Source organism: Nannocystis bainbridge (assembly GCF_028368995.1).
Taxonomy (GTDB): domain Bacteria; phylum Myxococcota_A; class Polyangia; order Nannocystales; family Nannocystaceae; genus Nannocystis; species Nannocystis bainbridge.
Genome location: NZ_JAQNDL010000002.1, coordinates 57,672 through 114,316 on the forward strand (window position 1 = coordinate 57,672; position 56,645 = coordinate 114,316).

Sequence of the window (56,645 nt, forward strand, 5' to 3'; positions counted from 1 at the left end):
AGCTGGCGAGCTTCATCGTCGTGGCGACGCTGGCGCTCGAGGGGCTCGGTGCGGCGATCCTGGCGCTGCGGTTCTCGCAGGCCGGGATGGGTGTGCTCGACGCGATCTGGTACGGGGTGTTCCACTCCGTCGGGGCGTTCTGCCACGCCGGCTTCGCGCTGTGGCCGGACTCGCTGATCTCGCTGCAGGAGGACCCGGTGGTGCTGACGGTGATCATGGCGCTGGTGGTGGTCGGCAGCGTCGGCTTCTCGGTGCTGGCGGCGCTGTGGTTGCGCGCCCGCGGGGTCCACCGCCGCTTCTCGCTGCAGACGCGGGTGGTGCTGTGGATGACGCTGGCGCTGATCGTGGTCGGGACGCTGCTCTTCGCGCTGCTCGAGTGGGACGCGACGCTGGCGGGGATGTCGACGTTCGACAAGTGGATGAACGCGCTCTTCCAGTCGATCACGCTGCGCTCGGGCGGGTTCAACTCGGTCGACTTCACCGGCGTCGAGCAGGCGACGATCGCGGTGATGATCGTGTGGATGTTCATCGGCGCGGCCCCGGGCGGGACCGGCGGCGGGATCAAGGTGACGACCCTGGCGGTGCTGGCGGCGGCGTTCCCGGCCCTGCTCTACAACCAACCGCGCGCAGTGCTGATGCGCCGCGCGATCCCCAACGAGATCGTCTACCGCGCGGCGACCATCGTCACGGTGGCCGGGCTCATCACCGCGATCGCGGTGATCATCATGCTGGCGACCCACAAGCTGCCGTTCGCCCACGTGGTGTTCGAGGTGGTCAGCGCGGTCGGGACGGTGGGCCTGTCGCTCGGGATCACCGAAAACCTGCACGCGATCGGCAAGTGGGTCCTGATCGTGCTGATGTTCATCGGCCGGGTCGGGCCGACGTCGCTGGCGCTGGCCCTGGGGGCGCAGAAGACCGGCCGGGTGACGTTCCCCGAGGGCCGGCTGATGGTCGGGTAACGGCTGGCCGAAAGGGCATGTCCTTTCGGACATGGCCATTCGGGCATGCGCGTTTGGGCATGTCTGAACGGGCAGGTTCAGATCAGTTCGGCAGGCAGGGGATGAGGACGCCGTCGTTGCTGATGACGCAGGTGCTGCCCGCGGGGCACTCGGGCGCTTCGGGGCTGCCCTCGCACAGAGGGACGCACACGGGACCGAGGGTGTCGGGGTCGGTGCCGAGGCAGATCGATTGCGCGTCGCAGGAGTCGATGAGGCGCGTCGGGTGGGGCTCGATGGTGCACGGCTCGCCGACGCCGTCAGGGTCGGGGTCGAGCGGGACGCAGGCGGTCGTGTGCCAGGGGGCGCCCTCCTCGCTGCTGGCGGGGACGCACTTCTCGCCACTGGGACAGTTCTGCAGGAAGGGGTTGCAGGTGCTGCAGCGGGCCTGCTGTTCGCCGAGGCCGGCGACGCAGTTGCCGACGTCGGGCGGGGTGATGAAGGTGCCGCCCTCGCTGCTGGTGGCGGCGGTGCCTGGATCGGGCTCGACCGAGGTGGTGGTCGGCGCGGCGGTGGTGCTGGTCGCGGTGGTGGTGGTCGTCGTTGAAGGGCCGGTTGTCGTGGTGAGGCCGCCCGTGCTGTCCGGATTGCTGTCAGTGCCGTCGGTGGTGGACATCGGCGCCTGGGGGCCGCAGGCGACGGTGAGGAGCGCGAGGGCGAAGGGTAGAGCCAGGGCGGAAGCAGGCGAGGTCACGCAGCGAGCGTAGCAACGGCCGGGCCGGATGGCCGGGATTTTTCGCGGCGGCGCGAGGGTGTGCGTGAGGAGATGTCTCGAAGGAGATGTCTCTCGAGACATTTGATTGTCAGGGCCGGTCGGCGAGGCGCTCGCAGTCGCGATCGGCGGACTCGCGGCATGTCTCGAAGGACAGGTCATCGGGCTCGTCCGCGTGTAGCGGATCGGTCGCGTCACCCGTGGTCGGGTCGGCGGTGGTGCCGGTGGTCGAGGTGGTGGTCTCGTCGTCGGTGGTCGTGGCCGATTCGACGGTGATGGTGGTATCGAAGGTGGTCGACCAGGTGTGCTCGTCGAGGTGCTGGTGCTGGTGCTGGTGCTGGTATCGAAGGTGGTCTCGAGGGGCGCTGACAGAGGTGCGCAGGCGCGAGGTGGCGCTCGGGCGGCGGCGTAGGGCGATCACTCGCCGTCGAGCAGGGCGCGGAGCTCGGGGTCGTCGCGGGCGACCGGGCGGATCAATTGGTCGAGACGCTCGCGTTGCCACCAGTCGGCGCTGCCGCGCGGGGCGAACCAGTAGCGGTAGACCTCGACGCGGACGAACCGCGGGGAACCGCCGGCGAACTGCGGGGGATCGGCGAACAGGCTCAGGACGGTCGGCTCGCCGGCGAGCAGGCGATCGAGGAGGTTGAACAGCCAGGTCTCGCGCGCGAGGGTGCCGTTGCCGGCGACGTCGAGCGCGGCGAACCACATGAGCCAGTCGAGGCGGCGATGGTACGGGGAGATCCAGCACGGCCGCCGATCGACGGGGCCGGGCTTGCACGGGAGTTGATAGGGGCGCCAGGTGGCGGTGTCGTCGGGGACGGCGGCGTCGGTGCCTTCGATCTGCAGCTCGTGGCGGACGGTGCTGATGCTGCCGAAGGCGCCGTAGGTGTTGACGAGATGCAGGCGATCGAAGGATGCGTTCATCTGCTGGCGCCGGCCGGCGAGGTTGGCGACGACGTCGAGGCTGAGCCAGGCGACGACGAGGGCGTAACTGGCGGCGGTGACGACGGCGGCGCGGGTGGGGCGAGCTTCGAGATCGCCGAGGCGCGCGCGCAGGCGGGCGGGGACGAGGCGGCGCAGGGTGGCGTCGTCGAGGCAAGCGAGCAGCGGGACGAGGGTGAGCCAGTTGAGGAAGGAGAGGTTGCCGCTGACGATGAGGGTCAGCTGAAAGGCGATCATGCCGAGCGCGGCGAGCAGCCGCAGGCGTCGCGGGCCGAACACGAACCACGGCAGCACGAGCTCGGCGAGGTGGTTGAAGACGACGCCGGCGCGCAGGACCACGGGCGGCAGGTGGTGGAGGTAGAAGCTGAGAGGGTTCGGGATCGGCTGGGTCTCGAAGTGGCTCTCGAGACAGGTGAGCTCGGCCCAGCACGGGTCGCCGCGCAGCTTGATGAGGCCGGAGCCGAGCATGATGCGGAAGGCGAGCCAGCGCAGCAGGACGATGGCGAGGTAAGCAGGCGGGCGATCGCCGGCGAGCGGCCGCACGCGCCAGAGCGGGCCCAGGAGGGCGCACAGCAGCGTCGTCTCGAGCAGCTGGATCTCCCAGCCGAAGGCGTACCAGCGGCCGCCGACGTGGACGATCGAGAGGTACAGGGCCCACAGGACGAGCAGGAGGATCGCGCTCTCGCAGCCGAGCAGCAGGAGGATCGAGAGCACGAGGCCGACGACGCTGACGGCCTGCAGGGCGGCGTCGGAGATGTCGAAGTAGAACAGGGTCGGGCGGGCGAAGAAGTCGTCGACGGGGCCCGCCGGGGTGATGCCGGCGGCGCCGACGAGCGGGACGAGCTGGGTGACGGCGGTGGCGAACGCGGCGACGAACACGAGGCCGAGCAGGCGCAGGACGACGAAGCGGGTCAGGACGTAGTTGCCCTCGCTACGCGGGCCGGAGACGAGCCGGCGAAGCCGCGAGACGAGGCGCTGCCCCGGTGTCTCGAGCTCACGCGGATCGGGCTCCATCGCTCGCGCAGGCTAGCGCAGTTGCTTCGACGCGCGTGGACGGGGCGGTCGCGCGGGGCGAGGGTCGGCCGCGCGTGGGCCGGGGCGCTCGCTCGCTGACGACGAGGCGCAGGGACCGCGAGGCGGGTCGACGAGCGTGCGGGCGCCGGGGAATGATATGTCCGAAGAGACAGGTAACGCATCCACCGGGGCGGCTCCGCGCGTGCAGACCGATGGCCAAGCGCGGGGGCTTGGGCGTAGGCTGCGAGCAGCGAGGGGACGAATGAGACTGAAGGACAAGATCGCGGTCATCACGGGCGGCAACAGCGGGATCGGGCTGGCGATCGCCAAGGCGTTCGTGCGCGAGGGGGCGAAGGTGGCGATCGCGGGGCGCAGCGCGTCGTCGCTGCACGCGGCCCAGCAGGAGCTCGGCGCCGATGCGCTGGCGGTCGAGGCCGACGTGACCCGCGTCGCCGACCTCGAGCGGCTGTACGCCGCGGTGAAGGAGAAGTTCGGCCGCGTCGACGTCGTGGTCGCCAACGCCGGCCGCAGCGTGATGGGCCCGGTCGACGCGATCGACGAGGCGTCGTTCGACATGTTGCTCGACACCAACATCAAGGGCGTGTTCTTCACGGTGCAGAAGGCGCTGCCGCTGATGACGGCCGGCGGCTCGGTGGTCCTGATCGCGTCGGGGCTGCACCAGAAGGCGACGCCGTACATGTCCGTGTACGGGGCGACCAAGGCGGCGGTGCGACAGTTCGCCCGCACCTTCGCGGTCGAGCTGGCGCCGCGGAAGATCCGCGTCAACGCGCTCAGCCCCGGCCTCACCGAGACGCCGATCCTCGTCAACATGGGCCTCGACGAGGCCACCATCGCCCACGTCAAGGCCTCGACCCACGGCGCCTCGCCGCTCGGCCGCAGCGGTACGCCCGAGGAGATCGCCAACGCGGCGGTGTTCCTCGCGTCCGACGAGTCGTCGTTCATGACCGCGTCCGACGTGGTGGCCGACGGCGGCTACTCGATGGTGTAGTCGAAGGCGTGTCTGCCTGGCCTAACGGTCAGGCGGCCATTTACCTGGCCTTCGGGTCAGGTTGACGCTGTCGCTTCGCCGTCCGGGAGGTCGAGCGCCGCGTCGGGCCGCATGCCCGGCCACACTGACTCAAGCGAGGCCGAGGATCGCCGTGAGGCGGGCGATGAGCTGCTCCTCGGTCACGGTGATCTTGCCGTCGGCGCGGGCGAGCTCGATGAGGTTGACCAGCACGGCGCTGCGCTGCTTCTCGCTCATCTGCTCCTTCATGAGGTGGGCGTAGGTCTCGACCTGCGCCAGCCGCTCCTCGTCGCTGCCGATGCCGTTGACCCACGCGGCGGTCTCGACGAGCACGTGCGAGATCTGCTCGTTGGTGGCGTCGGGCAGCCAGCCGTGCAGCACCCGCGCGATGGTGTCGATCTCTTCGTGGCTCAGCTCGCCGTCGGTGACGTGGCTGAAGGTGAGGTACACGAAGGCGAGGATGTGCAGGGCGGACGGGTTCTGCGGCTTCATCGTCGCCGACGATACCGCAAGCGTTGTCGGATGACCGGGGCCTGCGCGGCGCGAAGATGCGCGCCGGCTCAGTGGTGATGGTGGCCGAACACTTCGGCGCCGCCGTCGTGGGCGCCCGGCGCGAGCTCCATCGGCCGGTTGTTGCTGCGCGCGAACTGGACCGCCTCGCGCAGGCGCTCGAACAGGTACCGGTGGTTGGGCAGGCCGTAGAGGAGCAGGCTCGGGTGGGTCTGGTCGGTGCCGATCAGGGTGATCTTGGCGTTGTCGAAGATCCGGTCGAGTACGCTTTGCTCGTAGCGGACGTCGAGCACGCGCCACAGCTCGAGCGAGTCGAGCCGGCGGGTGATGACGCCCTTCTGGAACTCGACCCGGCGGCGCGAGATCTTGTAGCGGGTGGTGATGTGCTGCAGGTACGCCCACAGCAGCATCGGCGTGCCGATCAGCGCCAGCAGCCACATCGGCTTGTCCTTCAGGGCCTCGATCTGCAGCAAGCCGAAGGCGATGCCGCCGCCGAGGATGCAGACGCCCACCCACCACATATAGGTGCCGAAGTTGGCGCTGTGCTTGGCGATGCCCTCGAAGAAGAGCTCGTCGGTGGCCTGCGCCGGCGAGGAGCCGAGCGGCGGCTGCGCTTGCGGAGGCACGCCAGGGGGGGGAGGGTTGGCCTGGGGCTCTTGCATGCGCCAAGGGTTGCACGACGACCGGGGCCGGCGCAATCGCCCGCGCCCGGCCGCCCGCTCAGCTGGTCTTCGGGGCAGGTTCGAGGTCGAGCGTGGGGTCGAACCGGCGCCCGTCGGCGAGGGTCACGGGCGTGGCGCCGTGGGCGACGCCGTGCTCGCGCAGGGTGTCGTCGACGAGCTGCGCGACCTGGCCGACCAGGGCGGTGCAAAAGGCGTGGCGAGCGGGGCCGAGGAACTCGCCGTGCGGGGCGGTGAGGTGGTTGCACACGAGGTCGGGGCTGCTGCCGCGATCGAGCTCGGCCTCGACGCGGGCGAGGTAGCGGCTCATGGCGGCCCGCAAAGCCGGCGTAACCTTGCCGGTCGGGTCGGGGTCGCCGAGGAATTCGCCGAGCAGCAGTTGACCGGCCACGACCGCACCGCAGGTGCCCTGGCCGGTGATCCCGCCGCGGCGCAGCGATTGATAGGCAGCAGGCGGGCGGTCGAAGGCCTCGGCGAGGGCGATCCCGCAGGAGCGGTGGGCGGTGAGCACGCCTTCGTAAAGGACGAGGGCCTTGCTGCGAATGGGGCCGCGAATGGGGCCGCGAGGAGTGCTGCCGCTCATGAACCCCAGGATGCGCGCCGGGGCGGACGCGGGCAAGCGGTCGCGTCGGCGCGGAGGATGGATTAGCTTGCTGCCATGTCCTGGACCGACCCGCGCGCCGAGATCGAGGCGCTGACCGAGCGTCTGCGAGAGATCCGCCACGACCTCCATCGCCATCCGGAGCTCGGCTTCGAGGAGGTTCGCACGCAAGCGCTGGTCCGCGCGTGGCTCGAGGAGCGCGGGTATCAGCCGCGCAATTGCGCGGAGACGGGGCTCGTCGCCGACCTGCACCCGGGCGCGCAAGGACCGACGATCGCGCTGCGCGCCGACCTCGATTGCCTGCCGATGCTCGAGACCACCGACCTGCCGCATCGCTCGCTGCATTCAGGGCGCGCGCACAAGTGCGGGCACGACGGGCACACGGCGATCCTGCTCGGGGTGGCCGACATCCTCGCGCGTCACCGCGAGTCGGTGGGCGGCAACATCCGCCTGCTCTTTCAGCCAGCCGAGGAGGGGGTCCGCGGCGGCGGGGCCAAGGTGATGGTGGCAGAGGGCGCGCTGGCCGGGGTGCGCGAGATCTACGGGCTCCACAACTGGCCGGCGTACCCCAAGGGCGAGCTGCGGGTGCAGGCCGGGCCGATGATGGCGCAGGTCCACATGCTGGCGCTCACGATCCGCGGCAAGGGCGGGCACGGCAGTCAGCCGCAATTGTGTCGCGACCCGATCGTGGCCGGCGCTCACCTGGTGACGGCGCTGCAGACGGTGGTCTCGCGCGGGCTCGGCTACGTCGGCGGGGCGGTGGTGTCGATCACCCAATTCTCGGCGGGCACGACGCACAACGTGATCCCCGACGTCGCGCGGCTGCAAGGCACGATTCGCACGTTCGAGCCGAGCATCACCGAGCGGGTGCTGGAGCGCGTGCGCGAGGTGGTGAGCGGCACGGCGGCGACGTTCGCGGTCGACATCGAACTCGAGGTCGAGGTCGGCTACCCGGTGACGATGAACGAGGCGAATTGCGCAGAGGCGGTGGCCCGCGTCGGCGCCGCCGTGCTCGGCCGCGAACGGGTGTCGAACGCGGGCCTGCCGCTGGCGGGCGGGGAGGACTTCGCCTACTTCGCGCAGGCCGTGCCGGCGGCGTACTTCTTCCTCGGGGCCCGCCGCGGCGACGAAGACACGCCAGTCTGCCACCACCCCGACTTCGATTTCGACGACGACCTGATCCCGACGGGCGTGGCGATGTTCCTCGGCATCGTCCGCGATCGCCTCGCGGCGCTGGCATGACGGGGCGCCCGATCGCCATCGTGACAGGAGCGTCGGCGGGGCTCGGCGAGGCGTTCGCGCGGGCGATCGCAGCGCACCCGGCGTTCGCCGACCTGGCGCAGATCTGGCTGGTCGCACGCCGCGAGCAGCGCCTGCACGCGATCGCGCGCGAGCTGCCGCGCGGGCTCGGGGTGCCGCTCACGGCCGACCTGGCGGCGCCGGGCGGCGTCGAGGCCGTGCTCGCGCGGGTGCGTGACGAACGACCTGCGGTGCGCCTGTTCGTGGCCAGCGCCGGTGTCGGTCACCTCGGGCCATTCGCCGACCAGGACGCCGAGTCGCTGGCGCGTTTGCTCGACCTGAACATTCGCGCACTTTCCTTGCTGACACACGGGCTTTTGCCGTCGATGTCGCGCGGCTCGAAAGTGGTGCTGGTGGCATCGGCGGCGGGGTATGTGCCTTCGCCCTATTTCACCGCCTATGCAGCCAGCAAGAGCTTCGTGATCTCGCTGGCGTATGCGCTGCGGGAGGAGCTGCGACCGCGTGGCATCGACGTGTGCGCGGTGTGTCCAGGGCCGGTGGCGACCGAGTTCTTCGCGGCCGCCGGCGTGCATGGGCCGATCTCCGGCGCCGCGGATCCCGAGCGGGTGGTGGCCCTAGCGCTGCGCGACGCCTTGCGAGGAAGGGCCGTATCGCACGACGGCGTGGCCTCGGCTGCGGTGGCGCTGCTCGCCCGCGTGTTGCCACGGCGGACGCTCGCCTGGCTCGCCGGGCGCCGCAATGTGCGACGTTCTCCCGTCGCTGGTGCCACCGGCGGCGGATCCGAGAGCGCGTAAAATCCGGGGTCGGGCGAGAAAGCGAGCGGGCGAAAACCCCAGGATTGCCAAGCGCGAGGCCCCGTGCAAAAACCATATCCCCGAGGCCCTTCGGGCCTTCATGTCTAACTTTCCCATGTCTTCTCTCCCCCAACTCGACGCGATCGCGACCCTGCTGAACCAGGGCGCCGCGGATTCGGCAGTCCGCTTGTTGCGAAGCTGTTGGGAGCCCGACCTCCCGCCGGACGACCTCGTGCGGATGTATTGCATGTGGGTCCGCGGGCTGTGCGAGACCGGTGAACTCGACCACGCGCTGACGCTCGCGCGACGGGCCGCCAACGAGTTCCCGCGCGAGGCCGATGTCCTGATCGCGCTCGGCAACGTGCAAGATTTGGTCGGCGATCTCGAGAAGGCCCGCGAGGCGTTCGAGGCGGCGATCGACAACGACCCGATCGGCGGCCTGCAGCACTACAACCTCGGCGCGGTGCTCGAGCGGCTCGGGCGCGAGATGGACGCCGAGGTCTGTTATCGCCGGGCCAACGAGTGCGACCCGCACGGCGGGATGTTCGAGGCGATCGCGGCGCTGGGGGCTCTGCTGCGCCGCCAGGGCCGGCTCGAAGAGGCCGAACAGATCTACGACCTGTACCTCAGCGACGATTCGATCAACGTCGAGATCCTGGTCGAGCACGGCATCTGTCTGTCCGACCTCGACCGCCTCGACGAGGCGATCGATCGCTTCGACTTCGCGCTCAGCCTCGACCCCGAGAACGCCGGGGCGCAGTACAACAAGGCGATCACGCTGTACCGCCTGGGCCGCTACGAGCAGGCCCTGGGCGCGCTCGAGCGGGCGCGTCAGCTCGACAAGGGCAACGCGCTGACGCTGGCGGTGCTCGGCGGGTGGCGGCTGTCGGCGGCCGACTGCGACCTCGACGAGGCGCTCGGGCTGCTGTACGGCGCGCTCGAGCTGCTCGAGCGGCGCTACGCGCAGGACCCGGGCCAGCTCGGCTACTGCAGCCTGGTGGCCGAGGAGATCTTCGAGGCGCTGTGGCAGAACGGGCGCCAGGGCGAGGCGCGCGAGGTGGCGCGGCTGGCCGGTCAGCGCGAGTGGATCACGCCGCACATCCTCGATTGCCTCAACGAGGCCGACCACGGGCGCTCGCCGCAGGTCAGCATGTACACGGTGGTCGCGCGCGCGGAGGCCGGCGAGCGGCCCGAGCACTGGCCCGAGAACACCGACGGCTACACCACGGGCCTGACGGTGCTGGCGACCGACGAGAACGAGGCGCGCGAGTTCTGCCTGCAATACCTGCGGTCGATCGAGCCCTCGCCCAGCATTCGCTTCACCCTCGACGTCGTCCCCCCGCAGTCGCCGACCGATCCGAGCCCGACGCTCGAGATGATGGCCGAGCTGCGCGGGGCGATGCAGCCGCGGCCGCGCGGCGTCGCGCGAGTCCACGGCCAGCGGGCCTATACGTTCCGGACTTGAGCCGGCCTGAGCCGCAGTCGGCTTCGCTTATCGGCGTTCACACGGTCTTCGCATCGGGCAGGGCCGGCGGACGCTGGCGCGGGGGACACCCCTGTGCGACGCTGTCGCGGTCGACTGCTTTGATTTACGAGATGCGGAGATTGGCGATGCGAAATTCACTACTGCTGACGGCGGCGCTCGGCGCTGCGTGGACCCTGGCGACGCCGCAGACGGCCGAGGCCTGTGGCGGCGTGTTCTGCGACGGCGGGCTGCCGAACTCGATGCCCGTCAACCAGGACGGCGAGAACGTGCTGTTCGTGCTCGACCAGAACGAGGTCGAGGTCCACATCCAGATCAGCATCGATCCCAACACCAACGCGCAGAAGTTCGCGTGGCTGATCCCGATCGCCCAGATCCCCGAGTTCGAGGTCGGCTCGCAGCCCTTGTTCGACGCGCTGCTGAACTCGTCGGTGCCGACCTACCAGGTCCAGCAGACCTTCGAGGTGTGCGGCGAGGACGGCATCTCCGGCGGCATCACGACCAACGCGACCGGCACCGGCGCGCCCGGTGACTCGGCCGGCGGTAGTACCAGCGGCGACGATTCGGACGGCGGCGAGGACCCGGTGCTGTTCAAGACCACCGCCGGCGCGTTCGAGATCGTGGTCCTGCAGGACAAGCAGATCGGGCCGATCAAGGACTGGCTGGTCAACAACGATTACCAGTGGATCGACGGCTCGGAGACGGTGCTGCAGCAGTACCTCGACGAGGGCCAGGTGATCGTCGCGCTCAAGCTGGCGGCCGGGTCCGACGGCGGTGACGTGCACCCGATCGTGCTGCGCTACCCGTCGAACGAGAACTGCTTCCCGCTGCGGCTGACGCGGTTCGCGTCGATCGAGAACATGGACATCCGCGTGTTCGTGCTCGGCGACAAGCGGGCGGCGCCGACCAACTACCGCCACGTCCTCGTCAACCCGCTGAAGATCGACTGGCTGTCGTTCGCGACCAACTACAAGGAGGTCATCACCAAGGCGGTCGACGACCTCGAGGCCGACGGGCTGGCGTTCGTGACCGAGTTCGCCGGGGCGTCGAGCGTGGTCCAGCCGTTCGCGTTCAACTTCTACAGCACGTCGTGGAACGAGGCGGCGTTCATCGGCATCCCGCCCGAGCAGGTGGTCCAGGTGCTGAACGAGCAGGGGCTGACGCAGTGCTTCGACCCCGAGTTCTGCTTCTACAACCACCCGCTGGTCGAGAGCCTGCTGAACGATTTCCTGCCGGTGCCCGACGGCCTGACGGCGGAGGAGTTCTACTGGAACCTGCCCGCCTACGTCGACCAGATCGACGCGATGGCGTGGGGCGACGGCAGCGCGTTCGCGCAGGCGCTCGACAGCCGGATCATCGCGCCGGGCGAGCACGCGCAGGAGCTGATCGACACGTATCCGTACCTGACGCGCATGTACACGGTGATCTCGCCCAACGAGATGATCGCGGACCCGATCTTCCACATCAACCCGGACCTGCCCGACGTGGCGAGCTTCCGCTCGGCGACCGAGTACAACCTGTGCGACGGCAACAGCGTGGTGACGCTGCCCGACGAGCGCGAGATCTTCGTGCCGAACGGCGGGCCGTGGCCGGAGTTCATCGGCGAGATGTGGTGGGCCGAGGAGGTCCAGCAGGTCGCCCTCAAGGGCAAGCCGATGCACCTCGTCAACAACACCGCGGCGATCAACAAGAAGATCGAGGAGTGGAACCTGGCCCACGGTTGGCCGCGCTTCCCCGACGCGCCGACGACCAGCGCCAGCGACACGGACACCGACGGCTCGGGCTCGAGCGGCGGGCCCGACTCTGCCACCGGCGGGGGACAGAACGACAGCAGCGGCTGCGGCTGCCGCAGCGACGGGACCCCGGGCGCCGGGATGCTGGCGCTCGTGGGGCTGGGGCTGCTGGCGCAGCGGCGCCGGCGAACCCGCGGCTGAGATCGATGACCGCGCAGGGCCGCCCTCGAAGCGGTCCTGCGCACGGTTCAGGCATGGCGGGCTCGTGAGACGTGGCCTTCAGTGAATCGCCGCGAACAAGGACCGACGCGCTGGGCCCTGACGGCCGCGCCGAACCCGTGACCCGGCGCCTCGGGCCGCGAAGAAGGGTCGACGCGCAGGGCCCCTGGCGACCGCGCCGAACCGTGACCGACACCTCACGGCGGGTCCTTCGGCGAGCCGCCTGCCTGGCGCCTGGGGCATGTCCGTACGGACATGCCTTTTAGAGCATGTCTCTCCGGGCATGTCCGCGGGGACATGCCCCGGAGGTCAGCCGACCGGGGCGTTGGCGATCCGGTGGACCAGCCAGAACAGGTTGGGGCCGTGGCGGTCGGGCAGCTCGCGGCGGACCGCGCGGAGGCTGTCGCACAGGGTCTCGAGGCCGCGGTCGAGGACGGAGGCGCGGCGGGCCTCGAGGCGCTGACCGACGCCGATCGGCTGCCAGCTGGTGCCCCACGGGATCGCCCACGTCAGGACGCGGTCGCCTGCGCGCAGGGCCTGCGACAGGTTGCTGTCGGTGAGCGCGACCGGCTCGTCGCGCAGGAGGTCCTTGCCGCGCACGCGCTGCTTGCCGGGGTTCACGTCGTCGACGGTGACCAGCAGCAGTCGCGCCTGCAGGCAGGCGTCGAGGGCGGCGCGCTGGCGGCCGTCGAGCGGCAGGCCGGCGCTGGCGAACATGTCGACCAGGCGGATGCCCTTGGGGTCGCGGTAGCCGTAGAGGCAGAAGGTCTGGGCGGCCCGGCGCAGGTCGGCGTTGTTCTTCTCGGCCGGGGTGGCGGCGCCGAAGAAGCCGTTCATCACCTGGGTGACGAACGGGCCGAAGCGACGGGTGGCGAAGCTGCCGAGCATCGTCTCGACGCGCTCGAAGTCGCCGCGCTCGTAGCGGCCGAACTTCGGGGTGAGCGGCCGCTCGCTCGTCAGCGGCGCCGCGGGAGCGGGGTTGCGCGCGCGCGCGTCCACCTGCGCCTGCGCGAGCTCCTGCTCGGAGGTGAGGAACGGGCCGGTGCCGCGACGCTTGCGCCGCGAGTCCGAGCGAGTTGCGGCCGCGGCGGGCGGCTCCGGGGTGCCGGGTTGTTCGGGTGTGTCGGTCATGGTTGCATTCCAGCGCAGGCGCCGTCGAAGGCGAGCCGCGGCAGCGCGAGCCCCAGGCTGGCGTTCGGGGCGGCCAGCGCCGGCTCGTCGCCGTTGCCGTAGCAAGCGACGTCGGAGTCGGGCGCGAGCCCCTCGACGCGCAGATACAGCTCTTCGTGGGCCATCGGCGCGTCGTCCCACACCAGCGGCTCGATGCGGGGCAGACCGCCGAGGGTGGCGCAGGGGACGGTGGCGACGCCGTCGAGCACGATCGGCGGGTCGCCGCCGTCGCGCAACGCCGCGGTCGGGACGACCTCGAGGTCGGCGTCGAGCACGGTGACGCGGACGCGGTCGATCACGAGGCCCGGCTCCGGCTCGCAGGTCGTGAGGGGCAGCTGCTCGGAGCCGCTGAGGAACGCCAGCGAGAACTCGAAGCCAGCCTCGATCGGCGCGAGGAAGCTGGCGATCGTGAAGTCGGCGACGAGGTCGACGCTCTGGAAGCCCTCGGGCGCGAGGGTGAAGGTGGTGATGTCGAGGTCGAGCGTCGGGACGGCGAGCACCTTGCCGCCCGGGCCGAGGCCGGTGACCGAGAGGGTGTAGTCGCCGGGATCGAGCGACTCGGTGAAGGTCTGGGCGGTGGTGGTGCAGGGGAAGCGGAGCTGCTTGGTCGTCGGCCCGGTGATGGCGAGCTCGATCTCGCTGAGGCCGAGGCCGTTGCAATAGGCGCTCGGGTTGCCGCCCATCAGCCGCGGGCGCACCACGACCTGCGCTCCGGCGCTGTCGCCGACCTCGAGGCCAGTGCGGTCGCCGGCGCACGAGGGGTCGGCGAGGTCGGTGTAGCCGTCGCGGTCGTTGTCGATGCCGTCGCTGCACTGCGGCGCGCCGACGATGACGAACTCGGGCAGCCGCTGGCCCTCGCCGGTCTCGCGGATCACGACGTCCTGGGCCGCGGAGGCGAGGACTTTTTTGCAGGAGGTGTCGATCTCGCTGCCGTCGGTGTCGGCGTCGGGATCGGCGGGCTCGTCGGCGCAGAACTGGACGCCGCGGCGACCCAGGGCGGTGACGGTGACGCTGTAGGCGCCGGCTCCGACCTCCGGCCCCGGGGCGCGCGCTTCAGGGTCGTCGAAGCCGGCGGGGAAGCAGGGGAACTCGCGCTCGTCGATCAGGGTGTCGGCGCCGTCGCGGGTGCTGATGCGGATCCGGCTGATGCCGAGCTGGGAGCACTGGTCGACGGAGACGAGCCCGCGGGGCTCGCGGACGTCGACGTCGGTGAGCGGCTGCAAGCGCCAGCGGACCCAGAAGCTGGGGTCCTCCGCGCAGCCGACCGCGGCGACGGACGCGAGCGCGAGGGGAGCGAGGCGGGCGCGGAGCATCAGGGCCGGTCTATCCGTCACAGGCGGGGTTTTCAAGGTCCAGGGCGATCTGGACGGGTGAGTCTTCGATGGCGAGGGCGCGCGAGCAGGTCCGGCCGTCGATCTCGAGATCGAGGCGGTAGCGCCCGGGGTCGAGGCCCTGCACGCGGTGGGCGCCCGCGAGGCCGGTGCAGGGCTGCGACTGACCGCCGAGGCGCAGGCCGCGATCGCTGGCGAGGGCCTGGCGATAGAGCGCGGGCGGCTCGTCGCCCTCGGCGAGGAACAGATCGGCAGCGGGGTCGGCGTAGCGCAGGGCGACGGTGAGGTCGCCGCACGCGCCGGTCAGGGCGAGGTCGAGCTGTTGCGGCGGGCGCTGCAGCTCGAGGTCGACGAGGGTGATCGCGTGGCTCTCGACCTCGCCGACGGCCAACGCGATGGCGAGCGGCGCGTCGTCGGTGGCCCGACCGCTGGCCGTCAGGTCGTAGGTGCCGGCCCGCAGGTCGAGGAAGATCTCCGGCGTCTCGACCGTCCGCGCCGCTGGCGAGATGTTGCCGGCCTCACACGCATAGGCGAACACGCGGTCGCGTGCGGGGTCGGCGGCGTCGACCACCTGCACGGCCACCCGGGACAGGCCCGTGCCGAGGCAGGTGCGCGCCCGGCGAGCTTCGGGGCCGTCGACGGCGTTGACCTCGCGCGCGCTCCACGTCAGCTCGAGGCCGGTGGCCCCGCCCGCGGGCAAGACGCACGCCGGCCCCAAGAGCCAGGTCCCTAGGAGCAACCGGCGCAGCATCCCACGAGGTCCATGACGGTGCGGCCCTGCTCGGACGGCTCCTGCACGCAGGCGTCGAGGCCGGTGAGCACGAACAGGTAGACTTGGAGGTCGGTGAGGAGGCCCGGCTCGACGGTGCGGCTGCGCGGGCCAGGGGTGAGGGCGCAGGCTGGGCCGAGCTCGCAGACGCATCCATCGGCGAATTGGGCGACCACGCCGACCTCGAAGTCGTAGGGCTCCTGCTCGCGGGCGGTGACGATGGAGAACCCGCGCGCGGCCTTGCAATCGTACGTGAGCACGTCGACCTGGCAAGATTCGTCGGTGGCGCAGGCCTGCGGGCAGTCCGGCTCGCACAGGCGGAGCTGGGCATGCAACTGATAGGGTTTGCGCGGGCCGTCGGCGGTGACGCGGCCGATGAAGCCGCACAGGTCGCCGAACCTGGCGGCGTCGGCGTCACAATTGTCGATGTCGTCCAGCTCGCCGGCGGGGAAGATCGAGCGGCCGGCGGCGTCGACGACGGTCCAGTTCAGCTCGACCTCGCCTTTGTCGCGCACGCAGGCGGCGATCGTGACGAGCGCGAGGATCGCTCCTACCGCCGGGCTCGGGCGCCGCCGCAGGGGCGAGGCGGGCGCGGGCGCGAGCGCGTGGGCGGGGCGAGGCACGGCCGGAGGATAGCAAAACCGGCGTCGTCGGGGGCGGCCCGCGGTTTGACGGGGCCGGGCGGGGGCGTGTAGCCTGCCGGCGTGTTGCTCCCCGTGCCCAGCTTGCTCGCCGAGATCGACATCCTCCACCTGCTGTTCGGCGCCAAGGGCCTCGTGCTCGTGGTCGGCATCCTGCTGGTCATCTCGATCTTCACCACGGTCTTCGTGATTCTCTACAAGCTGATCCACATCAGCCAGGCGCAGTCGCAGTCGATCACGTTCCTCGACCGGTTCTGGGAGTCGAAGCGCCTCGACGACATCTACCGGGTCGCCGAGCAGCTCAAGTACAGCCCGCTGGCGGCGATGTTCCGCGCCGGCTACATCGAGCTGTCGAAGGTCAAGAAGGGCCAGAACGAGGCCACCGGGTCGATGCACGAGAAGATGGACGGGCTCGAGAACATCGAGCGCGCGCTGGTCCGCGCCAGGGTCAGCGAGACGACCAAGCTCGAGAACCTGATGCCGCTGCTGGCCACCATCGGCTCGGCCGCGCCGTTCGTCGGTCTGCTCGGCACGGTGTGGGGCATCATGGAGGCGTTCTCGGCCATCGCCGCGTCCGGTTCGGCCGACCTCGCGGTCGTCTCGGGCCCGATCGCCGAGGCGCTGGTGGCGACCGCGACCTCGCTGATGAGCGCGATCCCGGCGGTCATGGCGTACAACTACTTCAATCGCCGCATCAAGGTGCTCGGCGCCGAGATGACCACGTTCGGCAGCGACTACACCAACATCGTCAAGCGCCACTTCTTCTAGGCCGCGACCGGTCGCCTGCTACGATCACGGTGTACGCATGAGCAGCAAGGTCACAGCAGACGCGATCCAGGGCGAGGGCCCGGTCTCGGCGATCAACGTCACGCCGCTGGTCGACGTGATGTTGTGTCTGCTCATCATCTTCATGGTGTCGACGCCGTTGATGGCGCCGAAGCAGCCGCAGAAGATCGATGTGCCGAAGGCCAAGGCGCAGGCGATCGCGCAGGAGCAATTCCTGCTGGCGACGGTCTCGGTCGACGCCAAGGGCGACGTCTTCATGGGCACGGTCGCGCTCTCGCGCGACCCCGCGACCATGACCAACGAGCTCAGCAGCAACGCGCGCCTCAAGCAGGAGGGCGTGGCCTTCATCCAGGGCGACTCGAACATCGACTTCAGCCGGATCGTCGAGGTGCTCGTCGCGTTGCGTACGGCAGGGGTGTCCAAGGTCGGGTTCCTGACCGACCCGAAGGTCCCGCCGCGCACCTGAGAGGGAACGAGCATGTCCGAGATCAAAGTCCGCTCCGTGCCGATGCTGCTGACGCCGTTCGTCGAGCTGGGCCGCCAGTTCGGCGACATCCTCCGCAACCCGACGGCGTTCTTCGGCAGCCTGCTCGGTTCGGCGCTGCTGACCGGCGGCGTCGCGGCGCTGGTGATGTTCGGACCGACCTTCGAGGTCTCGGCCGAAGAGGACGACGACGAGCTCGAGATGGAGTTCGTCCCCGGTGAGCTGGTGCGGCTCGGGCCCAAGCTCGACCCGACCCAGATCCCGGAGAAGATCATCGTCGAGAAGACGGTCGCCGCCGAGGCCGCCGCCGAGACCACGGTGACGACGGACGAGAAGGCGCAGCCGACCACCGAGCCGAAGAAGAACGAGCCGAAGAAGACCGACGCCAAGTCGACCGAGAAGCCCGATCCCACCAAGAAGGGCGCCAAGGAGTCGACCAAGAATCAGGACTCCAACACGCCGCACAACGATCTGCCGACGGTCAAGGAGCTGCCCGGCGACCCGTTCGGCGACGCGGGCGGCTGGTCCGACACCTTCAAGGCCGGCGACCCGTGGGCCACCGAGGTCATGAAGGTGTTGAACGGCATGAAGGTCGGCACCTTCGGCGCCGAGGGCAAGGACGCGACCTTCAAGTTCCGCCTCGAGGTCTGCCCCGACGGCAAGCTGTCGGCGCAGCAGAAGCAGGGCACCGGCGACACCACGCTCGACTCGCGGATCAAGAGCACCATCGAGGGGCTCAAGGTCAGCGTGCCGGCGGGCGTGGCCGACCTGCTGAAGGGCAAGTGCAAGAAGATCCAGTACGAGTTCACGTGGCGCGGCAAGGGTGCCGGCGCCGGCGCGGTCAAGTAAGTGGATCGCCGCCGCGTTGCGGCGGATCGGGGTGACAAATTGTCTGCCAGGGCTCGCTGGGCGGCTCGCGGCGGCCGGCCGGTGGGGCCGGCCCCCAGCGCGTCTGCGGGCCAAAGCGGCACAATTGGGGCGCGGGGGGTTCCCCCGGCCTTGACGGGCGGGTATGGTTGGCGCGCTCAGAAGGTGCCAACGCCCATGAAGCGGACCCTGCTCGGAACTTCTTTCTTCGCCACCCTCCTGCTCGCCACCTCGTTCTACGCGGGCAAACAGCCGGCTCTGGCCAACGCGGCTCCGGCCGCGGGCTCCGAGGTCGACCTCGGCGGCGGGTTCACGCTGCTGCGTCTCGCGGTCCCGGCCGACGGCCGCATCGGCGACATCCTGCGCAAGAACGCGTTGATCTCGAGCGGCTTCGAGGTCATCGACCGCCGCAGCATCCCGGCCGCGCTGATCAAGGCCAACGACTTCGACCAGAAGGGCTGGCAGGACATCGGCGCCCAGGCCGTCATCCTCGCCGACGAGGTCGGCGGTCAGTTCAAGTTCCGCCTGTTCGACATGGGCGCCGGCGGCAAGCCGGTGCTGTCGCGCGGCTACGCGGCCAACGACCCGCTCAAGGCCGCCAACCGGTTCATGAACGACGTCATCGAGCACTACACCAAGATCCCGGGTGTGTTCGGCTCGCGCATCGCGTTCGTCCGCACCAACCGGACGCCGACGGTGACCAAGAACGTGTTCACGATCGAGATGAACGGCGAGTCGCCGGCCTCGATCACCAACAACCGCTCGCTCAACATCTCGCCGTCGATCGGGCCGGGCGGGCAGGTGCTCTTCACCTCCTACGCCAAGCGCAACCCCGACCTGTGGATGAGCTCGGGCGGCTCGCTGAGCCGGATCAGCACCCAGCGCGGCCTCAACCTCGGCGGCGTGATGAGCCCCGACGGCTCGAGCATCGCCCTGACGCTGTCGAAGGACGGCAACTCCGAGATCTACCTCATCGACACCGGCGGCACGATCAAGGCCCGCCTGACCAACAACGCGGCGATCGACGGCTCGCCGACGTGGAGCCCGGGCTCGAACCAGCTCGCGTTCGTGTCGAGCCGCTCGGGCGGCCCGCAGGTGTTCCGCATGGGCTCCAACGGCGCCGGCGCGGCCCGCCTGACCAAGCAGGGCACCTACAACCAGACGCCCGACTGGAACCCCGGCCAGGGCGCGCGCGGCAACCTCGTCGCCTACGCCGGCCGCGACAACTCCAACCGCTACGACATCTTCGCCATCGACGTCGGCAGCGGCAAGCTGTCCCGCCTGACCCAGAACCCGGGCCGCAACCTCGACCCGAGCTGGTCGCCCGACGGCCGCATGATCGCCTTCCAGTCGACCGTCGGCGGCATCGTCGTCGCCAACGACAAGGGCAACAACCAGCAGGTCATCGCCAAGGCCGGCACCACGCCCGACTGGGGCCCGCGCAGCGAGTAGGTCCTTCGGGACATGTCCCAACAGTCAGGTGAGCCTGCGACGCCGCGCGCCGCGGATCCGCGAGGATCCTGGCGCGCGGTCATTGATATCGGGACCAACAGCGTCCTGCTGCTGATCGCGCGCTGGCACGGCGACGACCTCGAGATCGCGCTCGACCAGGCGACGATCACCCGCCTCGGCAAGGGCGTGGCCGCGTCGGGAGTGCTGGCGCCCGAGTCGATCGCGCGCACGCTCGCGGTGCTGAAGCAGTACCGCGAGACGGCGGAGCGCCATGGGGCGACGCCGCTGGCCGTGACGACCGAGGGCGTGCGCCTGGCCAGCAACCGCGACGATTTCCTGACGCCCGCGGCCGCGGTGCTCGGGGCGCCGGTGCGGCTGCTCAGCGGCGCGGAGGAGGCCGAGCTGTCATACCGCTCGGTGGCGCAAGAGCTGGGCCCGACGACGGCGCTGCGCGTGCTCGACATCGGCGGCGGCTCGACCGAGCTGGCCGTCGGCGAGGGCGAGCGGCTGATCTCGTCGGTGTCGCACCCGATCGGCGCGGTGCGACTGTTCGAGCGGTTCGTGACCCAGGATCCGCCGGCGCCGAGCGAGGTGGCGCAGATCGAAAAAACGGCCCTGGAGACGCTGCAGCGCGGGCAGCCGCTCGATCCGGAGCCCGTGCTCACCGGCCTCGCGGGCACGGTCACGACCGCGGCGGCGATGCTGCTGGGGCTGACGCAGTACGACCGCGAGCAGGTCGACGGCTCGACCTTCACGATCGATCAGGTCCGCGACCTCCGCGATCGCGCGGCCCGGGTGACCGTCGCCGAGCGCTGCCAGATCTGGCCCACGCTCGAGCCTGCGCGCGCCGACGTGATCGTCGCCGGCATGACGATCCTGCTGGCGGCGATGCAGCACTGCGGGGCCACCAGCCTGGCGGTGCGCGACCGCGGGCTGCGTTACGCGCTGATCGAGAGGGAATGATGCGCGTCGACCTGCACTGCCACTCGACCTGCTCGGACGGCAGTCTGACGCCGACCGAGGTGGCGACGCGGGCCCAGGCCGAAGGGGTCGAGCTGTTCTGCCTGACCGACCACGACTCGGTCGCGGGCTACCAGGCGACCGCGGCTGCGCTGCCGGGAGCCCGCGTGCTGCGCGGGGTGGAGCTGAGCTGCCGCTTCGCCGACAAGACGGTCCACTTGCTGATCTACGGGATCCGCGACGGCTCCGGGCTGACGGCGCTGGAGGTCCGGCTCGAGAGCGTGCTCGAGGACAGGCGGACGCGGCTCAAGGCGATCATCGCCCGCCTGCGCCGGCTCGGGGTCAAGCTCGACGGGGAGAAGATCCTCATCGCCACCCACGGCCACACGCCGGGTCGGCCCGATGTCGCGCGCGCGCTGGTCGAGGCGGGCGTGGTCCGTTCGCACCGCGAGGCGTTCGAGCGCTACCTCCGCGACGGTGGCCCGGCCGACGTGGCGCTCGAGCGGGTGTCGCTCGACGAGGGGCTGCGGCTCGGTCGCAACGCGGGGGCGAAGATGTCGCTGGCGCACCCGCACACGCTGCGCTCGCCGCAGCTGGTCGACGAGATGTACGCGCAGTACCGCTCGGCCGGGCTCGAGGGCATCGAGGCGTACTACGGCCGCTACGGGTCGCAGGAGCGCGGCCAGTGGCTGAACCTGGCCAAGCGGCGCGAGCTGGTGGTGACGGGCGGGTCGGACTTCCACGGGGCGGCGGTGCCGGAGATCCGGCAGCCGGGGATCGAGCTGCCGGAGCGCCACGCGGAGCGCCTGCAGGCCTGGCTGGCGGAGTGAGCCGGGGCGAGTGATGTGTCTGTTGCGACATGTGTGAAGCGCCAGGTCCGAAAGGACAGGTGCGAAGGGGCAGGTGAGCGTGGACGCGGGGACCGGCGAGACCGAGGCGGAGCGGCGGGGCGACGAGCGGCCGGTGCTGCTGCGCGTCGAGGGGCTGGCGATCGCGCGGCCCGACGGCTCGCCGCTGGTCGAGGCGCTGACGCTGACGCTGCGCGCCGGCGAGACGGTGGCGGTGTTCGGGGCTAGCGGGGCCGGCAAGTCGACGCTGATGGCGGCGCTGCACGACGCCGAGGGGCTGCGGGCGCGCGGCTTCGCGGTCCGTGCGGCCGCGTTCACGACGGCCGGCGCGGTCGGGATCGTGCCGCAGCGAGGGGCGCTGCTCGACCACCTCAGCGCGGCCGGTAACATCGCCCTGGCGCTGCGCAACGCCGACAAGCCGACGGCGGCCAGCGCGGCGGCGGTCGAGCGCTGGATCGCCGCGCTCGATCTGCCGCGGCGCTGGAGCGGGGGCGGGCAGGCGGTGGCGCACGTCAGCGGCGGCGAGGCGCAGCGGCTGGCGGTCGCGCGCACGCTGGCGGGCGGGCGCCAGATCTTGCTGCTCGACGAGCCGTCGGTCGGGCTCGATCCGCTGCGCGTCGATCGGCTGGCGGCGGCGCTGCGCGGCCAGATCGCTGGCCAGGGCGCGGCCGCGCTGGCGATCACCCACGACCTCGAATTCGCGGCGGGCTTCGCCGATCGCTTCCTCTACCTCGACCCGGCCGCGGGCCAGCTGGTCGAGCTGCCGATCGCCCGCGGCGAGTCGCCGGCGGCGACGGTCGCGGCGCTGGGGGCGGCGCTGCGCGAGCGCATGGCCCGAGAGACAGGTCATGCGGGCGGGGGCGCGCGCCGGCGCCTGGGGCCGCGGCTGCGAGCTGTCCTTCGGGACATGCTCGCTCCGTTCGCGGTGCTGGCCCGGGCGCTGGTGGCTGCCCCGGCGGCGCTGGTCCGGCCGCGCGATTTCTTCGAGGTGGCGCGGGTGACGTTCGCCCAGGGCCTGTGGCGGCCGCTCCTGTTCATCGCCGCGGTGTCGCTGCTGGTCGGGTTCACGCTGCTCTACATCTTCCACCGCGCGTTCTCGGGCGGCGGGGTGCCGGTGCGGCCGGACAAGATCTTCGCGCTGATCGGGTCGATGCACGTGCTCGCGCTGGCGCCCCCGCTGTCGGGCATCCTGTTCGCGGCGACCTCGGGCAGCGCGGTCGCGGCCTGGCTCGGCGGGATGTCGCTGACGCGCCAGACGGCGGCGCTGCGCGGGCTCGGGATCGCCGAGGCGCGCTACCTGTGGCTGCCTGCGGTGCTCGGGCTGGCGCTGGCGTACGTGGTGCTGGCGGCGGTGTTCACCGGCGGGATGGTGCTCGGCGGGCTGCTCTACTTGAAGGTCCAGGTGCCGGCGCTCGCCGATCCGTGGGCCGTCGTCACCGCGGACTTGCTCGATCCCCCGGCCGCGCGGGCGCCGTTCCGCGCGCGCGCGCTCGTGCTGGTCGCGCTGTACGCGGGCGGGATCGCGGCCGACGCGGTGGCGAAGGGGGCCAGCGACAAGGCCAGCGCAGACGCGGTGACGGCGGCGATGGTCCGCAGCGTGATGGCCTGTACGCTGTGGATCGTGGCGCTCGAGCTGGCGTCGCTGGTGGTGCTGTATGGCGCTCGCGGTGGATAATTGGCGACTCGCGTCGATGGCCGGTCTGGCCGGGCTGGTGCTGGCGGGCGCGCTGCTGGCCGCCGGGCGCGGGGCGCTGATCGAGGCGGCGGCGATCGAGCCGTTCCGCGTCGAGGTGGCGTCGGCCCACGCGCCGGCCGCGGACGGGCGCTGGTCGGGGCGGGTGGTGCCGCCCGAGCTGACGGCGCGGACGGTCGTGCGCGTCGACGGGCAAGTCATCGATGATGCTTCTGGACATGTGCGAGAGGACATGTCCGATGGGACATTATCGGTCGCGCTGGGTGACGCGCCGGGGCTGCGGCTGATCGAGGTCGAGCTGCCGCGGCAGGGCGGCGCCGAGGTGGCGACCGACGCGGCGCTGATCGGGCCGTTCCGCGAGCGCTGGGGCGAGGGGCCGGAGTGTGGGGCGGGGGTGCGGGTCGCGGCGGCGGCGATCGATCGTCTGGTGCTGCCGCCGCTGCGGGCGAAGCTGCTGGCGGCGGCGCCGTCGATCGGGCTGCTCGGGCCGGCGACGACGATCGAGGAGGCGAGCGTGACGCTGCTCGGCGACGCGCTGTTCTTCCGGGTGGCGCTCGCGGGGGAGCACCGCATCGCGGTGGCAGGCAAGCTCGAGGTGCGGGTGGCCGGGTCGCGTCAGCTCGGCGTGCGGCTGGCTTCGCTCGGGCCGGTCGAGTTCTCCGGCACGCTGCGCACGCGGGCGACGCTCGGGGCCGCGGCGCTCGGGGCGGCCATCACCGGCCCGCTGGCGCCGCTCGGAGCGCTCGCCGGCTACGCGCTGGCGGACGGCTACATCGATCGGCGGGCGCGCCAGGAGGTCGAGACGCAGCTGACGGCGGCCCTGGCGGTGGCCAGCGCGATCCCGCTGATCCCGGAGCGCGCCGAGCTGATCGTCGGCGAGCCGCGCTCACGGGCGACGCTGGCGTTCTGCGCGGTGGCGATCGAGGCGGGCGGGATCGCGGCGCACCTGTCCGTTCGGCCAGATCGGCCGGAGCCGCGGACCGGCGAGGAGGCGGGCCGGGTGCGCACGCGCCTGGCGGCGATCCCGGGGCCGGCGCGGCACGGGCTGTCGCTGCCGCCGCTGCGGCCGGTGGCGCCGACGGCCGACGCGGAGGTCGAGCTCAGCCTCGACACGGTCGACGCGCTGCTCGACGCGTGGACGGCCAACGGGCTGCTCGGCGAATTGATGGGGCGGGCCCAGTGGGTCGAGCGGGTCGACGAGGAGCTGGGCGAGTGGACGACGCTCGGGCTGGAAGGCATCGAGGTGCGGCTGCCGCCGTCCCTGTCTCCGGGGACAGGTGACGGCTGGGCCCTGACGATCGCGGGGCTGCGGCTCGATCTGACGGGCAGCGAGGGCGACGATCCCGGCGAGGTGCTGGTGGCAGGGCGCGGGCTGGTGCGCCCGCACTACGACGGCGCGCGCGGGCGCATCGCCCTGGCGGGGACGATCGACCGCCTGCGCCTGTCCTGCGCCCGCGCGGGGGCGCTGTGGCCGTGCTTCGCGGCGCTGCTCGAGCTGGGCGACGTCGAGGCGAGGCTCGACGCGCTGCTGGCCCCGGGCGCGGCCGGGCTGCCGGGGATCGACGTGCGGACGCTGCTGCGCGACGGGACGCAGGCGCTGCGCGAGGGCGGGCTGGAGCTGGCCGACCTGACGATCAGCTACCCGGCGCACGGGGTGCTGCGGGTGGCCGCCGAGGTGCGCTGATCGGGGCGCCGGGCGGGTGACGAAGCAGGCGAGGCTGGCCGGGCACCCGTGCGGGGCCTGAGAGACATGGTCGAGACGACATGTCAAAGAGGACATGTCGAATGGCGCATGTTCATCGGGGCATGTCGCCAAGGACATGGCCCTCCAGACAGGCCGTCAGTCTTGCTTGCGTGGGTCCTTGCGGTCGAAGCGCTCGCGGGCGCGGGCGATCTCGCCGCGGTGGCCGTCGGCCCAGGCGGCGAGCGCCTGCACCGGGTCGAGCAGGGTGCGGCCGAGGTCGGTCAGGTCGTAGTCGACGCGCGGGGGGTTCGTCGGGGTCACTGTCCGCGTCACCAGGCCGTCGCGCTCGAGGCCGCGGAGCGTCAGGGTCAGCATTCGCTGCGAGATGCCGTCGATGGTCCGCCGCAGCTCGCTGAAGCGCAGCGGTCGGTCGCTCAACATGCTGACGACGAGCACGCTCCACTTGTCGCCGACGCGGCTGAGGACGTCGCGCACCGCCAGGCAGGTCTCGTGCTGATGCATGTCGCGGGCTCGGTTCCCTTTCATAACCCAGGCTGCAAGCGGGATGAAGCCGTCCTGGACGGGCCCGGCGGCAGGTCAGCGGCGGCGCGGTCGCCTGGCTGCGCGCGCGCCGGGCAGCTCGGCCTCGGCGGCGACGGCCTCGAGGCGGCGGCCGATGTCCGCGATCGTGGCCGGGGCGACGTCGACCGCGCGGGCTTCACGAGGCCAGCGCGTCAGGGCCGCACGCACCTCGTCGACGATCGCCTGCGCGGCCTTCTCGTCGATGCCGGCGCGACGGGCGAGGCGCAGCAGGTGCTGCCAGGTCGGGCGGCGGCCCTCGCCGTCGAGCGTCATGGTGTGCTCGCCGCCGGGACCGGCGACGAAGTTGAGGTCGTAGGCGGGGGACAGGCGCCAACCACCCTCGCGGTCCATGAGGAAGGAGAAGTTCTTGCCGTGGTCGTCGCGGTTGTGCGCGAGCACGTTGAACACCATCTGCCGGTAGGCCCGGCGCACGTCCGGCTGGGCGCGCGTGAGGTGCATGGTGACGCGCAGCAGCATGTCGTAGTCGAGGTTCGGCTCGCGGAAGTCGGCGTCGAGCAGGCCGGCGAGGGTGTGGACGTGGGTGCGCGCGCCGGCCTCGTCGCGGTCGAACCGGCGCACGCCGAAGAAGCGCTGGCCGCTTTTGGTAGCGAACAGCCGCGTGTCCGGGACCTCGAGCCCGGCGTGGCGCGCCAGGCGGGCGTAGACGTGCTCGATCGCCCCCGCGTCGCGCTGCTCGTCGCCGGCCCAGAACTTGATCAGCCACGGCTCGTGGTCGGGCGGCGGCACGGCTGTCCCAAAGACCATGCTGTCCCCGCGGACAGCCACGAGGATCTTCGGCCGCGCGCCGCCGGGCGAACCACCGGCGTGCTGCAGTACCGGCAAGAGCTCGGACGGGTGGCCCCGGTAGACCTCCTCGGCGGCGGCGGCGAGCTTGTCGAGGGCGATCGATCGATCGGCGACCGGCTCGGCGTCGGTGCACGGGTGGAAGGTCAAGGCGCCCATGGTGCGGGCGCCGAGGTGGGCCAGGCGATCGAGCGGCGACAGCTGCTCGGGGGCGAGGCCGCGCTTGCGAAACAGCCGGTCCATCAGCAACAGGCCCCAGCCGTCGGGCAGGGCGTCGGCGAACACGCCGTGCAGGCGGGTGGCCGCCGGGGCCTTGAAGATGCCTGGCTGAAGGGCCAGCTTGAGCGGCGAGATCGACGGGCCGCGGGCCAGCCAGGTCGGCTCGTACTCGAAGTAGATCGCCCGCTCGTGCAGCAGCAGGTGGCCGACGATCGGCGTGTCCCCGGCGCCGAGCTCGAGCCGGACCTCGATCTTGTGGATCGCCGCGTTCACCGGCGACCTCGCTGGCGCACGGGCGCCTGGCCGCGCTGCTCGAGCTCGGCCAGCGAGCGCGCGGGCGGCGGGGCGAACAGCGCCTCGAACTGCTCGAGGCAGCCGAGCGCGAGCGCCAGGCGGAGCAGGTTGTCGAGCGCGATCTGGCCGGTCGTCTCGAATCGCTTGACCGTGCCGGCGCTGATGCCGGCCCGCTCGGCCAGGGTCTCTCGCCGCCAGTCACGCGCCAGCCGGAGCTCTTTCAGCCGCCCCGCCAGCCGCTGCGCGACCTCCTCGGTAGTGAAGAGCATACGGGGTATTATATGCGCCTTTATGGGGCTGACAACGAGGTTGAGGGTAGAATATTGGCTGTTCTGGCCGAGGCCCGGACGCGAAAAAGCCCGCCGCCTCGAGCGAGGGGCGGGCTTCACCGCGGGCGCGGAGGAGCTCAGCCGCGCAGCTTGCCGAGCAGGGCGTCGACGTTCTTCTTGGCGTCGCCGTAGAGCATGCGGGTGTTTTCTTTGTAGAAGAGCGGGTTGTCGACGCCGGCGTAGCCGACGCCTTTGCCGCGCTTCATCACCACCACGGTCTTGGCCTTCCACACCTCGATCACGGGCATGCCGGCGATCGGGCTCGACGGGTCGTCCTGGGCGCCAGGGTTGACGATGTCGTTGGCGCCGATCACCAGCACGAGGTCGGTGTTGGGGCAGTCGTGGTTGATCTCGTCCATCTCGAGGACGATGTCGTAGGGCACGTTGGCCTCGGCCAGCAGCACGTTCATGTGGCCGGGCAGGCGGCCCGCGACCGGGTGGATGGCGAAGCGGAAGTTGGCGCCGGCCTTGCGCAGGAGCTTGGCGATCTCGGCGACCGGGTGCTGCGCCTGGGCGACGGCCATGCCGTAGCCGGGCACGACCATGATGTTGCGAGCGGAGCGCATCAGCTCGACGGTGCCGTCGAGGTCGACCTCGCGGCACTCGCCGACCGGCTGGGCCGCGGCGCCCTTGGGGACGGCCGCGCCGCCGTCGGAGCCGAAGCCGCCGGCGATGACGCTGATGAACGAGCGGTTCATCGCCCGGCACATGATGTACGAGAGGATCGCGCCCGAGCTGCCGACCAGCGCGCCGGTGACGATCAGGAGGTCGTTGTTCAGCATGAAGCCGGCGGCCGCGGCGGCCCAGCCGGAGTAGCTGTTGAGCATCGACACGACGACGGGCATGTCGGCGCCGCCGATGGCCATGACCATGTGCACGCCGATCACGCTGGCGATGCCGGTCATGATCAGCAGCGGGGTGAGGCCGTGGTGCGGGTCGGCCAGGAACTGCCAGCCGAAGAACACGCAGCCGAGCAGCAGCGCCAGGTTGAGCAGGTGGCGGCCGGGCAGGGTCAGCGGCCGGCCGCCGATGCTGCCGCGCAGCTTGAGGAAGGCGATGATCGAGCCGGTGAAGGTGATCGCGCCGATGAACACGCCGATGTAGACCTCGACGTTGTGGATCGTGTCGGCGTGGTTGCCGGCGCCGAGGAACGACGAAAGGCCGACCAGCACCGCCGCGGCGCCGACGAAGCTGTGCAGCACGGCGACCAGCTCGGGCATCGCGGTCATGGCGACGCGCGCGGCCAGGACGGCGCCGATGAGCGCGCCGGGGACGATCGCGGCGGCGAGGATGGCGAAGCCGCTGCCGCTGATGTTCATCACCTTGTCGGCGTTCATGCCGATGGCGGTGGCGATGACGGCGAGCAGCATGCCGATCATGCCGTAGACGTTGCCGCGGCGGGCGGTGTCCTGGCGCGAGAGGCCGCCGAGGCTGAGGATGAACAGCGCGCTGGCGGCGATGTAGATGACGGTGAGGAGGCTGAACGACATCGTGGTGGTCCCCGCCGCTTACTTGCGGAACATCTTCAGCATGCGCTGGGTGACGAGGAAGCCGCCGGCGACGTTGATCATCGCCAGCAAGATGGCAGCCGCGCCGAGCAAGGTCGCGGCCGAGGTCGGGGCGCCCGAGATCTGCAGCATGCCGCCGATGATGATGATGCCGCTGATCGCGTTGGTGACGCTCATCAGCGGGGTGTGCAGGGCCGGGGAGACGCTCCACACGACCTGGTAGCCGATGAAGCAGGCCAGGACGAACACGGTGAAGTGGCTGAGGAAGCTCGACTTGTCGTCGACGCCGAAGCCGATGCCGATCAGCAGGAGGCCGGCGAACAGCAGCGGCCACGGGCTCGACTCGCCCGCGGGCGGGCCGTGGCCGTGACCGTGGCTCCTCGGCGGCGGGGCCGAGGGGCGCGGGGGCTCGGGCGCGGGGGCGACCGGCGCGGCGGGCTTGGATGCAGCGGGAGCGGCGGCGGGCGCGGGCGCGGCGGCGGGGCGCGGCGGCGGCCACTTGATCTCGCCGTGGTGGGTGATGAGGCAGCCGCGCACGACCTCGTCGTTCTCGTCGATGCGGAAGTTGGCGGCCTTGCCCATGTCGTCGAGCAGGTGGCACAGGTTGGTGCCGTAGAGCTGGCTCGACTGCGCGGCCATGCGGCTCGGCAGGTCGGTGAAGCCGATGATCGTGACGCCGCCGTGCACGATCTTCTCGCCCGGCGAGGTCAGCTCGCAGTTGCCACCTGTCTCGGCGGCCAGGTCGACGATGACCGAGCCGGGCTTCATGCGCTCGACCATGTCGCGCAAGATCAGCTTGGGCGCCGGCTTGCCGGGGATCAGCGCCGTCGTGACGATGATGTCGACCTCTTCGGCCTGGCGGCGGAACAGGTCCATCTCGGCGGCGATGAAGGCCGGGCTCATCTCCTTGGCGTAGCCGCCGACGCCGGTGCCGTCCTCGTGGAAGTCGAGCTCGAGGAACTCGGCGCCCATGCTCTCGACCTGCTCCTTGACGACGGGGCGGGTGTCGAAGGCGCGGACGATCGCACCGAGGCCGCGGCCGACGCCGATGACGGCGAGGCCGGCCACGCCGGCGCCGATGACCATGAGCTTGGCCGGCGGGACCTTGCCGGCGGCGGTGATCTGGCCGGTGAAGAAGCGGCCGAAGCTGTTGGCGGCCTCGATGACGGCGCGGTAGCCGGAGATGTTGCCCATCGACGACAGCGCGTCGAGCTTCTGCGCGCGAGAGATCCGCGGCACCGCGTCCATGGCCAGCACCGTGACGCCGCGGCCGCGCAGGCGCTCGACCAGGTCGGGGTTCTGCGCCGGCCAGATGAAGCTGATGAGCACCTGGCCCTCGCGCGCGAGGTCGACCTCGAAGCTACTCGGCGCGCGGACCTTGAGGACGATGTCGACCTGGCCCCAAAGACCTTCGGCGTCGGCCGCGATGCCGCAGCCGACGCTGGCGTAGGCGTCGTCGCCGAACTCGGCGGCCGCACCGGCACCGCTCTCGACCACCACGGAGAAGCCCTGGCTCTGCAGGCGCTTGGCGGTGTCTGGGGTGGCAGCCACCCGGCGCTCGCCAGGGTAGATCTCCTTCGGAATGCCGATCTTCATAGCTTTGCAGGCTTGCAAGGCGGACCCAACGAGGCCGCGGCAGCCGGGCCGAGAGATATCACGAGGGCCGGCGCGGCTCTACCGTTTCCTCGCCGGAGTCGGCAAATCTCGGCGCGCGGAGCCCGGCCGCGGGCGTGTGAGCTTGAGCGGCCCCGCTGTCGCACGACCTCGCCTCGGCCGAGGCTAGCCTCGGCCATGGCCGAGCCCCTGACCCACTTCGACCCCTCCGGGGCGGCGCGCATGGTCGCCGTGACCGACAAGCCGGAGACGGCGCGCGCCGCGGTGGCGGAGGCCCGCGTGCGCATGGCCCCGGCGACGCTCGAGCGGATCCGCGAGGGCCAGATCGGCAAGGGCGACGTGCTCTCCGTGGCCCGCCTGGCCGCGATCGGGGGCGCGAAGCAGACGCCGCAGATGATCCCGCTGTGCCACCCGGTGCGGCTGACCGGGATCGACGTCGACTTCGTGCTCGAGCCCGACCTCCCGGGCGTGCGCGTCACGGTCCGCGTCAGCGCGGTCGACCGCACCGGCCCCGAGATGGAAGCGATGACCGCGGCGGCCGCGGCGGCGCTGACGATCTACGACATGTGCAAGGCGATCGACCGCGGGATGGTGATCGCGTCGGTGTACCTGGTCGAAAAGTCAGGCGGGAAGTCGGGCGTGTGGACCCGCGGAGGTGGAGCGTGAACGAGCCGCGGGTCGAGGGCTTTCGCGGCGGGGCGACCGAGCTGCGCGGGCTGCTCGGGCGGGCCTTCTGCGACAACCCCGGGATGGTCGCGACGCTCGGCGACGCGCGGCCGCGACGGCTGGCGCGCGCGACCCGATTGATGGGCGGCATGACCGGCACGGCGCTGGCGAGCGGGACGGTCGAGGTGGTCCGCGCGGGCGGCCGGGTGGCGGCGACGAGCCTGTCTTATGGGCCAGATCAGAAGCCGAGCGGGCGGGCGCTGGTGCCGATGTACCTGGCGGGTCTCTCGACGGGGCCGCGCTGCCTGATCCGGCTGCTGCGCCTCGACGAGTTCCTGCGCACGCATCACCCGCGGGTGCCGCACTTCTTCCTCGCGGTGCTCGGGGTCGAGCCGGAGATGCAGGGCCGTCAGCTCGGCTCGGCGCTGCTGCGGGCGCTGTCGGCCCGCGCCGACGCGGCCGGGCTGCCGTGTTACCTCGAGACCGACCGCGAGCCGGCCAAGCGGCTGTACATGCGCCACGGCTACGAGGTGGTCGGCGAGCACGAGCTCGAGAACCTCGGCGGGGTGCGGTTCTGGCGGATGCAGCGACCGCCGGCGCGGTAGTGATTCGCCGTCACTCGTGCGACGGGGTCGCGCGCATCGCCGGCGCGCAGTGATTCGCGTCCGTCGCCGGCGACGGATTTCACGAGTCGTGCGGAGCGCCGGCGCGGTGGTGATGCGCCGTCACTCGACGGTGACCGACTTGGCGAGGTTGCGCGGCTGGTCGACGTCGGTGCCCTTGAGATCGGCGAAGTGATAGGCGAGCAGCTGCAGCGGGATGCTGGCGAGGATCGGCTGCAGCTCGCCGGCGACGTCGGGGACGAGGATCAGGTCGTCGGCGAGGTCGCCGATGGTGTGATCGCCGAGCGTTGCGACGGCGATGATCTTGCCGCCGCGCGCGCGCACCTCCTCGAGGTTCGAGAGCACCTTGCCGTAGCCCAGGCCACGCTGGGCCAGGACGACCACCGGCATGGTGTTGTCGACCAGCGCGATCGGCCCGTGCTTCATCTCGCCGCTGGCGTAGCCCTCGGCGTGGATGTAGCTGATCTCCTTGAGCTTGAGCGCGCCCTCGAGGGCCACCGGGTAGCACAGGCCGCGGCCGAGGAAGAGGCAGTCGCGGGCGCCCTGGTGGCGGCGAGCGACGATCCGGATCGCGGCGCTGGCGGCCAGGAGGTTGTCGATGTGCGCCGGCAGGTCCTGCAGGCCGTCGAGCAGGCCGCGCGCGCGCTCGGGCGTGAGGTGCCCGGTGCGCCGGCCGAGGTGGATCGCCAGCAGCAGCATCATGGTCAGCTGGGTGGTGAACGCCTTGGTCGAGGCGACGCTGATCTCGGGGCCGGCGTGGGTGTAGAGGACCTTGTCGGCGACGCGGCTGATGCTGGCGCCGAGGACGTTGCAGATCGCCAGGGTCTGGGCGCCGCGCTGCTTGGCCTCCTTGAGCGCGGCGATGGTGTCGGCGGTCTCGCCCGACTGCGTGATCGCCAGCGCGAGGTCGGTGGTGCGCACGATCGGGTCCCGGTAGCGGAACTCGCTGGCGATGTCGACCTCGACGGGGATCCGCGCGAGGCCCTCGATCAAGGAGCGACCGATGAGGGCGGCGTGGAAGCTGGTGCCGCAGGCGAGCATGACGATCCGGGCGCACGCGCCGAGGTCGGGGCCGAGCAGGTCGAGGCCTTCGAAGCGCACGTCGTCGGCGACGACGCCAGCGCCGAGCATGGTGTCGCGGATGGCCCGCGGCTGCTCGTGGATCTCCTTGAGCATGTAGTGGCGGAAGCCCTGCTTCTCGGCGGCGGCGGGGCTCCACTCGACGCGCCGCCTGGGCCGCTGGACCGGCTTGCCGTGGGCGTCGACGAGCTCGAAGCTGGTCGGCGTGATGCGGGCGAGGTCGCCGTCCTCGAGGTCGACCACCACCCGCGTGTGCTGCAAGATCGCCGAGACGTCGCTGGCGACGAAGTTCTCGGCCGCGGGGCTGTCCTCGCCGACGCCGGGGCCGCCGAGGCCGAGCAGCAGCGGGGCGCTGTGGCGCGCGGCGACGATCGTGTCGGGGTGCTTTTGATGGACGACGGCGATCGCCCACGCGCCCTCGAGCTGGGCCGTGGCGCGCACGACGGCCTGCAGGAAATCGCTGCCCTCGACGAGCTCGCGGGCGACGAGGTGAGCGATGACCTCGGTGTCGGTCTCGCTGGTGAACTGACAACCGGCCGCCTGCAGGTGGGCGCGCAGCTCGGCGTGGTTCTCGATGATGCCGTTGTGGACGACGGCGATGTCGCCGGCGCGGTGCGGGTGCGCGTTGAGCTCGGAGGGGCGGCCGTGGGTGGCCCAGCGGGTGTGGCCGATGCCGCACGGACCGGCGAGCGGGGTCTTCTCGAGCGCGTTCTCGAGGGCGACGATCTTGCCCTGGCAGCGCGCCAGCTGGACGGGGCCGCCGGTGGTCGAGGGGACGGCCACGCCGGCCGAGTCGTAGCCGCGGTACTCGAGGCGGCGCAGGCCGCCGAGGAGGAGCGGGACGGCGGAGCGAGCGCCGGTGTAACCGATGATGCCGCACATGACTGGAATCTCCTGCCGAGAGAGGGGCGCGGGCCGTCCGGAGCGCCGGGGAGGCCGTGAGGCGAAACCCGGCGGGCCGTGGATCGAGTCCCGGAAAAGCTGCGGTGCTCGGCCCGCGGGCCCCGTACGCGCGAAGGGGGCCTCGCGCTTCCGCGGGGCCCCCCTGGGGTATCACGAGCCGCTGCCGCGGTCGATTACTTGGCCGGGGCGGGCGCGGGCGCCGGTGCGGCGCCAGCAGCCGCGAGGGCGTGGTTGGCGGCGCAGAAGGTGGTGTCCTTCTCGAGGCACTTGAGGTCGGTGTCGTAGTGGACGATCGTGGCGTCGGGCAGCGCGTCCTTGATCTGCTGCTCGGTCTTGTCGGCGCGGCCGACGACGACCACCACCGGCACGTCGTTCATGAACTTGCGCGACATGGTCTTCATGTCGGCGATCTGGACCTTGCGGACCTCGTCGCGGTAGGTCTTGTAGTAGTCGGCCGGCAGGCCGTAGGTGAGGATCGTGCGCACGCGGCCGGCGACCTGGTCGGCGGTCTCGATGCTCAGCGGGAAGCTGCCGATCGCCTCGCGCGTGACGTCCTCGAACTCCTTCGCGGTGACGTCGGTGTCGCGCATCTTGTTGATGTGGCCGAACACGGCCTTGAGCATCTCGCCGGTGCTGGCGGTCTTGGTCTTGGTCCAGATCCGCCAGGTGCCCGGCGCGACGCCCGGCTCCATCTTGGTGTAGATGCCGTAGGTGAGGCCCTTCTCCTCGCGCACGTCGAGGAACAGGCGCCCGGTCGAGCCGCCGCCGAGGATGTCGGAGGCGAGGTCGAGCTTGATCCACTCGGGGTTCTTGCGCGCGAGCGCGAGGTTGCCGATGCGGATGTCCGACTGCGCCGAGCCGGGCCGATTGACCAGGTGGACGATCAGCTTGGGCGGGTGCTTGTACGACTTGAAGCCGTTGAGCGGGTTCGACGGGGCCTGGCCCTCGATCGGCTTCCACTTGGCGAACACCTCGTTGCCGAGCTTCTCCGCCTCGGCGACGGTGACGTCGCCGGAGAGGATCAGGTAGCTGTTGTTCGAGCGGTAGAAGGTGTCGTGGAACTTCTTGACCGCGTCGACGGTGACGGCGTCGATCCGGGCCTCGGTCGGCAGCGAGCGCCCGTACGGGTGGCCCGCCGGGTAGGCGGCCATGTCGAACAGCGCGTCGGCGAGGACGTCGGAGTTCGACTTCATCGCCTTGAGGCCGGTCTTGGCCTTCTCCTTGAGCTTGTCGAGCGCGGCCGGCGGGAACGCCGGGTTGACGACCTCGTCGGCCATCAGCGTCAGCGCCAGCTTGATGTCGCGCTTGAGCACCTGCGTGTAGACGCTGGTGTCGTGGACGCCGGCGCCGGCGCCGAGGCTGCCGCCGACGAACTCGATCTCCTCGTCGATCTTGGCCTTGGTGCGGGTCTTGGTGCCCTCGCCGAGCATGCTGGCGGTCATCTCGGCCAGCTGCTCGTCGTCCATGGTGCCGGCCTTGATCACCAGCTGGGCCGAGATCAGCGGGACCTCGTGGTTCTCGACGACGTAGATCTCGAGGCCGTTCTTGGTCTGGATCTTCTGCAGGTCGGGGAACTGGACCTCGCGCGGCTCGGTCGGCGGCGGCGGGTCCTGGTAGATGCGCGCGGGCTTGTCGGCGACCTGCGGCGCGTCGGCCGGCTTGTTGGCGTCGGGCGCGGTGGTCTCACCCTTGGGCTTGCCGCAGCCGGGGGCGGCGAGCGCGGCGACGACGAGGGCTGTGGCGAAGGAATGCGTGGTGCGCGTGAACATGGTCTTTGGCTTCCTGTCCTGGAGGTCAGCGCTGCTCAGCCCGGGCCCATCATCGGCGCGCCGGTCGATCCGGGGTTGATCTCGAGGGTCAGCCAGTTGGCGCCCAGGTACTCGTTGGCGACCCGCTTGATGTCGGCGGGCTTGACCTGCTGGTACTTGTCCAGGTCGGTGAGGACGAACTTGGGGTCGTTGTGGAACAGCGCGCCGGTGGCGATCGAGTTGGCGCGGCCGGCGTTGGTGGCCAGCGTCTCGACCGTGTCCATCACCTGGCGGTTGATCGCCTTTTGCAGCTCCTTGGCGGTGATGCCGTTCTTCTGGACCTTGGCGACCTCGTCGCGCACGACCTGCTTGATGGCGTCGAACTTGACGTCCTTGTTGGGCAGGGCCTGGACGAACACGAGGCCGACGTCGCGCATGGCGAAGTGGGTGCCGCCGCTGACGGCGGTCAGCTTCTTCTCGTCCTGCAGGATCTTCGGGATGCGCGCCGACTCGCCGACGAGCAGGATGTTGCTCAGCAGGTCGAGGGCGTGGCGGTCGGGGTGGTTGGCGCCGACGGTGTGCCAGCCGAGCAGGAACAGCGACTGCTGGGCCAGCGGGTCCTCGACGATGGTCTCGATCGGCTTGCTGCGGTCGACCTGGCCGATCGCGGTCGGGGTGCGATCCGGGCCCTTCTTGATGTCGCCGAAGTACTTCTCGACCTTGGACTTGAGGTCGTTCAGCTCGACGTCGCCGACGAACACCAGCACCGCGTTGTTGGGCGCGTAGTACTTGTCGAAGAACGCCTGCACGTCGGGGGTCTTGGCGGCGTTGAGGTCCTCGAGGCTGCCGATGACCTCGTGGCCGTAGCCGGTGCCGGTCCAGGCGGCCGACAGCCACTTCTGGACGGCGGCCGCGTACGGCACGTTGTCCATGCGCATGGCCTTCTCTTCCTTCACGGCCGAGCGCTGGTTCTCGAAGTTGGCGTCGGTGATCTCGAGCGAGCGCAGACGGTCCGCCTCCAACCACAAGCCGAGCTCCAGGTACTGGCTCGGCAGGTTGTTGTAGTAGATCGTCATGTCGTAGTTGGTGCCGGCGTTGTTGTTGCCGCCCACGCGCTGCACGAAGGTCAGGTGGCCCATCGGCGGCACGTTCTTGCTGCCCTCGAACATCATGTGCTCGAACAGGTGGGCGAAGCCGGTGCGGCCCTGGACCTCGTCGCGCGAGCCGACGTCGTACAGGAGCGTCATGTTGAACGCCGGGGTCGAGTGGTCCTCGACGACGTAGACGCGCAGGCCGTTGGCGAGCGAGAACTCCTGGACCGGGAGGTCGAAGGCGAGCCCGCCCTTGGCCGGCTTCTTGGCGGCCGTGGTCTTGCTTCCGGGCGCAGGATCCGCGGCGGGCGCGGCGTCAGCGGCGATCGAGGAGAGCGTCAGGCCACCGCAGAGGGTGAACAGGGCCAGGGTGCGGCCGGCGCGGCCGGAGAGGGTTCGGCGCGATCGTCCGTGAGACTTCAGCGTGGGCGACATGGGATTTGGTCGTCTCCTGCGAGGGCCGCAACCTAGCACACGGCCCCAGTGGCGGTGGGACAAAGCGGGACCCTCGCAGGCGCCCGAGACCCATCCTCCCACCTGCTTTGTGCCGCGCTGCCGAGCAAGAGAACTCACGTGATTCGCGGGGCGCCCGCGCGGCAGGCCACGGGCTTCGGACCCCCAATTTCACCGCGATCGTCGCCAGACCCTCGGGCCAGGTCGTCAGGGGCAGGCGCCGGCGGCGCCTCGGCGGGAGCGGCCGGCGACGTCCGCGTGTGACCCCGCCTACGTGGCGCAGGGCCGCTGGCGTCGGGCTGAGCGCCGGTAGGACGGTTGACAGCGCCTTTGGGCTAATCCTATAAAGCGCGCGCCCTGGGGCCCGCTCCTGCGATCCTCAGAGCACGGTCAATTCGCAGGGCTCGGCCCTTCGAGGCTGAACAAATGCTGGGGCGTCGGCAAGTGGTAAGCCAGCGGTTTTTGGTACCGCCATTCGTAGGTTCGAATCCTACCGCCCCAATTCATCTCCGCTGACCTTCGACCGAGGACCCGCGCTTGAACAAGACCTTCACGATCTTCGGCGGCAACTCGAACACGGCCCTCACCGCGGAGCTGTGCGACCACCTCGGCATCTCGCAGGGCAGGGCCCGCGCCGAGCGGTTCTCGGACGGCGAGATCTTCGTCGAGATCGGCGAGAACGTGCGCGGGGTCAACTGCTTCATCATGCAGTCGACCTGCTCGCCGCCGAATCGCAACTTGATGGAGCTGCTCATCATGATCGACGCGCTCAAGCGGGCGAGCGCCGGGTCGATCGTCGCGCTGATGCCGTACTTCGGCTACGCCCGCCAGGACCGCAAGGTCAAGCCGCGCACGCCGATCTCGGCCAAGCTGGTCGCCGACCTGCTGACCGCCGCCGGGGCCGACCGCGTGCTCGCGGTCGACCTGCACGCCGGCCAGATCCAGGGCTTCTTCAACATCCCGTTCGACCACCTGGTGGCGACGCCGGTGTTCCGCGACCTGCTCAAGCTCGAGGGCCTGCGCGGGCAGGAGGTCGTGGTGGTCTCGCCGGACGCCGGCGGCGTCGAGCGGGCCCGGCTGTACTCGAAGCTGCTCGACTGCCCGCTGGCGATCATCGACAAGCGGCGCGACGGGCCCAACGTCAGTCAGGTGATGCACCTCATCGGCGACGTCGCCGGCAAGCGGGCGATCCTCGTCGACGACATCATCGACACCGCCGGGACGCTGTGCAACGCGGCCGAGGCGGTGCTCAAGGCCGGCGCGACCGAGGTCTACGCGGTCGCCACCCACGGGGTGTTTTCGGGCCCGGCGATGGACCGCATCAACAAGTCGGTCATCAAGCGGATCTGGGTGACCAACAGCTGCCCGCAGGAGGACCGGCTGGCCCGCTGCGACCGCCTGACGGTCGTCAGCCTGGGGCCGCTCCTGGCCGAGGCGGTCAAGCGCATCCATCACGGAGACTCGATCTCGAGCCTGTTCTACTAGCTCTACGGTCTCACGACCGACAATGGTCGCACCGACCGACCAAGACCTCTGCCCGACCGGCGGCGAGCCCGATGGTGTGGTTCCCACCCGGAGGCGAGACAAGAGGGTCCCGAACGGACCCGACGAGAGAAGAGACAATCACCATGAATCAGCAACGCGAACTCACGGTTCAGATCCGGACCGGCACTGGCAAGGGCGAGGCCCACAAGCTCCGCGCGTCCGGCAAGATCCCCGGCGTGATCTACGGCCACGGCGGCGAGCACCTGACGATCGCCCTCGACCCGCTGCTCCTGCGCAAGGCCGCCGACCCGGCCCGCAAGCGCAACACCTGGTACGCCATCCGCGTCCAGGAAGAGGGCAAGGCCGACCGCGTCGAGTCGTGCATCATCGTCGATCGCCAGCTCGACCTGGTCCGCGACGACATCTTGCACGTCGACTTCCTGCGCGTCGACCCGAACCGCGAGCTCGAGATCAAGCTGCCGCTCGAGTTCACGGGCCGCGCGGCGGGCGTGGCCGTCGGTGGCACGCTGAAGACCATCGCCCGCGAGGTCCGCGTCGCGGTCAAGCCGGCCGACGTGCCGACCAGCTTCATCGTCGACGTGACGCCGCTCGAGGGCGGGCAGACGCTGCGCGTGCGCGACGTGAAGTTCCCGGAGGGTCGCCTGCTCGACCACCCGAACATCCCGCTCGTCCTCGTCGAGTCCGCCAAGGTCAAGCAGGACGAGGGCGCCGAGGCTGCGGCGGGCAAGAAGCCCGCTGCGGGCAAGGCTGCGCCGGCCAAGGCCGCTCCGGCCAAGGCGGCGGCCGCTCCGGCCAAGGACGCCAAGAAGAAGTGAGCCTCCACCGCCGATGTTGAGGGCGCGCGCAGATGGCCGACCAGGCGCCATGGCTCCTCGTGGGCCTCGGGAACCCCGGGGCCCGCTACGCGCGCACGCGCCACAACATCGGCTTCATGGCGGTCGACGCCTGGTGCGACAAGGCCACGAGCTCACCGAGCTGGTCCGAGAAGTGGAAGGCGCAAGTCGCCACCCTCGGCACCGGCTCTTCGCGCGTCGTGGCCTTGAAGCCGCAGACCTTCATGAACCGGTCCGGCCAGAGCGTCGTCCCGGCCGCTCAATTCTTGCGCGTGCCGCCGCCGCAGATCCTCGTCGTCCACGACGAGGTCGACTTCCCGCTCGGTCGCCTGGCGGTCAAGAAGGGCGGGGGTCACGGGGGTCACAATGGCCTGCGTGATATCCTGCAGCTGCTCGGCAACGGCGATTTCCTGCGGATCCGCCTCGGCATCGGCAGGCCCGTGCACGGCGAGGTCGCCGATCACGTGCTTTCCGACTTCCGGCCCGACGAGGAGCCGGTCGTCGACGACCTGCTCGCCCGCGCCGTCGCGGCGATCACCAGCGTGACCCGCGAAGGCGTGGTCACGGCGATGAACAAGTTCAACACCACCTGACCCCTGGCGCCCGTCGCCAGCTCTCCCATCCCAGCTTCCCGGCCCTCCGTGCCGGTTTTCCGGCCCCTTGGGGCCCGAGTAAGGACTCCCCCCGTGGACATGCCGATCCAAAACTTGCTGTACGCCGTGCCGGCCTGCGGCGCTCTAGCCTTGCTGTACGCGGTCTTCACGACGGCCTGGATCACGAAACAGGACCCCGGCAACGTGCGCATGCAGGGCATCGCGGAGCAGATCTTCCGCGGCGCCATGGCCTTCCTGGCCGCCGAGTACAAGGTCCTGGCGATCTTCGTGGTCGTCATCGCCGGCCTCCTGATCCTGACGGCCGACCCGGCGAGCTCGTCGCCGCTGATCGGCGTGTCGTTCGTGTCGGGCGCGCTGTGTTCGGCGCTGGCCGGCTTCTTCGGCATGCGCGTGGCGACCCGCGCCAACGTGCGCACCGCCGCGGCGGCGCGCACTGGCCTGTCGCCGGCGCTGTCGGTGGCGTTCCGCGGCGGCGCGGTGATGGGCATGTGCGTGGTCGGCCTCGGTCTGGTCGGCTTCGGCTCGCTGTTCCTGTTCTACCTCGGCCACTTCGACGCGCTCGCGCAGGTCGACGGCGACGCGCTCGAGCTGACCCGCGTGATCAACCTGCTGGCCGGCTTCTCGATGGGCGCCTCGTCGATCGCCCTGTTCGCCCGCGTGGGCGGCGGCATCTACACCAAGGCGGCCGATGTCGGCGCCGACCTGGTCGGCAAGGTCGAGGCGGGCATCCCCGAGGACCACTTCCTCAACCCGGCGACCATCGCCGACAACGTCGGTGACAACGTCGGCGACGTCGCGGGCATGGGCGCCGACCTGTTCGAGTCGTACATCGGCGCGATCGTCGGCACCATGGTGCTCGGCGCGGTCGCGGTGTCCGGCAAGCTCGAGGCCGCGATCCTGCCGCTGCTCATCGCTGGCGCGGGCATCGTCGTCTCGATCCTCGGCACCTTCTTCGTGCGCACGAAGGAGGGCGGCAACCCGCAGGTGGCGCTCGACACCGGTTCGTTCGGCGCGGCCTTCGTGATGCTGCCGATCTCGTACCTCATCATCGACTACTGCGTGCAGTCGGCCGCGGCCAACGGCACGCCGCTGATCCTCGAGCAGGGCGCGGCCCCGATCACGACCATGGCCCTGATGTGGGCGATCGTCGCGGGTCTGGTGGCCGGCGTCTTCATCGGCCTCATCACCGGCTACTACTGCTCGAAGGGCAAGCGCCCGGTGAACAGCATCGTCGACCAGTCGAAGACCGGCCCGGCGACCAACATCATCGCCGGCATCGGCGTTGGCTTCGAGTCGACCGCGATCCCGATCTTCCTGATCGCCGGGGCCATCTGGGTCGCCAACGACTTCGCCGGCCTGTACGGCGTGGCCCTCGCCGCGCTCGGCATGCTCTCGACCACCGGCATCCAGCTCGCGGTCGACGCCTACGGCCCGATCTCCGACAACGCCGGCGGCATCGCCGAGATGAGCGGCCTCCCGCCGGAGGTGCGTGGGCGCACGGACAACCTCGACGCCGTCGGCAACACCACCGCGGCGATCGGCAAGGGCTTCGCCATCGCCTCGGCCGCGCTGGCCGCCCTGTCGCTGTTCGCGGCCTACCGCAACGTCGCCTTCCGTCCGGGCGAGGAGCTGATGCTCACCAACCCGGAGGTCCTCATCGGCCTGCTGGTCGGCGGCATGCTGCCGTTCCTGTTCTCGGCGATGGCGATGAAGGCGGTCGGCAGCGCCGCCATGGACATGATCACCGAGGTTCGGCGGCAGTTCCGCGAGATCCCGGTGCTGCGCGCCGCGCTGGCGCTGGTCACCAAGGCCGAGCACGAGGGCCGCGACCTGACCCCCGAGGAGGACCGTCAGGTGATCGAGGCCGGCAGCAAGACCGAGGTCGAGCGCTGCGTCGCCATCAGCACCCAGGCGTCGATCCGCCGCATGGTCGCCCCGGGCATGCTGGCGCTCATCTCGCCAGTCGTCGTCGGTCTGTGGTCGCGCTTCGCGCTGGGCGGCTTGCTCGCCGGCACCCTGGTGTCGGGCGTGATGCTGGCGATCTTCATGTCCAACGCCGGTGGCGCCTGGGACAACGCCAAGAAGCAGGTCGAGGACCAGAAGAAGGACACCTCGCAGGAGGGCAACAGCGGCAAGGGTTCCGACCGCCACAAGGCGGCCGTGATCGGCGACACCGTCGGCGACCCCTTCAAGGACACCGCTGGTCCCAGCCTCAACATCTTGATCAAGCTCATGACCATCGTCGCGGTCGTGATCGCCCCGACCCTGCTCAAGCTGGCCTCGGGCACCTGATTTCCGCCGCGCGGCCCTCTTGCGGGGGGACGCGTTCGGGGGTACACCTCGCGGCCCGTCCGGATGTTCCGGGCGGGCCGTTTGCTTTGCGGCTCGTCCGCGGGCGAGCGACGAGGCCCTTCGGGGTCTCCCTCCTTGCTCCCATGGTGGGGGCCAGCAAGTCCACAAGGAGACTTACATGTCCGAAAGTACAGTCGGCCAGGTCGTCTCGGTCCAGTCGCGCAAGGGCACCAAGCGCGAGTACGAGACCGTCATCATCCTTCGGCCCAACGTCAACAAGACCGGCATCCTCGAGCTCGTGCACAAGATGCAGGGCGTGTTCGAGAAGTACGGCGCGCGTCTCATCAAGATCGAGAACTGGGGCAGCCGTACGCTGGCCTTCCCGATCAAGCGCTCGCCGACCGGCATCTACCTCTACTGGCGCTTCCTCGGCGGCTCCGACATCGTCCACGAGTTCGAGCGCATCCTGCAGATCGCCGAGTCCGTGCTCCGCTACTACACGGTGCGGGTCGAGGACGACGTCGACCCCGACGCGCGGCCCTCGGAGATGACCGAGGACCTGCTGCAGGCGGTGGCCGAGCCGCCGCCCGAGCCGGAGCCGCAGCCAGAGCCGGTGCGTGAGGAAGAGGATCGCTTCGTCTCTGACGACGGCGATTTCGACGAGGAGAGGAGGCGCTAAGTCATGAGCGAAGAGAAGACATCCCGCCCGAGCAAGGCCAGCCGTGCTTCGTTGCTCGCCAGCGACAAGACCCTGGTCATCGACTACAAGAACCCGCAGCTGCTGCGCGCCTTCCTCACGGATCGCGGCAAGATCGTCCCCGCCCGGATCTCCGGCGTGACGGCCAAGCAGCAGCGCCAGATCACCAAGGCGGTCAAGCGCGCGCGCATGCTCGCGTTGCTGCCGTACACGGTGGCCTGACCTCGAGGACAGAAAGGTTAACCGCTCATGTTGGAACTCATCCTTCGCAGCGACGTGCCCGGCCTCGGCCGCGCCGGCGAGGTGGTCAAGGTGCGCCCGGGTTACGGCCGCAACTACCTCATCCCGCGCGGGTTCGCGCTCGCCGCCACCCGCGGCAACATCGCCCAGCTCGAGCACCAGAAGCGCCTGATCGCCGCCGAGCAGGCCCGCGTGCTCGCCGAGCACAAGGCGATGGCGCAGAAGCTCAAGGGCGTGTCCGTCTCGATCGCCCGCAAGAAGGGCGGCGAGGGCAAGCTGTTCGGCTCGGTGTCCACCAAGGACATCGCCGAGGCGCTGGCCAACCAGAACATCACGATCGACCGCAAGCTGATCAAGCTCGACGAGCCGTTCAAGAACATCGGCACCTACGAGGTCCCGGTGCGCTTCAGCGGCGACATCACCGAGACGATCCGCGTCAACGTGGTCGGCGTGTGAACGCCGGGCCGGCCCGTCTCGGGTCGGTCACGTGAGAAGAAGACGAGGGGTCCGCGATGCGGGCCCCTCGGCGCTTTCGGGAGTCGGTGTGAGCGGCGTCGAGGACGCCGACGATGTCAGCCGTTCGTCCGCGATGCGGGCGCTCGCGTTGGGCGCCCCGACGAACGCCGCTCGCGGCTCACTCGCCTTGCAGGCGCTGGGCGCTGCAGTCGCCCATCAGGCACTGGGCCGAGTACACGCCCTTCTGGCCGCAGCCGGCGACGTGATACTTGCCGTAGACCTCGTCGCCGCGGACCTTGAGCTTGTCGGCGTCGCACTTGAAGTCGGTGGCGGCCTGGGTGCGCGTGACTTTCTCCAGCTTGCCGGCGCAGGCCGAGAGCGTGAGGGCGGCGAGAGCGACGAAGACGTAGCGCATGCCGGTCACCTTGCCACGACGGGCCCTGGCGTGAAAGTCTGCCGCAGATGGAGCGCCACTACCTCGCCGACTACGACGCGCTCGGGCTGCCGCCCGACGAAGCGCTGCGCCGCGTGATCGCTCGCGCCGACGCCGACGCGCAATTCTTCGAAGACCTCGACCGCTTGATGTTCGAGCTCGCGCCGATGACTGCCGACCAGCTCGACTGTCACGCGCCCAAGTTCGTCGTGGTGGCGATGGACGGCGGAGGCAGCGCTTACGGGCGCTACGTCGACGCCAAGGTCGCACGCACCGTCGGCCTCCCGTGGGTGATGTGGGATCACGAGGATGACGCGCTCATCTACCTGGCCGACGACACCGCCGCCTTCTTCTCGGGCCTCATCGATTTTCGCCTCCATCACACGCCGAACGATCCGAGCGCTCGCCGCGTGCGCGCGGTGCTGACGGAGCTCGGGCTAGAGCTCGGCGCGCCGGGCAAGAGCATGCCGGGCTTCCTCGCCGGCAAGCCCGCCGCGTGGTTGCCGGCGGGCCCGCTGTCGCACTAGTTGCGCCGCCCGCGTGCTCGACAGCGGGCGCGCGGCTCGTGCATCCTCCGGGGCTGACGATGGCTGGACGCACTCTCCCGCACAACAGCGAGGCCGAGGCGGCGATCCTCGGCGGCATCATCTTGCGCGGCGATCAGGCGCTGCTCGACGTGCTCGACGTGGTGCGCGAGGAGGACTTCTATGTCCCGTCGCACCAGGCCGTGTTCCGGGCCATGCGGGCGCTGTCCGAGAAGCGCGAGCCGATCGACACCGTCACGCTCGAGGCGCAGCTGCGGGCCAGCGACGAGCTCAAGCTGGTCGGCGGCATCGAGGCGCTGTCGCGGCTCGCCGACCGCTACGCGACCAGCCGCAACATCACCCACCACGCGGAGATGGTCCGGCGCACGGCGACGATCCGCAACCTCGTCGTCGTCACCAAGGAGATCGCCGAAGAGGGCATGGGCGACCTCGAGGCGCCGGACGAGTTCATCGACCAGGCCGAGAAGCGGGTGCTCGAGGTCAACGAGCGCGGGCGCAAGACCGGCTACGTGTCGTCGCGCGACCTGCTGATCCAGGTGTTCAACCAGATCTCCGAGCGGGCCAAGCGGAAGAACCCGATCACCGGCGTGCCGACCGGCTTCACGCAGCTCGACCACATGACCGGCGGGCTCCAGCCGGGCGACCTCGTGATCATCGCGGCGCGCCCGTCGATGGGCAAGACGGCGTTCGTGCTCAACCTGGCGCAGAGCGCCTGCATCATGCCGCAGCGGTTCGACGGCCTGCCCGACGGCGAGCGGCCGGTGATGCACCCGGTGCTGTTCTTCTCGCTCGAGATGGGCGCGAGTCAGCTGGTCGAGCGCGTGCTGTGTGCCGAGGCCCGCGTCGACGCCGGCAAGCTGCGCACCGGCAACTATCTCGAGGAAGAGTGGATCCGCATGACCAGCGCGGCGTCGCGGATCGCCCAGAGCAAGTTCTACATCGACGACCAGGCGGCCCCCTCGATCCTCGAGATGCGGGCGCGTGCGCGTCGCTTCAAGGACGACAAGAACATCTTCCCCGGCATCGAGGGCCAGTTCGGGATGATCATCGTCGACTATCTCCAGCTCGCGCGCGGCGGCAAGTCCCGCTACGACTCGCGCGAGCAGGAGATCAGCGAGATCTCGCGCGGGCTCAAGGCGATGGCCAAAGAGCTGCGCATGCCCGTGCTGGCGCTGTCCCAGCTCAATCGCGCGGTCGACACGCGCGCCGATCACAAGCCGCAGCTCTCGGACCTGCGCGAGTCCGGCGCCATCGAGCAGGATGCAGACGTCATCATGTTCATCTACCGGGCCGAGCGCTACGCGGCGACCGAGGACGAGAAGAAGAAGGTCGAGAACCAGGCCGAGATCATCATCGGCAAGCAGCGCAACGGGCCGATCGGCGAGGTCCAGCTGATGTTCATCAAGCACATGACGCGCTTCGAAAACCCGGCCGAGCCGGGCTTTCATCGCGACTGAGGCCCGCCGGGAGGCGGCCTGGGGGCCACGGGCCGGCGCGGGCCGGGCTGCGCCATCGCCGATCGATCGCCGCGCCGCCCGCAGGATCGCCTGAAACGCCAGCAGGGGCCGTTTGTTCGCAACGTAGCGGCGCCGGCGCGGTCCGTGCTAGGTTGTGGGGGCGATGTCGTCGGCACCGACTCAGATCGGCCCCTACAAGGTCAAAGGCCTCGTCGGCAAGGGGGCCATGGGGGAGGTCTATGAGGGCGTCGACGCCGGCCTCGGTCGGCGGGTGGCGATCAAGATCCTCGGCAAGAAGCACCGCGAGTCCGAGGAGTTCAAGACGCGGTTCCTCCGCGAGGGCAAGGCCCTGGCGCAGATGAATCACCCCAACGTCGTTGCGGTGTACTTCATCGGCGAGCACGAGGACCGGCCCTTCCTGGCGATGGAGTTCCTCGACGGCGAGGACATCGGCGCGATGCTGAAGAAGCGGGGCGCGCTGCACCCGGGCGACGCGGCGGAGGTCATCCGCCAGGCGGCGATCGGGCTCGCCGAGACCCAGCGAGTGGGCGTCGTACACCGCGACGTGAAGCCGTCGAACCTGGTCGTGACCTCGACCGGCATCGTCAAGGTGACCGACTTCGGCCTGGCCAAGGCGCTGCAGGAGGACCTGTCGATCACCGCCACCGGCGTGTTCGTCGGCACCCCCGACTACCTCGCGCCCGAGCAGGCGATGGGCAAGGAGGTCGACGCGCGCGCCGACGTGTACGCGCTCGGCTGCTCGCTGTTTCACATGTGCAGCGGTCACCCGCCGTTCCGCAAGGGCGGCCAGGACGACCACTACACCGCCGTGGTGCGCCGCCACCTGCGTTCCGAGCGGCCCGAGCTCAAGTACGAGATCAAGGGCTTCGACGAGCCGCTGTCCGACCTGTGCCGGCGGATGATGAGCCGCCGCCCCGACGTGCGCCCGTCGTTCGAGGAGCTCAAGGTCGGCCTCACCGAGATCTCGAAGCGGCTGGGCGGGCAGGTGCCGCCGCGCCACGCCGACGTCGAGCTGCGCTCGCCGGAGGAGATCAGCGAGAAGATCCGGCAAGAGCAGAAGAAGACGCCGACCGGCATCACGGCCGGGTCGCCGCCGAACGGGGCCACGCGCACGACGATGATCGCGGTCGGCGTCGGTGTGACGATCGGCATCGCCCTCGGCGTTGTGCTGGCGGTGATGAGCCTGTAGAGCTTGGCTCTGCATGCTCCACTCCGACGACCCGCACTACCACCGCGCCGCCGAACACCTGCGTGAGCGCCTCGAGGGCGCCAAGATCGACTGGGTCGTAGTGTCCGGCTCCGGCTTCCTCGGCATGGCCGGCTCGGGGCCCGAGGGGCTCGGCTTGACGGTGGAGGGCTCGATCCCGCTGCGCGGCCTCGGCCTGCCGGTGCCCACGGTCGCCGGCCACGGCAACGCGGTGGTGTTCGGCACCCTCGGCAACCTGCGCGTCGCGGTGCAGACCGGACGGATCCACCCCTACGAGGGCCACCCGATCAACGTCGTCACCGCGCCGCTGTGGGCGATGCTGGCCAACGGCGCCCGCGGCGTGTGCCTGACCTGCGCCGTCGGCGGGCTCGACCCGTCGCTGCGCACCGGCCAGGTGGTGCTGCTCAAGGACCAGATGAACCTGTTCGGCCCGACCCCGCTGGTCGGCGCCCGCTTCATCGACATGAGCCAGCTCTACAGCCCGCAGCTGCGCGCGCGCCTGCAGGCGATCGACCCCGGGCTCGGCCCCAGCAGCCTGACCGAGGTGGTCTACGCCCACGCCCGCGGGCCGCAGTACGAGACGGCGGCCGAGACGGCGGCCCTGCGCACGCTCGGCGGGCAGGTGGTCGGCATGTCGACGACGTACGAGGCGATCCTCGCGGCCGCCCACGGCGCGGCGGTGTGCGGCGTCGGCGTGGTCACCAACGCGGCCAGCCAGGTCGGGCTCAACCACGAGGAGGTCCAGGAGCGCACGCGCGCGGCCAGACCCCAGGTGGCGAGCCTGCTGCGCGGGCTGCTGGCCCAGCCGCCTGGCGCTTGAGGCATGTGCCTTCGGGCATGTTCCCTCGGGCATGTCTGAAGGGGCATGCTCGAGAGGGCATGTCCGAACGCGCAGGCTGCGGAGCGATGCGCGGCCGCCGGAAGGAGCCGCTGTGACCGACGAACCCGTGGCCCTGCCCCGCGCCGAAGCCTGGCGGCTCTATCGCCTGCTCGAGCACCTGAACGCGTTCGCCCACGACCCGATGCACTGGCGCGACCCGCAGGAGGTCGACGCGTGGATCACCCCCGAGGTCTACGCGGAGCTGAGGCACGCCTATTACGAGGTCGCAGGCGCGTGGTTCCCCGTCGATCCGGAGACCGGCGAGGTCGTGGGGCCGGAGCCGGTCGAAGAGGAATGACGGCCGCTGGTCGGACGTCGCTGGAGCCGCGCGCGAAGGTCGGCGCCCGCATCGGCGCACGGCGGTGAGCGGCCGTCGGCGAGGCGAGCGCGAGGTCGGTCCGCGTCGGGTGTATGCGGTGCGCGATGACGCGGCTTGCAGGGGCGGTCGTCGGCGAGCCGCGCGTGGTATGACCGATCGGCGTGAGCCTCAAGCCCGAGCGCATCGCCGCCGCAGCGCGGGCGCGCCAGGTCGCCTTGCTCGGGCTCCTGGCGGCCCGGGCCGACGCGATCGGCGACTCGCTGGCGCGCACGCACGGGATGGTCGCGTGGGACCGGCACAAGACGATCGGCAAGGTCCAGCGCGGGCTGTGGGGGCTCCGTGAGCAGCGCTTCCACGGGCTCGGCGGGCCGCCAGCGTGGGTGTGCGAGCGCAAGGACCAGCCGCTCGAGAGCCTGCTGATCGTCAGCTCGCTGCTGCGGCAGGGCCGGCGCGTGCACCTCGAGGTCGAGGCGGGCGCGAGCGCGGTGGTGCCGGAGCTGCTGACCGAGCTGCGCGACGAGCTGTCGCGCGAGCAGGCCGGCGAGGCGCTGACGATCGGGGCGGTCGGCGAGGCGAGCCCGGACGAGGTATGCGGGTGGGAGCGCGTCGGGGTGATGCCGGCGCGGCCGCGGGTGGCGGCGGTGCACGCCGACGCCGACCGCGAGCTGGCCGCGTACGCGCTGGCGCTGTCGGGGCTGCGGCGCGGCGGGGCCGACCCGCGGCGGGTGGTGCAGGCGTTCGTGGCCGGGCCGCTGGAGCGGCTGGAGCGGCACCTGCACCGGCTGTGGGTCGGGGCGGCGATCGGGCCGCCGGACGATCCGGAGATGTTCGCCGGGCCGGTCGAGCTGGCGCTGGCCGAGGTGTACCGGGTGGCGCTGGCGGCCTGGTCGGCTGTCCCCGGGGCCAGGGTGCTCTGTCCCGGAGGACAGCTCGAGCGGCCGGGTGACGCTCGCACGTACCTCGCGCCGGCGCTGCTGCGGGCGCCGCCGATCGAGCCGCCTCCCGCGCACGCGGGGGCGATAGGTCCGCTGGTGGTGCTGCACCCGTGCGAGCCGGCGACGCTCGACGCGGCGCTGGCGGCCTGCCGGGCGCGTGGGGACGTGATCCAGCCGATCGGGCCGGAGGCGTGGCGGCAGCAGGTCGGCACGCCGCCGATGGCGCCGCTGCAGCCGCTGGCGCTGGGCCGCCTGCCGCCCGGGCTGCCCGAGCCGCGACCGACGTGAGCGACGACGGGCGCGAGCCGAGGCGACGGAGCGACGCGAGGTTGACACCGCGTGGCGGCTGCGCGTGCGCGACGAAGCGACGAAGCGACGAAGCGACGAGCGACGCGAGGATGAGGGGCGCGTCGCGGCTGCTCGTGCGAGCCGAAGCGACGAAGCGACGAAGCGACGAAGCGACGAGCGACGAAGCGACGAAGCGACGCGAGGATGAGGGGCGCGTCGCGGCTGCTCGTGCGAGCCGAAGCGACGAAGCGACGAAGCGACGAAGCGACGAAGCGACGAGCGACGAAGCGACGCGAGGATGAGGGGCGCGTCGCGGCTGCGCGCGCGAGCCGAAGCGACGAAGCGACGAGCGACGACGCGACGCGAGGATGAAGCGCGAGTCGCGGCTGCGCGAGGGTCGAAATCTCGAGGGAGGCGCGATCCTTTCGCACGGGACAGGCGGGCGAATCCGAGGTCGTGGGACGGGGGAGATTCGGGCCGCGCCGGCGGTCCGGGGCGGTCCGCGCGGGAGCGCCGCCGCGGGCCATGGGGCGGCCCTGCGGGCCCGTGCGGGCGAGCGGCTGACAGCGCAGCCCGGTCGTGCTAGGCGACCCGCCCGTGCGAGCCCTCCTCGACGCCGTGCGCGCCGCGTGCAGCCCCCGCGATTGGTCGCGCGGGGTCGAGCTCGCGCGGGTCGGGGCGGTCGCGGGGGTCCGGCGCGAGCGCGACGAGGTCGTGCTGCGGGTGGCGATCAAGGGCGCGGGCAAGAGCCCGACGGTCGCGCTCTACCCGGGTGACGCCGAGTGGAGCTGCGACTGCGACGACGCCGGCGAGTGCTGCTTCCACGTGGCGGCGGCGGCGATCGCCCTCCAGCGCGCGGTCGAGGCCGGCGAGGCGCTGCCGCGGGGCAGCGAGCGCGCGGGCCGGGTCGGCTACCGCCTGCGCCGGGCCGAGGGCGCGCTCGAGCTGGTGCGCATGCGGGTGTCCGAAGGGACAGGTCCCGAGAGCAAGGAGACGCCGCTCGGGTACAGCCTGGCGGCGATCACCGGCGGCAAGGTCGAGGGGCCGGGGATCGTGGCGACGGCGGCCGACTTCGAGGTCGAGAGCGCGCTCGGGATCTACAAGCGCGGGCCGCTGGCGCCGGTGATCACGCGCAAGCTGATCCCCGCGCTGGCCGGCTGCGAGGATGTCACGCTCGACGGCAAGAAGCTCACCGCGGGCGTCGAGCCGGCCGGCTACCACGGGCGGGTGGCGGCGTTCGAGGGCGGCAAGGGGTTCCGCCTCTACATCGTCCGCGACCCGACGATCACCGAGGTGTTCCCGGCCAGCGGGGTGGTGCTGTGCGGCGAGGTGCTGCGCTGCTTCGACAACGGCGGGATCGGGCCGAAGGAGGCGGCGGAGCTGCGCGTGGGGCTGCAGTTCACGCCCGAGCGCGCGGGCGAGCTGGTGGCCGAGGCCATCCCGGCCCTGCGCGCGCGGGTCAAGGGCTTCCGCGAGAAGACCGACCGCCTGCCGGTGCTGTCCGACGCGCGGCCGCGGGTGGTGTTCGAGGTCGGGCGCGCGGGCACGGGCATGTCGGTGCTGCCGGTGCTGGTCTACGGGACGCCCGAGTCGGCGCGCGTCGAGGCCGGGCGGCTGGTGATCCACGGGCGCGAGGTGCCGCGCCGCGACGCGCTGGCCGAGGCCTCGCTGGTGCGGCGGCTCAGCGATCTGGGGCTGCAGTTCGGGCGCACGTCCAGCGCCGTCGGGCCGATGGCGGTCGGCATGGCCGAGGCGCTGCGCGGGTTCGAGGGCGGCGAGATCGCCGGCGAGTCGCACCGCGAGTTCGTGCGCAAGGGGCCGCTGCACGCCCGCATGATCGACGGCGAAGGTGGCCGATTGGGCATTGCCTTCGAGACAGGTTCTTCGGGACATGTCTCGCAGGCCGACGCCCGCCGGGTGATCGAGGCGTGGCAGGCGGGCGCGAGCGAGGTGGTGCTCGACGACGGCGGGGTCGCGCCGCTGCCGGTCGACTGGCTGTCGCGGTTCGGCACCGAGGTGGCGCTGCTGCTGGCGGCGCGCGAGCAGGGCAGCACGCCGGCGGCGTGGGCGGGGCCAGCGCTGGCCGAGCTGTGCCGCGCGCTCAACCACCCGCCGCCGCCGGAGCTGGCCGGGCTGGCGGCGCTGGTCGAGGGCTTCGAGGCGATCCCCGAGACGCGGCTGCCGGACGACCTGCAGGTCGAGCTGCGCCCGTATCAGCGGCGCGGGGTCGACTGGCTGGCGTTCCTGCGCGAGGCCGGGCTCGGCGGGCTGCTGGCCGACGACATGGGCCTCGGCAAGACGCTGCAGGCGCTGTGCGCGGTGCGCGGGCGGACGCTGGTGGTCGCGCCGACCAGCGTGATCCACAACTGGGCGGCCGAGGCAGAGAAGTTCCGACCTGGCCTTCGGGTCAGCGTGTACCACGGGCCGAAGCGACGCCTCGATCCGCAGGCCGACCTCACGTTGACCAGCTACGCGCTGCTGCGACTCGACGCCGAGGCGCTGGCCGGCGAGCGCTGGGACGCGGTGATCCTCGACGAGGCGCAGGCGATCAAGAACCCCGAGAGCCAGGTCGCGCGGGCGGCGTTCGGGCTGCAGGCCGACTGGTGCCTGGCGATGACGGGCACGCCGGTGGAGAACCGCCTCGACGAGCTGTGGAGCCAGATCCACTTCATCAACCCGGGGCTGCTGGGCGGGCGCGCGGACTTCCAGGAGCGGTTCGGGCGGCCGATCGGCGACGGCGATCAGGCGGCGGCCCGGGCGCTGCGGCGGCGGATCGCGCCGTTCGTGCTGCGCCGGCGCAAGCAAGAGGTGGCGCGCGAGCTGCCGCCGCGCACCGAGGTGGTGCTGCGCTGCACGCTCGACGCGCGCGAGCGGGCGGTCTACGACGCGGTGCGGGCGGCCACGCACGAGGAAGTGGTGGCCCAGCTGCAGGCCGGCGGCGGGGTGCTGGCGGCCCTCGAGGCGCTGCTGCGGCTGCGTCAGGCGGCGTGTCACGCGGCCCTGGTGCCGGGCCAGTCGGCGGCGCGCTCGTCGAAGCTCGACCTGCTGCTGGAGACGCTGGCCGAGGCGATCGCGGAGGGCCACAAGGCGCTGGTGTTCTCGCAGTGGACCAGCCTGCTCGACCTTTGCGAGCCGGGGCTGAAGGCCGCGGGCCTGTCGTTCTGCCGCCTCGACGGCTCGACGCGCGACCGCGCGGGGGTGGTGAACCGGTTCCAGGATCCGGACGGGCCGCCGGTGATGCTGATCTCGCTCAAGGCCGGCGGCACGGGCCTCAACCTGACGGCCGCCGATCACGTGTTCCTGCTCGACCCGTGGTGGAACCCGGCGGTCGAGGACCAGGCGGCCGACCGGGCCCACCGGATCGGGCAGGAGCGCCCGGTGATCGTGCACCGCCTGGTCGCAGAGGACACGGTGGAGGAGCGGATCCTGGCCCTGCAGGGGCGCAAGCGGGCGATCGCCCAGGCGGCGCTCGAGGACGCGGCCGGGGCGGCGGCGATCACCCGCAGCGATCTGCTGGCGCTGCTCGAGTGATTGCTAGGTTTTCAGGACATGTCGCTCGGGGCATGTCCTTGAGGGCATGTCTCTTTGGAAATGTTTTAATGCGCATGTCCTGAAGGACATGCGCATGCTCGGTGTGTCCGGGGGTCACGGGCGGTTGTAGACGACCGAGATCCCGAGGCCCACGGCGGGGACGCCGACGATGTCGGGGCTGCCGTCACCCTCGAGGTCGGCGACGTGCAGCCCGTCGCCCTCGTTCAAGGCGCCGAGGAAGATCTGCAGGTGCTGGGCGAAGCCGCCCTGGCCGTCGCCGCGGCGGATCGACCCGGGGCCGGTGCCGGCGGTGACGAGGTCGAGGACGCCGTCGCTGTCGAGGTCCCCGACGGCGAGCACACGGGCGCCGCAGTGGACGGGGTAACGCGCGAAGCTCGGGAAATCGCCGCTGTCCTGCAGGAATACGACGAGCTCGCTGGTCTCGGTCGCGGTGTTGGTGCCGACGCCGGCGAGGTCGGTGACGCCGTCGCCGTCGAGGTCGGCGAGGATGAACTCGTGGAACCACACCTCGGCCGGCATGCCCGGGGCGAGCGTCTGCTGGACGAGCCCTTGATTGCGCACGATCACGGCGCTGCCGCCCTGGACGAAGACGAAGTCGTCGGGGCGGCCGTCGCCGTCGAGGGCGCCGAGGACGTAGCCGGGCGTGGAGGGCTCGACGACGGGCCCCGTGGTCAGCGTGAAATTGCCGGTGCCGTCGCCGAGCAGGATGACGAGGGCGTCGAGGCTCGGGGTGTTGGCCAGGGTGACGATGTCGAGGTGGCCGTCGCCGTCCCAGTCGACGGCGTCGAGGGCGACGACGTTGTCGGCGGTGTGCACGATCTGGTCGGTCGCCAGGCCGCCGGCGCCGTCGAGGAACAGGGCGTGGATCTCGAGACCGGTGGGTCCGACGGTGTGGGCGAGCACGTCGAGCACGCCGTCCTCGTCGAAGTCGCCGCTGGCGCGCAAGATCGGCTGCGCGCCGATCGTCTGCGCCCATGTCAGCGAGGAGGTGGTCGCCGGGGCGAACAGCCGGGCCTCGACGCTGCCGTCGCCCGGAGTGAGGAGCAGGTCGGCGCCGTGGTGAGCGTCGAGCGGGAGGACGAGGCTCGAGGTCGCCGGCGTACCGAAGCCGAAGGTGCCGAGGATGCAGAGCTCGCCGGCCGTGAACTGGCCGTCGAAGCAGGTTTCGGCGAGGGGAATGTCGTCGACGATCTCGCAGGTCCCGAGCTCGTCGCCGCCGGTCGGATCGGTGCCGCCATCGGTGAGCTCGCCGGGGTCACCCGTGGTGACCGGGCCGGGGTTACCGTCGGTGGTCAGATCGCCGGTGGTGTCGGGGGTGGGATCGCCGGTCTGGGAGTCGCTGGCACCCTGAGTGCAGTCGCCGATGCAGTGCTTGATGTCGAGGTCGCAGGCGGCGATAGCGAAGAAGATGGGCAGGATCGAGAGTGATGGAGGAATGCGCATGTTGGCCTTTCGGCGAGTGAGTGCCGCGGGGGCCGGGGTCCCGTTCGCCGATTTTTCGCGGCGTTCGCGGCGCTGTTCGCGGGGGCGCTAGCGAGTGGTTCGAGCTGTCCCGGAGGACAGATCAAAGGGGCGCTTGGGTCGCGCTGTCCTTTAGGACAGATCGAAGGGGCGCTTGAATCGAGCTGTCCCTGAGGACAGATCGAAGGGGCGCGGAGATCCGAGGTGACCCCGGGGTCAGGTCGCTCAGGAGCGGCACAGGGCGCTGACGCGGGCGGCCAGGGCGGAGCCGGGCCAGCGGGCGACGAAGGCGGCGGCCTCGCGGCGGGCGCGATCAGCCTCGCCGAGGCGGCAACGCGCCTCGACGGCGGCGGCGGCGGCCTCCTGGACGAAAACACCGGTGGGGAAGCGCTGCTGGTGACGGGCGGCGAGGTCGAGGGCGGCGCGGTCGTCGGCGGCGAGCAAGGCGGCGCGCAGCGACTCGACGAGGGCGAGCTCGGCGGCCAGCGAGGGACCTTCGGCGGGTGGCGCAGCGGCGATGAGGGCGTGAGGCTCGGAGGTCGAAGCGGCTCGTGCGGGCACGGCGGCGAGGGAGGGACCGTCGGCGGGCGTAGCGGCGGCGAGGGCGTGAAGGTCGGAGGTCGGAGCGAGCTTGACGGACGGCGAGGGTTCGTCGGCGGGCGTAGCGGCGGCGAGGGCGTGAGGGGCGGAGGCCGGAGCGAGCTCGGAGGTCGGCGAGGGGTCGTCGGTTCGTGCCGACGAGGTGGCGGCGAGGAGGGCCTCGAGGGTGGACGGGGTCGGAGCCTTGAGGGCCGGACCGTCGGCTCGCGCGGGGGTTTGCAGCGACGCGTGGGCCGAGGTGACGGGCGGCTCGGGTGGGGCGGCGCGGCCGAAGGCGAGCACGGCGGCGAGGCCGACGCCGGCGAGCGAGAGGCCGACGATCGGGCTGCTGCCGGCGGCGACGACGGGGACGATCGGGCCGCCGCCGGCGAGGGTGGTGGGAGCGGCTACATGGTCGATCGACCATGTCCTTGAGAGCATGTCCGATACGACATGTCCGTCGCGCGCGGCGGTGAGCTGCCACGGCGGAGCCTCCGGGGGGCCGACGACGACCAGGGCGGCGAGCACCTGGGAGCCGTGCCGCGGGCGGTGCCGGCGGTCGCGGGCGTCGAGGCGGCGGACCATGCGATCGAGCTCGCGGCGAGCGGCGCGCAGGCGCGAGTAGACGGTGTTGAGGTTGACGCCGAGCTCGGCGGCGATCTCGGGCGCCTGCCACTGCTCGAGCTCGGTCATGACGAAGACGACGGCCTGGTCGCGGTCGAGGCCGCCCAGGAAGCCCTGGAGGATCGCGGCGGCTTCGGCCTGCTCGACCGGGGCCTCGGCGGCCGGGGTGACGCGCTCGGCCTCGTCGAGCGAGCAGCGTCGCGGTTGCTCGCGCGCGGCGCTGCGGCGGTAGCTGCTGGCGATCCGTCGCGCGATCTCGAACAGCCAGGTGCGCAGGGTGGCCCGGCCGGCGAACTCGGGCAGGCGGCGGTAGACGACCAGGAAGGCGTCCTGGACGGCGTCGTCGATCCGGGCCGGATCGACGCCCAGGCTCCGGATGGTGCGCCAGACGAAGCCGTGGTGGGCCCGGTAGACGGCGGCGAAGTCGGGGGGCGCTTCGAGGGAGAGCGGCACGATCGGGTCTGTCTCCGCGGGTCAGCGGTTCCGTGGCCCGAATTGCAGGTCGAGGCCGAAACCGATGCGCAGTCCCGCACGCCCGCTGCGGTACACCAGCTCGTCGGCGTGCACGGTGAAGCCCGGGCGGTTGACGGCGAGCAGGCCCTCGACGGACAGCCACAGGCCGACCGGGCCGCTGGCGCGCCAGCGCAGCGCGGGGCCGAGGGAGAAGCCGGCCCACGGGGCCCACCGCGGGTTGGGAGCGCTGACGGCGAGGGCGACGCCGCGGATCGCCCCGACCTCGGCGCCGGCGCACAGGAGGAAGGCGAGGGCCGGACGCGGGTGCCAGGTCGGACAGACCCGGATGACGGCGCCGAGGCGGTCGAAGCGGCCGCCGGCGCTGTCGCCCTGGACCGGGAGGATCCGCAGGGGCGTACCGACGATGCCGGCTTCGAGGCGGAGGCGCGGCAGGCTGACGCCGCCGAACAGGCCGGCGAAGCCACCGGTGGTCGGGAGGACGCCGGCGTCGAGGCCGCCCTCGAGCCGGAGGTGGCCGAGCACGCGCGGGGTCGCGGCGGGGGCCGGAGGCCGGCGGGCGGCGGTGATTTCGGCTGTCTCTTCGAACAGGTCGTCGGAGCCGAGCGGGGGCGAGCGCGGGGCGACCGGCGGGCGAGGTGCGAGGAGGGGCGGGGTGAGCGAGCG

The 56,645-nt window shown here is 71.2% G+C and carries 52 protein-coding genes and 1 tRNA gene (2 of these 53 cut by a window edge); 31 read left to right on the forward strand and 22 right to left on the reverse strand.

What is annotated here, in order from left to right:
* Positions 1-959, forward strand: partial view of a potassium transporter TrkG gene (locus POL25_RS17945; protein ID WP_272087300.1) — the end only. Its footprint begins 1,099 nt before the window's first position; 959 of the gene's 2,058 nt are visible here — the last part of the coding sequence; its start codon lies beyond the left edge, outside the window; the stop codon is at positions 957-959.
* A gap of 82 nt (positions 960-1,041) precedes the next feature.
* Here the strand turns inward: POL25_RS17945 and POL25_RS17950 are convergent, their stop codons facing one another.
* From POL25_RS17950 to POL25_RS17960, 3 genes are all read right to left on the reverse strand, one after another.
* Positions 1,042-1,689, reverse strand: coding sequence for a hypothetical protein (locus tag POL25_RS17950; protein ID WP_272087301.1), 648 nt, complete (start codon positions 1,687-1,689; stop codon positions 1,042-1,044).
* Between the two features lie 109 nt (positions 1,690-1,798).
* On the reverse strand, positions 1,799-2,128 hold the full coding sequence (locus tag POL25_RS17955; protein ID WP_272087302.1) for a hypothetical protein: 330 nt from the start codon (positions 2,126-2,128) through the stop codon (positions 1,799-1,801).
* Complete coding sequence (locus POL25_RS17960; protein ID WP_272087303.1) at positions 2,125-3,663, reverse strand: lipase maturation factor family protein; 1,539 nt, start codon at positions 3,661-3,663, stop codon at positions 2,125-2,127. Before POL25_RS17960 ends, POL25_RS17955 begins: the two co-directional genes overlap by 4 nt.
* A gap of 262 nt (positions 3,664-3,925) precedes the next feature.
* Here POL25_RS17960 and POL25_RS17965 point away from each other — a divergent pair, with 262 nt between their 5' ends.
* Positions 3,926-4,672, forward strand: coding sequence for an SDR family NAD(P)-dependent oxidoreductase (locus POL25_RS17965; protein ID WP_272087304.1), 747 nt, complete (start codon positions 3,926-3,928; stop codon positions 4,670-4,672).
* Positions 4,673-4,801: 129 nt separating this feature from the next.
* Here POL25_RS17965 and POL25_RS17970 read toward each other — a convergent pair whose 3' ends face one another.
* The 3 genes from POL25_RS17970 to POL25_RS17980 all read right to left on the reverse strand — a co-directional run bounded on the left by POL25_RS17970 (position 4,802) and on the right by POL25_RS17980 (position 6,463).
* Positions 4,802-5,182, reverse strand: a complete 381-nt coding sequence (locus POL25_RS17970) for a TerB family tellurite resistance protein (protein ID WP_272087305.1) — start codon at positions 5,180-5,182, stop codon at positions 4,802-4,804.
* A gap of 68 nt (positions 5,183-5,250) precedes the next feature.
* Positions 5,251-5,826 (reverse strand): PH domain-containing protein, encoded by a 576-nt coding sequence (locus tag POL25_RS44395; protein ID WP_272087306.1) that lies wholly within the window; start codon positions 5,824-5,826, stop codon positions 5,251-5,253.
* Positions 5,827-5,920: 94 nt separating this feature from the next.
* Entirely contained in the window at positions 5,921-6,463 is a 543-nt protein-coding gene (locus POL25_RS17980; RefSeq protein ID WP_272087307.1) for a C-GCAxxG-C-C family protein, read from the reverse strand.
* A 75-nt stretch (positions 6,464-6,538) separates the two neighbouring features.
* Here POL25_RS17980 and POL25_RS17985 point away from each other — a divergent pair, with 75 nt between their 5' ends.
* From POL25_RS17985 to POL25_RS18000, 4 genes are all read left to right on the forward strand, one after another.
* Complete coding sequence (locus POL25_RS17985; protein ID WP_272087308.1) at positions 6,539-7,723, forward strand: M20 metallopeptidase family protein; 1,185 nt, start codon at positions 6,539-6,541, stop codon at positions 7,721-7,723.
* On the forward strand, positions 7,720-8,535 hold the full coding sequence (locus tag POL25_RS17990) for an SDR family NAD(P)-dependent oxidoreductase (protein ID WP_272087309.1): 816 nt from the start codon (positions 7,720-7,722) through the stop codon (positions 8,533-8,535). Before POL25_RS17985 ends, POL25_RS17990 begins: the two co-directional genes overlap by 4 nt.
* A 115-nt stretch (positions 8,536-8,650) precedes the next feature.
* The gene (locus POL25_RS17995; RefSeq protein ID WP_272087310.1) at positions 8,651-10,000 is read left to right on the forward strand and encodes a tetratricopeptide repeat protein; all 1,350 of its coding nucleotides are present in this window, start codon (positions 8,651-8,653) and stop codon (positions 9,998-10,000) included.
* 146 nt (positions 10,001-10,146) lie between these two features.
* Positions 10,147-11,952, forward strand: coding sequence for a DUF2330 domain-containing protein (locus POL25_RS18000; protein ID WP_272087311.1), 1,806 nt, complete (start codon positions 10,147-10,149; stop codon positions 11,950-11,952).
* Positions 11,953-12,279: 327 nt separating this feature from the next.
* Here the strand turns inward: POL25_RS18000 and POL25_RS18005 are convergent, their stop codons facing one another.
* From POL25_RS18005 to POL25_RS18020, 4 genes are read right to left on the reverse strand one after another with little or no spacing between them, the layout of a single operon-like run.
* Positions 12,280-13,101 (reverse strand): DUF7986 domain-containing protein, encoded by an 822-nt coding sequence (locus tag POL25_RS18005; RefSeq protein ID WP_272087312.1) that lies wholly within the window; start codon positions 13,099-13,101, stop codon positions 12,280-12,282.
* Positions 13,098-14,453 (reverse strand): hypothetical protein, encoded by a 1,356-nt coding sequence (locus tag POL25_RS18010; RefSeq protein WP_272087313.1) that lies wholly within the window; start codon positions 14,451-14,453, stop codon positions 13,098-13,100. Before POL25_RS18010 ends, POL25_RS18005 begins: the two co-directional genes overlap by 4 nt.
* 10 nt (positions 14,454-14,463) lie before the next feature.
* Positions 14,464-15,210 (reverse strand): hypothetical protein, encoded by a 747-nt coding sequence (locus tag POL25_RS18015; protein ID WP_272087314.1) that lies wholly within the window; start codon positions 15,208-15,210, stop codon positions 14,464-14,466.
* Positions 15,201-15,863, reverse strand: coding sequence for a hypothetical protein (locus POL25_RS18020; RefSeq protein ID WP_272087315.1), 663 nt, complete (start codon positions 15,861-15,863; stop codon positions 15,201-15,203). Before POL25_RS18020 ends, POL25_RS18015 begins: the two co-directional genes overlap by 10 nt.
* A gap of 81 nt (positions 15,864-15,944) precedes the next feature.
* Here POL25_RS18020 and POL25_RS18025 point away from each other — a divergent pair, with 81 nt between their 5' ends.
* From POL25_RS18025 to POL25_RS18060, 8 genes are all read left to right on the forward strand, one after another.
* Positions 15,945-16,649: a MotA/TolQ/ExbB proton channel family protein gene (locus tag POL25_RS18025; protein ID WP_272087316.1), complete on the forward strand. Its 705-nt coding sequence runs from the start codon at positions 15,945-15,947 to the stop codon at positions 16,647-16,649.
* 37 nt (positions 16,650-16,686) lie between these two features.
* Entirely contained in the window at positions 16,687-17,133 is a 447-nt protein-coding gene (locus tag POL25_RS18030) for a biopolymer transporter ExbD (protein WP_272087317.1), read from the forward strand.
* A 12-nt stretch (positions 17,134-17,145) separates the two neighbouring features.
* On the forward strand, positions 17,146-18,000 hold the full coding sequence (locus POL25_RS18035) for a hypothetical protein (protein WP_272087318.1): 855 nt from the start codon (positions 17,146-17,148) through the stop codon (positions 17,998-18,000).
* A gap of 195 nt (positions 18,001-18,195) precedes the next feature.
* Entirely contained in the window at positions 18,196-19,470 is a 1,275-nt protein-coding gene (locus POL25_RS18040; protein WP_272087319.1) for a beta-propeller domain-containing protein, read from the forward strand.
* 12 nt (positions 19,471-19,482) lie between these two features.
* On the forward strand, positions 19,483-20,433 hold the full coding sequence (locus POL25_RS18045) for a Ppx/GppA phosphatase family protein (protein WP_272087320.1): 951 nt from the start codon (positions 19,483-19,485) through the stop codon (positions 20,431-20,433).
* Positions 20,430-21,260 (forward strand): PHP domain-containing protein, encoded by an 831-nt coding sequence (locus POL25_RS18050; protein WP_272087321.1) that lies wholly within the window; start codon positions 20,430-20,432, stop codon positions 21,258-21,260. The genes POL25_RS18045 and POL25_RS18050 overlap by 4 nt, the downstream gene beginning before the upstream one ends.
* Positions 21,261-21,339: 79 nt before the next feature.
* Positions 21,340-22,953: an ATP-binding cassette domain-containing protein gene (locus POL25_RS18055; protein WP_272087322.1), complete on the forward strand. Its 1,614-nt coding sequence runs from the start codon at positions 21,340-21,342 to the stop codon at positions 22,951-22,953.
* Positions 22,946-24,655, forward strand: coding sequence for a hypothetical protein (locus POL25_RS18060; RefSeq protein ID WP_272087323.1), 1,710 nt, complete (start codon positions 22,946-22,948; stop codon positions 24,653-24,655). The genes POL25_RS18055 and POL25_RS18060 overlap by 8 nt, the downstream gene beginning before the upstream one ends.
* Positions 24,656-24,811: 156 nt before the next feature.
* Here the strand turns inward: POL25_RS18060 and POL25_RS18065 are convergent, their stop codons facing one another.
* The 5 genes from POL25_RS18065 to pntA all read right to left on the reverse strand — a co-directional run bounded on the left by POL25_RS18065 (position 24,812) and on the right by pntA (position 29,987).
* The gene (locus POL25_RS18065; RefSeq protein WP_272087324.1) at positions 24,812-25,177 is read right to left on the reverse strand and encodes a winged helix-turn-helix transcriptional regulator; all 366 of its coding nucleotides are present in this window, start codon (positions 25,175-25,177) and stop codon (positions 24,812-24,814) included.
* 75 nt (positions 25,178-25,252) lie between these two features.
* Entirely contained in the window at positions 25,253-26,533 is a 1,281-nt protein-coding gene (locus tag POL25_RS18070; RefSeq protein ID WP_272087325.1) for a type II toxin-antitoxin system HipA family toxin, read from the reverse strand.
* Positions 26,530-26,823: a helix-turn-helix domain-containing protein gene (locus POL25_RS18075; protein WP_272087326.1), complete on the reverse strand. Its 294-nt coding sequence runs from the start codon at positions 26,821-26,823 to the stop codon at positions 26,530-26,532. The genes POL25_RS18070 and POL25_RS18075 overlap by 4 nt, the downstream gene beginning before the upstream one ends.
* A 137-nt stretch (positions 26,824-26,960) precedes the next feature.
* On the reverse strand, positions 26,961-28,373 hold the full coding sequence (locus POL25_RS18080; RefSeq protein WP_272087327.1) for an NAD(P)(+) transhydrogenase (Re/Si-specific) subunit beta: 1,413 nt from the start codon (positions 28,371-28,373) through the stop codon (positions 26,961-26,963).
* A gap of 18 nt (positions 28,374-28,391) precedes the next feature.
* Positions 28,392-29,987: a Re/Si-specific NAD(P)(+) transhydrogenase subunit alpha gene (gene pntA / locus POL25_RS18085; protein WP_272087328.1), complete on the reverse strand. Its 1,596-nt coding sequence runs from the start codon at positions 29,985-29,987 to the stop codon at positions 28,392-28,394.
* Positions 29,988-30,182: 195 nt separating this feature from the next.
* On the opposite strand from pntA, the gene moaC reads away from it, so the two are divergent.
* The gene (gene moaC, locus POL25_RS18090; protein WP_272087329.1) at positions 30,183-30,671 is read left to right on the forward strand and encodes a cyclic pyranopterin monophosphate synthase MoaC; all 489 of its coding nucleotides are present in this window, start codon (positions 30,183-30,185) and stop codon (positions 30,669-30,671) included.
* Positions 30,668-31,276, forward strand: a complete 609-nt coding sequence (locus tag POL25_RS44400; RefSeq protein WP_272087330.1) for a GNAT family N-acetyltransferase — start codon at positions 30,668-30,670, stop codon at positions 31,274-31,276. Before moaC ends, POL25_RS44400 begins: the two co-directional genes overlap by 4 nt.
* A gap of 120 nt (positions 31,277-31,396) precedes the next feature.
* Here POL25_RS44400 and glmS read toward each other — a convergent pair whose 3' ends face one another.
* The 3 genes from glmS to POL25_RS18110 all read right to left on the reverse strand — a co-directional run bounded on the left by glmS (position 31,397) and on the right by POL25_RS18110 (position 36,551).
* The gene (glmS, locus tag POL25_RS18100; RefSeq protein WP_272087331.1) at positions 31,397-33,256 is read right to left on the reverse strand and encodes a glutamine--fructose-6-phosphate transaminase (isomerizing); all 1,860 of its coding nucleotides are present in this window, start codon (positions 33,254-33,256) and stop codon (positions 31,397-31,399) included.
* Positions 33,257-33,450: 194 nt separating this feature from the next.
* A complete protein-coding gene (locus POL25_RS18105) occupies positions 33,451-35,046 on the reverse strand; it encodes a M16 family metallopeptidase (RefSeq protein ID WP_272087332.1) in 1,596 nt (531 codons plus the stop codon).
* A 35-nt stretch (positions 35,047-35,081) separates the two neighbouring features.
* Entirely contained in the window at positions 35,082-36,551 is a 1,470-nt protein-coding gene (locus POL25_RS18110) for a M16 family metallopeptidase (RefSeq protein ID WP_272087333.1), read from the reverse strand.
* A 448-nt stretch (positions 36,552-36,999) separates the two neighbouring features.
* Between POL25_RS18110 and POL25_RS18115 the strand changes: the two genes are divergently transcribed.
* The 8 genes from POL25_RS18115 to rplI all read left to right on the forward strand — a co-directional run bounded on the left by POL25_RS18115 (position 37,000) and on the right by rplI (position 43,207).
* Positions 37,000-37,071 (forward strand) — tRNA-Gln (locus POL25_RS18115).
* Positions 37,072-37,106: 35 nt separating this feature from the next.
* On the forward strand, positions 37,107-38,054 hold the full coding sequence (locus POL25_RS18120) for a ribose-phosphate diphosphokinase (protein ID WP_272087334.1): 948 nt from the start codon (positions 37,107-37,109) through the stop codon (positions 38,052-38,054).
* A 143-nt stretch (positions 38,055-38,197) separates the two neighbouring features.
* Positions 38,198-38,890: a 50S ribosomal protein L25 gene (locus POL25_RS18125; protein ID WP_272087335.1), complete on the forward strand. Its 693-nt coding sequence runs from the start codon at positions 38,198-38,200 to the stop codon at positions 38,888-38,890.
* Between the two features lie 32 nt (positions 38,891-38,922).
* Positions 38,923-39,501: an aminoacyl-tRNA hydrolase gene (gene pth, locus POL25_RS18130; protein WP_272087336.1), complete on the forward strand. Its 579-nt coding sequence runs from the start codon at positions 38,923-38,925 to the stop codon at positions 39,499-39,501.
* 99 nt (positions 39,502-39,600) lie between these two features.
* Positions 39,601-41,814, forward strand: a complete 2,214-nt coding sequence (locus POL25_RS18135) for a sodium-translocating pyrophosphatase (protein WP_272088777.1) — start codon at positions 39,601-39,603, stop codon at positions 41,812-41,814.
* 178 nt (positions 41,815-41,992) lie between these two features.
* Positions 41,993-42,493 carry a 30S ribosomal protein S6 gene (gene rpsF, locus POL25_RS18140; protein WP_272087337.1) on the forward strand — a complete coding sequence of 167 codons (501 nt, stop codon included), beginning with the start codon at positions 41,993-41,995 and terminating at the stop codon, positions 42,491-42,493.
* Positions 42,494-42,496: 3 nt separating this feature from the next.
* Positions 42,497-42,733 carry a 30S ribosomal protein S18 gene (rpsR, locus tag POL25_RS18145; RefSeq protein ID WP_272087338.1) on the forward strand — a complete coding sequence of 79 codons (237 nt, stop codon included), beginning with the start codon at positions 42,497-42,499 and terminating at the stop codon, positions 42,731-42,733.
* A 27-nt stretch (positions 42,734-42,760) separates the two neighbouring features.
* Positions 42,761-43,207, forward strand: a complete 447-nt coding sequence (gene rplI, locus POL25_RS18150) for a 50S ribosomal protein L9 (RefSeq protein WP_272087339.1) — start codon at positions 42,761-42,763, stop codon at positions 43,205-43,207.
* Between the two features lie 178 nt (positions 43,208-43,385).
* Here the strand turns inward: rplI and POL25_RS18155 are convergent, their stop codons facing one another.
* Positions 43,386-43,622 carry a hypothetical protein gene (locus POL25_RS18155; protein WP_272087340.1) on the reverse strand — a complete coding sequence of 79 codons (237 nt, stop codon included), beginning with the start codon at positions 43,620-43,622 and terminating at the stop codon, positions 43,386-43,388.
* Positions 43,623-43,669: 47 nt separating this feature from the next.
* Between POL25_RS18155 and POL25_RS18160 the strand changes: the two genes are divergently transcribed.
* The 7 genes from POL25_RS18160 to POL25_RS44405 all read left to right on the forward strand — a co-directional run bounded on the left by POL25_RS18160 (position 43,670) and on the right by POL25_RS44405 (position 52,823).
* Complete coding sequence (locus POL25_RS18160; RefSeq protein WP_272087341.1) at positions 43,670-44,167, forward strand: hypothetical protein; 498 nt, start codon at positions 43,670-43,672, stop codon at positions 44,165-44,167.
* Between the two features lie 59 nt (positions 44,168-44,226).
* Complete coding sequence (gene dnaB, locus POL25_RS18165; RefSeq protein ID WP_272087342.1) at positions 44,227-45,642, forward strand: replicative DNA helicase; 1,416 nt, start codon at positions 44,227-44,229, stop codon at positions 45,640-45,642.
* Between the two features lie 163 nt (positions 45,643-45,805).
* Positions 45,806-46,852 carry a serine/threonine-protein kinase gene (locus tag POL25_RS18170; RefSeq protein WP_272087343.1) on the forward strand — a complete coding sequence of 349 codons (1,047 nt, stop codon included), beginning with the start codon at positions 45,806-45,808 and terminating at the stop codon, positions 46,850-46,852.
* Positions 46,853-46,865: 13 nt separating this feature from the next.
* On the forward strand, positions 46,866-47,690 hold the full coding sequence (locus POL25_RS18175; RefSeq protein ID WP_272087344.1) for a purine-nucleoside phosphorylase: 825 nt from the start codon (positions 46,866-46,868) through the stop codon (positions 47,688-47,690).
* A gap of 112 nt (positions 47,691-47,802) precedes the next feature.
* On the forward strand, positions 47,803-48,048 hold the full coding sequence (locus tag POL25_RS18180) for a hypothetical protein (RefSeq protein WP_272087345.1): 246 nt from the start codon (positions 47,803-47,805) through the stop codon (positions 48,046-48,048).
* Between the two features lie 182 nt (positions 48,049-48,230).
* Positions 48,231-49,292 (forward strand): aldehyde dehydrogenase family protein, encoded by a 1,062-nt coding sequence (locus POL25_RS18185; protein ID WP_272087346.1) that lies wholly within the window; start codon positions 48,231-48,233, stop codon positions 49,290-49,292.
* Between the two features lie 597 nt (positions 49,293-49,889).
* Complete coding sequence (locus POL25_RS44405) at positions 49,890-52,823, forward strand: DEAD/DEAH box helicase (RefSeq protein ID WP_272087347.1); 2,934 nt, start codon at positions 49,890-49,892, stop codon at positions 52,821-52,823.
* 114 nt (positions 52,824-52,937) lie between these two features.
* On the opposite strand, the gene POL25_RS18195 is transcribed toward POL25_RS44405, so the two are convergent.
* From POL25_RS18195 to POL25_RS18205, 3 genes are all read right to left on the reverse strand, one after another.
* The gene (locus POL25_RS18195) at positions 52,938-54,287 is read right to left on the reverse strand and encodes an FG-GAP repeat domain-containing protein (RefSeq protein WP_272087348.1); all 1,350 of its coding nucleotides are present in this window, start codon (positions 54,285-54,287) and stop codon (positions 52,938-52,940) included.
* Positions 54,288-54,530: 243 nt separating this feature from the next.
* On the reverse strand, positions 54,531-55,961 hold the full coding sequence (locus POL25_RS18200) for a sigma-70 family RNA polymerase sigma factor (protein WP_272087349.1): 1,431 nt from the start codon (positions 55,959-55,961) through the stop codon (positions 54,531-54,533).
* 21 nt (positions 55,962-55,982) lie between these two features.
* Positions 55,983-56,645: the 3' end of a hypothetical protein gene (locus POL25_RS18205; RefSeq protein ID WP_272087350.1), read on the reverse strand. The gene runs 666 nt beyond the window's last position; the window shows 663 of its 1,329 coding nt (coding positions 667-1,329); its start codon lies beyond the right edge, outside the window — the gene reads right to left on this strand; its stop codon occupies positions 55,983-55,985.

Coding starts and splice junctions, on each gene's coding strand:
- POL25_RS17960 (WP_272087303.1), bottom strand. CDS start 3,663: ATGGAGCCCGATCCGCGTGAGCTCGAGACACCGGGGCAGCGCCTCGTC.
- POL25_RS17965 (WP_272087304.1), top strand. CDS start 3,926: ATGAGACTGAAGGACAAGATCGCGGTCATCACGGGCGGCAACAGCGGG.
- POL25_RS17970 (WP_272087305.1), bottom strand. CDS start 5,182: ATGAAGCCGCAGAACCCGTCCGCCCTGCACATCCTCGCCTTCGTGTAC.
- POL25_RS17980 (WP_272087307.1), bottom strand. CDS start 6,463: ATGAGCGGCAGCACTCCTCGCGGCCCCATTCGCGGCCCCATTCGCAGC.
- POL25_RS17985 (WP_272087308.1), top strand. CDS start 6,539: ATGTCCTGGACCGACCCGCGCGCCGAGATCGAGGCGCTGACCGAGCGT.
- POL25_RS17990 (WP_272087309.1), top strand. CDS start 7,720: ATGACGGGGCGCCCGATCGCCATCGTGACAGGAGCGTCGGCGGGGCTC.
- POL25_RS17995 (WP_272087310.1), top strand. CDS start 8,651: ATGTCTTCTCTCCCCCAACTCGACGCGATCGCGACCCTGCTGAACCAG.
- POL25_RS18000 (WP_272087311.1), top strand. CDS start 10,147: ATGCGAAATTCACTACTGCTGACGGCGGCGCTCGGCGCTGCGTGGACC.
- POL25_RS18005 (WP_272087312.1), bottom strand. CDS start 13,101: ATGACCGACACACCCGAACAACCCGGCACCCCGGAGCCGCCCGCCGCG.
- POL25_RS18010 (WP_272087313.1), bottom strand. CDS start 14,453: ATGCTCCGCGCCCGCCTCGCTCCCCTCGCGCTCGCGTCCGTCGCCGCG.
- POL25_RS18030 (WP_272087317.1), top strand. CDS start 16,687: ATGAGCAGCAAGGTCACAGCAGACGCGATCCAGGGCGAGGGCCCGGTC.
- POL25_RS18035 (WP_272087318.1), top strand. CDS start 17,146: ATGTCCGAGATCAAAGTCCGCTCCGTGCCGATGCTGCTGACGCCGTTC.
- POL25_RS18040 (WP_272087319.1), top strand. CDS start 18,196: ATGAAGCGGACCCTGCTCGGAACTTCTTTCTTCGCCACCCTCCTGCTC.
- POL25_RS18045 (WP_272087320.1), top strand. CDS start 19,483: ATGTCCCAACAGTCAGGTGAGCCTGCGACGCCGCGCGCCGCGGATCCG.
- POL25_RS18050 (WP_272087321.1), top strand. CDS start 20,430: ATGATGCGCGTCGACCTGCACTGCCACTCGACCTGCTCGGACGGCAGT.
- POL25_RS18065 (WP_272087324.1), bottom strand. CDS start 25,177: ATGCATCAGCACGAGACCTGCCTGGCGGTGCGCGACGTCCTCAGCCGC.
- POL25_RS18075 (WP_272087326.1), bottom strand. CDS start 26,823: ATGCTCTTCACTACCGAGGAGGTCGCGCAGCGGCTGGCGGGGCGGCTG.
- POL25_RS18080 (WP_272087327.1), bottom strand. CDS start 28,373: ATGTCGTTCAGCCTCCTCACCGTCATCTACATCGCCGCCAGCGCGCTG.
- pntA (WP_272087328.1), bottom strand. CDS start 29,987: ATGAAGATCGGCATTCCGAAGGAGATCTACCCTGGCGAGCGCCGGGTG.
- moaC (WP_272087329.1), top strand. CDS start 30,183: ATGGCCGAGCCCCTGACCCACTTCGACCCCTCCGGGGCGGCGCGCATG.
- glmS (WP_272087331.1), bottom strand. CDS start 33,256: ATGTGCGGCATCATCGGTTACACCGGCGCTCGCTCCGCCGTCCCGCTC.
- POL25_RS18105 (WP_272087332.1), bottom strand. CDS start 35,046: ATGTTCACGCGCACCACGCATTCCTTCGCCACAGCCCTCGTCGTCGCC.
- POL25_RS18110 (WP_272087333.1), bottom strand. CDS start 36,551: ATGTCGCCCACGCTGAAGTCTCACGGACGATCGCGCCGAACCCTCTCC.
- POL25_RS18125 (WP_272087335.1), top strand. CDS start 38,198: ATGAATCAGCAACGCGAACTCACGGTTCAGATCCGGACCGGCACTGGC.
- pth (WP_272087336.1), top strand. CDS start 38,923: ATGGCCGACCAGGCGCCATGGCTCCTCGTGGGCCTCGGGAACCCCGGG.
- POL25_RS18135 (WP_272088777.1), top strand. CDS start 39,601: ATGCCGATCCAAAACTTGCTGTACGCCGTGCCGGCCTGCGGCGCTCTA.
- rpsF (WP_272087337.1), top strand. CDS start 41,993: ATGTCCGAAAGTACAGTCGGCCAGGTCGTCTCGGTCCAGTCGCGCAAG.
- rpsR (WP_272087338.1), top strand. CDS start 42,497: ATGAGCGAAGAGAAGACATCCCGCCCGAGCAAGGCCAGCCGTGCTTCG.
- rplI (WP_272087339.1), top strand. CDS start 42,761: ATGTTGGAACTCATCCTTCGCAGCGACGTGCCCGGCCTCGGCCGCGCC.
- POL25_RS18155 (WP_272087340.1), bottom strand. CDS start 43,622: ATGCGCTACGTCTTCGTCGCTCTCGCCGCCCTCACGCTCTCGGCCTGC.
- POL25_RS18160 (WP_272087341.1), top strand. CDS start 43,670: ATGGAGCGCCACTACCTCGCCGACTACGACGCGCTCGGGCTGCCGCCC.
- dnaB (WP_272087342.1), top strand. CDS start 44,227: ATGGCTGGACGCACTCTCCCGCACAACAGCGAGGCCGAGGCGGCGATC.
- POL25_RS18170 (WP_272087343.1), top strand. CDS start 45,806: ATGTCGTCGGCACCGACTCAGATCGGCCCCTACAAGGTCAAAGGCCTC.
- POL25_RS18175 (WP_272087344.1), top strand. CDS start 46,866: ATGCTCCACTCCGACGACCCGCACTACCACCGCGCCGCCGAACACCTG.
- POL25_RS18195 (WP_272087348.1), bottom strand. CDS start 54,287: ATGCGCATTCCTCCATCACTCTCGATCCTGCCCATCTTCTTCGCTATC.